General features: G+C 66.6%; 60 protein-coding genes and 4 pseudogenes. 14 read left to right on the top strand and 50 right to left on the bottom strand.

Annotated elements, in window-relative coordinates:
• Positions 1–69: 69 nt before the first annotated feature.
• Genes drmC through F615_RS18460 form a run of 6 tightly spaced genes read right to left on the bottom strand, consistent with a single transcriptional unit; the run spans position 70 to position 15,057 of the window.
• On the bottom strand, positions 70–831 hold the full coding sequence (drmC, locus tag F615_RS0112155) for a DISARM system phospholipase D-like protein DrmC (protein WP_019561464.1): 762 nt from the start codon (positions 829–831) through the stop codon (positions 70–72).
• A 1-nt stretch (position 832) separates the two neighbouring features.
• Positions 833–2,680, bottom strand: coding sequence for an MrfA Zn-binding domain-containing protein (gene drmB / locus F615_RS0112150; RefSeq protein ID WP_019561463.1), 1,848 nt, complete (start codon positions 2,678–2,680; stop codon positions 833–835).
• 2 nt (positions 2,681–2,682) lie between these two features.
• Positions 2,683–6,654, bottom strand: a complete 3,972-nt coding sequence (gene drmA / locus F615_RS0112145; RefSeq protein ID WP_019561462.1) for a DISARM system helicase DrmA — start codon at positions 6,652–6,654, stop codon at positions 2,683–2,685.
• Between the two features lie 13 nt (positions 6,655–6,667).
• The gene (locus F615_RS0112140; protein ID WP_026330275.1) at positions 6,668–8,623 is read right to left on the bottom strand and encodes a BbrUII/HgiDII family restriction enzyme; all 1,956 of its coding nucleotides are present in this window, start codon (positions 8,621–8,623) and stop codon (positions 6,668–6,670) included.
• A 9-nt stretch (positions 8,624–8,632) separates the two neighbouring features.
• Complete coding sequence (locus F615_RS0112135) at positions 8,633–10,774, bottom strand: KAP family P-loop NTPase fold protein (RefSeq protein WP_019561460.1); 2,142 nt, start codon at positions 10,772–10,774, stop codon at positions 8,633–8,635.
• A complete protein-coding gene (locus F615_RS18460; protein WP_375060599.1) occupies positions 10,771–15,057 on the bottom strand; it encodes an Eco57I restriction-modification methylase domain-containing protein in 4,287 nt (1,428 codons plus the stop codon). Before F615_RS18460 ends, F615_RS0112135 begins: the two co-directional genes overlap by 4 nt.
• A gap of 57 nt (positions 15,058–15,114) precedes the next feature.
• Between F615_RS18460 and F615_RS0112125 the strand changes: the two genes are divergently transcribed.
• Positions 15,115–16,191, top strand: a complete 1,077-nt coding sequence (locus F615_RS0112125; protein WP_156824627.1) for an IS5 family transposase — start codon at positions 15,115–15,117, stop codon at positions 16,189–16,191.
• Positions 16,192–16,324: 133 nt separating this feature from the next.
• Here F615_RS0112125 and F615_RS20655 read toward each other — a convergent pair whose 3' ends face one another.
• The 18 genes and pseudogenes from F615_RS20655 to F615_RS0112040 all read right to left on the bottom strand — a co-directional run bounded on the left by F615_RS20655 (position 16,325) and on the right by F615_RS0112040 (position 32,641).
• Positions 16,325–16,453, bottom strand: a complete 129-nt coding sequence (locus F615_RS20655; protein ID WP_019561457.1) for a hypothetical protein — start codon at positions 16,451–16,453, stop codon at positions 16,325–16,327.
• Entirely contained in the window at positions 16,450–19,584 is a 3,135-nt protein-coding gene (drmD, locus tag F615_RS0112115; RefSeq protein WP_019561456.1) for a DISARM system SNF2-like helicase DrmD, read from the bottom strand. Before drmD ends, F615_RS20655 begins: the two co-directional genes overlap by 4 nt.
• A complete protein-coding gene (locus tag F615_RS0112110; protein ID WP_026330274.1) occupies positions 19,581–20,009 on the bottom strand; it encodes a very short patch repair endonuclease in 429 nt (142 codons plus the stop codon). The genes drmD and F615_RS0112110 overlap by 4 nt, the downstream gene beginning before the upstream one ends.
• Positions 19,981–21,093 (bottom strand): DNA cytosine methyltransferase, encoded by a 1,113-nt coding sequence (locus F615_RS18455; RefSeq protein ID WP_019561454.1) that lies wholly within the window; start codon positions 21,091–21,093, stop codon positions 19,981–19,983. Before F615_RS18455 ends, F615_RS0112110 begins: the two co-directional genes overlap by 29 nt.
• A 58-nt stretch (positions 21,094–21,151) precedes the next feature.
• Positions 21,152–21,352 carry a methylation-associated defense system helix-turn-helix domain-containing protein MAD1 gene (gene mads1, locus F615_RS0112100; protein WP_026330273.1) on the bottom strand — a complete coding sequence of 67 codons (201 nt, stop codon included), beginning with the start codon at positions 21,350–21,352 and terminating at the stop codon, positions 21,152–21,154.
• 86 nt (positions 21,353–21,438) lie between these two features.
• On the bottom strand, positions 21,439–21,918 hold the full coding sequence (locus F615_RS0112095) for a lysozyme (protein ID WP_019561452.1): 480 nt from the start codon (positions 21,916–21,918) through the stop codon (positions 21,439–21,441).
• A 27-nt stretch (positions 21,919–21,945) separates the two neighbouring features.
• Entirely contained in the window at positions 21,946–22,431 is a 486-nt protein-coding gene (locus tag F615_RS0112090) for a hypothetical protein (protein ID WP_019561451.1), read from the bottom strand.
• A complete protein-coding gene (locus F615_RS0112085; RefSeq protein WP_019561450.1) occupies positions 22,428–22,730 on the bottom strand; it encodes a DUF6127 family protein in 303 nt (100 codons plus the stop codon). Before F615_RS0112085 ends, F615_RS0112090 begins: the two co-directional genes overlap by 4 nt.
• A 67-nt stretch (positions 22,731–22,797) precedes the next feature.
• A complete protein-coding gene (locus tag F615_RS0112080; RefSeq protein ID WP_019561449.1) occupies positions 22,798–23,148 on the bottom strand; it encodes a DUF2793 domain-containing protein in 351 nt (116 codons plus the stop codon).
• Between the two features lie 12 nt (positions 23,149–23,160).
• Positions 23,161–23,772: a glycosyltransferase family protein gene (locus F615_RS0112075; protein WP_019561448.1), complete on the bottom strand. Its 612-nt coding sequence runs from the start codon at positions 23,770–23,772 to the stop codon at positions 23,161–23,163.
• Complete coding sequence (locus F615_RS0112070) at positions 23,772–26,045, bottom strand: phage tail protein (protein WP_019561447.1); 2,274 nt, start codon at positions 26,043–26,045, stop codon at positions 23,772–23,774. The genes F615_RS0112075 and F615_RS0112070 overlap by 1 nt, the downstream gene beginning before the upstream one ends.
• The gene (locus F615_RS0112065; protein ID WP_019561446.1) at positions 26,045–26,257 is read right to left on the bottom strand and encodes a hypothetical protein; all 213 of its coding nucleotides are present in this window, start codon (positions 26,255–26,257) and stop codon (positions 26,045–26,047) included. The genes F615_RS0112070 and F615_RS0112065 overlap by 1 nt, the downstream gene beginning before the upstream one ends.
• Positions 26,254–26,481: a hypothetical protein gene (locus F615_RS0112060; protein ID WP_019561445.1), complete on the bottom strand. Its 228-nt coding sequence runs from the start codon at positions 26,479–26,481 to the stop codon at positions 26,254–26,256. Before F615_RS0112060 ends, F615_RS0112065 begins: the two co-directional genes overlap by 4 nt.
• 19 nt (positions 26,482–26,500) lie before the next feature.
• Positions 26,501–27,274, bottom strand: a complete 774-nt coding sequence (locus F615_RS0112055) for a DUF2163 domain-containing protein (protein ID WP_019561444.1) — start codon at positions 27,272–27,274, stop codon at positions 26,501–26,503.
• Between the two features lie 11 nt (positions 27,275–27,285).
• Positions 27,286–28,149, bottom strand: coding sequence for a hypothetical protein (locus tag F615_RS20485; RefSeq protein ID WP_245558358.1), 864 nt, complete (start codon positions 28,147–28,149; stop codon positions 27,286–27,288).
• On the bottom strand, positions 28,143–28,886 hold the full coding sequence (locus F615_RS20480; protein ID WP_245558357.1) for a hypothetical protein: 744 nt from the start codon (positions 28,884–28,886) through the stop codon (positions 28,143–28,145). Before F615_RS20480 ends, F615_RS20485 begins: the two co-directional genes overlap by 7 nt.
• Positions 28,883–29,919: pseudogene (locus F615_RS19215) on the bottom strand (hypothetical protein). Before F615_RS19215 ends, F615_RS20480 begins: the two are co-directional and overlap by 4 nt.
• 19 nt (positions 29,920–29,938) lie before the next feature.
• Positions 29,939–32,641 (bottom strand): coiled-coil domain-containing protein, encoded by a 2,703-nt coding sequence (locus F615_RS0112040; RefSeq protein WP_019561443.1) that lies wholly within the window; start codon positions 32,639–32,641, stop codon positions 29,939–29,941.
• 60 nt (positions 32,642–32,701) lie between these two features.
• Between F615_RS0112040 and F615_RS20735 the strand changes: the two genes are divergently transcribed.
• The 4 genes from F615_RS20735 (at position 32,702) to F615_RS0112020 (ending at position 34,371) form a co-directional block, all read left to right on the top strand.
• Positions 32,702–32,989 carry a FitA-like ribbon-helix-helix domain-containing protein gene (locus F615_RS20735; protein WP_019561442.1) on the top strand — a complete coding sequence of 96 codons (288 nt, stop codon included), beginning with the start codon at positions 32,702–32,704 and terminating at the stop codon, positions 32,987–32,989.
• Positions 32,986–33,507, top strand: coding sequence for a protein NO VEIN domain-containing protein (locus F615_RS0112030; protein ID WP_019561441.1), 522 nt, complete (start codon positions 32,986–32,988; stop codon positions 33,505–33,507). Before F615_RS20735 ends, F615_RS0112030 begins: the two co-directional genes overlap by 4 nt.
• Positions 33,508–33,592: 85 nt before the next feature.
• On the top strand, positions 33,593–33,874 hold the full coding sequence (locus F615_RS0112025; RefSeq protein ID WP_019561440.1) for a type II toxin-antitoxin system TacA family antitoxin: 282 nt from the start codon (positions 33,593–33,595) through the stop codon (positions 33,872–33,874).
• On the top strand, positions 33,871–34,371 hold the full coding sequence (locus tag F615_RS0112020; protein WP_019561439.1) for a GNAT family N-acetyltransferase: 501 nt from the start codon (positions 33,871–33,873) through the stop codon (positions 34,369–34,371). The genes F615_RS0112025 and F615_RS0112020 overlap by 4 nt, the downstream gene beginning before the upstream one ends.
• Before the next feature lie 3 nt (positions 34,372–34,374).
• Here the strand turns inward: F615_RS0112020 and F615_RS0112015 are convergent, their stop codons facing one another.
• The 10 genes from F615_RS0112015 to F615_RS0111970 form a co-directional block, all read right to left on the bottom strand.
• On the bottom strand, positions 34,375–35,019 hold the full coding sequence (locus F615_RS0112015; protein WP_026330270.1) for a DUF6441 family protein: 645 nt from the start codon (positions 35,017–35,019) through the stop codon (positions 34,375–34,377).
• A 4-nt stretch (positions 35,020–35,023) separates the two neighbouring features.
• The gene (locus tag F615_RS20185) at positions 35,024–35,179 is read right to left on the bottom strand and encodes a hypothetical protein (protein ID WP_019561437.1); all 156 of its coding nucleotides are present in this window, start codon (positions 35,177–35,179) and stop codon (positions 35,024–35,026) included.
• Between the two features lie 29 nt (positions 35,180–35,208).
• Positions 35,209–35,634 (bottom strand): DUF6631 family protein, encoded by a 426-nt coding sequence (locus F615_RS0112005; protein WP_026330269.1) that lies wholly within the window; start codon positions 35,632–35,634, stop codon positions 35,209–35,211.
• Positions 35,635–35,644: 10 nt separating this feature from the next.
• Positions 35,645–36,397, bottom strand: coding sequence for a phage tail tube protein (locus F615_RS0112000; protein ID WP_019561435.1), 753 nt, complete (start codon positions 36,395–36,397; stop codon positions 35,645–35,647).
• A 2-nt stretch (positions 36,398–36,399) separates the two neighbouring features.
• Positions 36,400–36,603 (bottom strand): DUF7210 family protein, encoded by a 204-nt coding sequence (locus F615_RS0111995; RefSeq protein ID WP_019561434.1) that lies wholly within the window; start codon positions 36,601–36,603, stop codon positions 36,400–36,402.
• A 7-nt stretch (positions 36,604–36,610) separates the two neighbouring features.
• Complete coding sequence (locus F615_RS0111990; protein ID WP_019561433.1) at positions 36,611–37,036, bottom strand: hypothetical protein; 426 nt, start codon at positions 37,034–37,036, stop codon at positions 36,611–36,613.
• Between the two features lie 10 nt (positions 37,037–37,046).
• Positions 37,047–37,325 carry a head-tail joining protein gene (locus F615_RS0111985; RefSeq protein WP_019561432.1) on the bottom strand — a complete coding sequence of 93 codons (279 nt, stop codon included), beginning with the start codon at positions 37,323–37,325 and terminating at the stop codon, positions 37,047–37,049.
• Positions 37,325–38,347 (bottom strand): major capsid protein, encoded by a 1,023-nt coding sequence (locus F615_RS0111980; protein ID WP_019561431.1) that lies wholly within the window; start codon positions 38,345–38,347, stop codon positions 37,325–37,327. The genes F615_RS0111985 and F615_RS0111980 overlap by 1 nt, the downstream gene beginning before the upstream one ends.
• Positions 38,348–38,418: 71 nt before the next feature.
• Positions 38,419–38,796, bottom strand: a complete 378-nt coding sequence (locus F615_RS0111975) for a head decoration protein (protein ID WP_019561430.1) — start codon at positions 38,794–38,796, stop codon at positions 38,419–38,421.
• A 3-nt stretch (positions 38,797–38,799) separates the two neighbouring features.
• Positions 38,800–40,014, bottom strand: a complete 1,215-nt coding sequence (locus F615_RS0111970; RefSeq protein ID WP_019561429.1) for a S49 family peptidase — start codon at positions 40,012–40,014, stop codon at positions 38,800–38,802.
• A 62-nt stretch (positions 40,015–40,076) separates the two neighbouring features.
• Here F615_RS0111970 and F615_RS0111965 point away from each other — a divergent pair, with 62 nt between their 5' ends.
• From F615_RS0111965 to F615_RS20470, 3 genes and pseudogenes are all read left to right on the top strand, one after another.
• On the top strand, positions 40,077–40,310 hold the full coding sequence (locus F615_RS0111965) for a ParD-like family protein (protein ID WP_019561428.1): 234 nt from the start codon (positions 40,077–40,079) through the stop codon (positions 40,308–40,310).
• Positions 40,307–40,588 carry a type II toxin-antitoxin system RelE/ParE family toxin gene (locus F615_RS0111960; protein WP_019561427.1) on the top strand — a complete coding sequence of 94 codons (282 nt, stop codon included), beginning with the start codon at positions 40,307–40,309 and terminating at the stop codon, positions 40,586–40,588. Before F615_RS0111965 ends, F615_RS0111960 begins: the two co-directional genes overlap by 4 nt.
• A gap of 38 nt (positions 40,589–40,626) precedes the next feature.
• A pseudogene (locus F615_RS20470) lies at positions 40,627–40,719 on the top strand (DUF2905 domain-containing protein); the annotation flags it as partial.
• Here F615_RS20470 and F615_RS0111955 read toward each other — a convergent pair.
• The 6 genes and pseudogenes from F615_RS0111955 to F615_RS19210 form a co-directional block, all read right to left on the bottom strand.
• Positions 40,709–42,226, bottom strand: a complete 1,518-nt coding sequence (locus F615_RS0111955) for a phage portal protein (RefSeq protein ID WP_019561426.1) — start codon at positions 42,224–42,226, stop codon at positions 40,709–40,711. The pseudogene F615_RS20470 and the gene F615_RS0111955 overlap by 11 nt on opposite strands.
• A gap of 1 nt (position 42,227) precedes the next feature.
• Complete coding sequence (locus F615_RS0111950) at positions 42,228–42,449, bottom strand: phage head-tail joining protein (protein WP_019561425.1); 222 nt, start codon at positions 42,447–42,449, stop codon at positions 42,228–42,230.
• Positions 42,449–42,841 carry a hypothetical protein gene (locus F615_RS0111945; protein ID WP_019561424.1) on the bottom strand — a complete coding sequence of 131 codons (393 nt, stop codon included), beginning with the start codon at positions 42,839–42,841 and terminating at the stop codon, positions 42,449–42,451. Before F615_RS0111945 ends, F615_RS0111950 begins: the two co-directional genes overlap by 1 nt.
• A complete protein-coding gene (locus F615_RS0111940) occupies positions 42,841–43,332 on the bottom strand; it encodes a hypothetical protein (protein WP_019561423.1) in 492 nt (163 codons plus the stop codon). The genes F615_RS0111945 and F615_RS0111940 overlap by 1 nt, the downstream gene beginning before the upstream one ends.
• Before the next feature lie 36 nt (positions 43,333–43,368).
• A complete protein-coding gene (locus tag F615_RS0111935; RefSeq protein ID WP_019561422.1) occupies positions 43,369–45,330 on the bottom strand; it encodes a phage terminase large subunit family protein in 1,962 nt (653 codons plus the stop codon).
• A gap of 16 nt (positions 45,331–45,346) precedes the next feature.
• A pseudogene (locus F615_RS19210) lies at positions 45,347–45,906 on the bottom strand (elements of external origin).
• Positions 45,907–46,015: 109 nt separating this feature from the next.
• Here F615_RS19210 and F615_RS0111925 point away from each other — a divergent pair.
• From F615_RS0111925 to F615_RS0111910, 4 genes are all read left to right on the top strand, one after another.
• Complete coding sequence (locus F615_RS0111925) at positions 46,016–46,282, top strand: hypothetical protein (RefSeq protein WP_019561421.1); 267 nt, start codon at positions 46,016–46,018, stop codon at positions 46,280–46,282.
• Positions 46,283–46,376: 94 nt separating this feature from the next.
• Positions 46,377–46,958, top strand: coding sequence for a DUF3489 domain-containing protein (locus F615_RS0111920; protein ID WP_019561420.1), 582 nt, complete (start codon positions 46,377–46,379; stop codon positions 46,956–46,958).
• A 153-nt stretch (positions 46,959–47,111) separates the two neighbouring features.
• Positions 47,112–47,321, top strand: coding sequence for a TA system antitoxin ParD family protein (locus tag F615_RS0111915; protein WP_019561419.1), 210 nt, complete (start codon positions 47,112–47,114; stop codon positions 47,319–47,321).
• On the top strand, positions 47,321–47,599 hold the full coding sequence (locus tag F615_RS0111910) for a type II toxin-antitoxin system RelE/ParE family toxin (RefSeq protein ID WP_019561418.1): 279 nt from the start codon (positions 47,321–47,323) through the stop codon (positions 47,597–47,599). Before F615_RS0111915 ends, F615_RS0111910 begins: the two co-directional genes overlap by 1 nt.
• Here F615_RS0111910 and F615_RS0111905 read toward each other — a convergent pair.
• The gene (locus tag F615_RS0111905; RefSeq protein WP_019561417.1) at positions 47,596–48,843 is read right to left on the bottom strand and encodes a site-specific DNA-methyltransferase; all 1,248 of its coding nucleotides are present in this window, start codon (positions 48,841–48,843) and stop codon (positions 47,596–47,598) included. The two genes, F615_RS0111910 and F615_RS0111905, sit on opposite strands and share 4 nt — an antisense overlap.
• 39 nt (positions 48,844–48,882) lie before the next feature.
• Here F615_RS0111905 and F615_RS0111900 point away from each other — a divergent pair, with 39 nt between their 5' ends.
• On the top strand, positions 48,883–49,164 hold the full coding sequence (locus tag F615_RS0111900; RefSeq protein ID WP_019561416.1) for a type II toxin-antitoxin system Phd/YefM family antitoxin: 282 nt from the start codon (positions 48,883–48,885) through the stop codon (positions 49,162–49,164).
• Positions 49,157–49,426 (top strand): Txe/YoeB family addiction module toxin, encoded by a 270-nt coding sequence (locus F615_RS0111895; protein ID WP_019561415.1) that lies wholly within the window; start codon positions 49,157–49,159, stop codon positions 49,424–49,426. Before F615_RS0111900 ends, F615_RS0111895 begins: the two co-directional genes overlap by 8 nt.
• On the opposite strand, the gene F615_RS18435 is transcribed toward F615_RS0111895, so the two are convergent.
• From F615_RS18435 to F615_RS20180, 9 genes and pseudogenes are all read right to left on the bottom strand, one after another.
• Positions 49,380–50,807 carry a site-specific DNA-methyltransferase gene (locus tag F615_RS18435; protein ID WP_051090244.1) on the bottom strand — a complete coding sequence of 476 codons (1,428 nt, stop codon included), beginning with the start codon at positions 50,805–50,807 and terminating at the stop codon, positions 49,380–49,382. The two genes, F615_RS0111895 and F615_RS18435, sit on opposite strands and share 47 nt — an antisense overlap.
• Before the next feature lie 399 nt (positions 50,808–51,206).
• Entirely contained in the window at positions 51,207–51,527 is a 321-nt protein-coding gene (locus tag F615_RS0111885; RefSeq protein ID WP_026330267.1) for a helix-turn-helix domain-containing protein, read from the bottom strand.
• Between the two features lie 34 nt (positions 51,528–51,561).
• Positions 51,562–51,912, bottom strand: coding sequence for an HVO_A0114 family putative DNA-binding protein (locus tag F615_RS0111880; protein WP_026330266.1), 351 nt, complete (start codon positions 51,910–51,912; stop codon positions 51,562–51,564).
• Between the two features lie 44 nt (positions 51,913–51,956).
• Complete coding sequence (locus F615_RS0111875) at positions 51,957–52,304, bottom strand: type II toxin-antitoxin system PemK/MazF family toxin (protein ID WP_019561411.1); 348 nt, start codon at positions 52,302–52,304, stop codon at positions 51,957–51,959.
• Positions 52,286–52,495: a hypothetical protein gene (locus F615_RS0111870; RefSeq protein WP_019561410.1), complete on the bottom strand. Its 210-nt coding sequence runs from the start codon at positions 52,493–52,495 to the stop codon at positions 52,286–52,288. The genes F615_RS0111875 and F615_RS0111870 overlap by 19 nt, the downstream gene beginning before the upstream one ends.
• 95 nt (positions 52,496–52,590) lie before the next feature.
• On the bottom strand, positions 52,591–52,962 hold the full coding sequence (locus tag F615_RS0111865) for a DUF6362 family protein (protein ID WP_019561409.1): 372 nt from the start codon (positions 52,960–52,962) through the stop codon (positions 52,591–52,593).
• Complete coding sequence (locus F615_RS0111860) at positions 52,955–53,164, bottom strand: hypothetical protein (protein WP_019561408.1); 210 nt, start codon at positions 53,162–53,164, stop codon at positions 52,955–52,957. Before F615_RS0111860 ends, F615_RS0111865 begins: the two co-directional genes overlap by 8 nt.
• A gap of 1 nt (position 53,165) precedes the next feature.
• Positions 53,166–53,642 (bottom strand): crossover junction endodeoxyribonuclease RuvC, encoded by a 477-nt coding sequence (locus tag F615_RS0111855; protein WP_019561407.1) that lies wholly within the window; start codon positions 53,640–53,642, stop codon positions 53,166–53,168.
• Positions 53,643–53,772: 130 nt separating this feature from the next.
• Positions 53,773–54,159 (bottom strand): annotated as a pseudogene (locus F615_RS20180) (phage/plasmid primase, P4 family); the annotation flags it as partial.

Raw genomic sequence — 54,159 nt, 5'->3', positions numbered from 1 at the left:
TAGGAGTGATTCTTCACTGTGAGCGCATCCGAGGATGAGCCGGACGCCCTCGCGCACTTCCTCGCAAGTTCAGACGGGAGACACCGTTTTCGTGTCGACCAACGCCTGCAAGTGTTCGTGCAGTAACCTCGGGATTTGCCCGCCCGTAAGGAGTACGCCAGCCTCCATGTTTCGGTCCATGGCATGACCGGTCAGATTGGCGCTGGTGATGAAGCAGACGGCGCCGTCGGCGACGGCGACCTTGGCGTGGACCCGCCCATCCGCGAACGGGGCTGCTCGCTCACGCCAGGCGTAGAGTTTCGCGGAGGGAACCAGTGCCCTCATCTTGCCGATCACGTCGAAGGTGATGCTGCCCCCGTGATCCTGTGACGACTCGAGGAGCATCGAGACGTTGACCCCCCGTGAGATGGCGTCGTTCAACGCCTTCACGATGGTCGAGACGTCGTAGGCCACGAAACTGGTGACGAACAAGGTTTGCCTGGCCGCACCGATGACCTGCAACAGCGCCTGTTCGGTTCGGCGCGCCGAGACGAAGGGCGTCGTCGGCCCCGTCCACACGAGCTCAATCGACTGCTGCTTCGACACGCTCTCGAATGCATGACCGGCGGCGAGGAGCATCGAAGCCAACTCGCCGGAACCGACCGACGTGCTCCGCCAAGCATCGACGAGACGATCGACGACGGCTTTGGCCGTAGCCGTGCCGACGACATCCGACAGGGCGGCGTTCGCCTTCGCGTCCTCGATCTTCCGAATCGCGCCCGCCAGCGCCCGCACTTTCTCCGGCGAAACGAGACAGACCACGGCTGTGACGGCTTCCAGGAGTCTCTCCATGTCACAGCTCGGCGAAGAACGCGGCGCTCCCTCGTTCGAGGGTCGGCACCAGCAAAGACCTGTCGAGGTAACGGTTGCCCCGCTCGCAGGAGGTCTCCGCGACCAGGCTGCACGCATGGCACGCGGCGGCGTGGAGCGAGCGATCCTTGCCTGGGTCGTGCTCCGAGCAGAGCGGGTCGGACGAGCAGACCTTCGCTCGGTTCAGGGCCTGCCGCAGCAGTCGGCCGAGGTTCTCGGGTTTGCCCAGGTCGACGAGGCCACCCAGCGTCCCGTCCGAATCGGCCGCCGCCGTGTAGATGAGGATGCCCGCACGTCGATTCTCGGCATCGGCGTAGATCCGTTCACGGATGCTCGCCGCGTTGTAGCCGCATTCGAGTGCCAGCTCGCGGATGAGCAAGTGTGACAGCGTGTGGAGCATGGCATAGCGGATACCCGGATAGCCCTCGTTCGGATCGAGGTGGCGCGAGTTCCGCCAACCCTGATGCCCGGCCATGAGCATCCGATCGACCTGCTGGACACCCGCGAGCGCCTCCCACGCCCGTAGTGCCTCCTCGCTGAACTGGATGAAGATGCCCTCGCCATGCACCTGATTCGCCGGCACCCAATCGGGCTTGTGGCGGGCGAGAGCCGCCATCCGAGGGCGCTCGTCCGGATCGCTCGACTCCTCGGGCGCTTCCACGCGGGTGAAGCCCAACAGGGCATTGACCTCTCGGAGCCTCTCCAGCAGCAACACTCTGCGGATGTACCTTTCGAATCCGGCCGGCGTGTCCACCTTCTTGCTCATGAAGTGTGGGTAGTCGGCCGGCGGATCGGCTGCCGTCAGGACGTCCCACTCCGGCCCTTTGATATCGGCCTCGCCGACGGTGTCCCGCCCGCCGCCGTGGCGATGCGCTTCGATCGCCGCCCAGATGGCGGAGGCCGAATACTTGTCGATGCCCGGTAGGACTCCGGTCTTCTTCAGCGTCTTCACCGTCACGGCGACGGCGGCCTCCGAGTCCAGATCGTCGAAGAACTCCCAGCCATCCTGGATCAGTTGGGCGAGCGGGTCTTTGGCCTGGGGGATGGCGAGTGCGGACAGGGTGATCGGAAACCAACCGTTCGTCGAGCCCAAGAGGATGGCCCGCGCCTCTTCGTCACAGTCGTCGTCGAAATGGTCCAGGTGGGGATGCCTGCCTCGGCAGCTCGGCAGGTTCTCCTTCCCTGCCTTGCCGAAGGCTTGCGCCATGCTGCGCGATGCCCCACAGGTATCGCACTTCACCCACAGGTTCTCGGTCTGCAACGAGGCGCCGCTCTCGAAGAAGCGCAGAGTCCCCCTGCAGGCGCCGTTGCCGCCGTGGACGAAGTAGTGCCAGGGAAAGTCGTCGAGATGGCCGTTGCGGCAGGCCAGCAGGAAACGCGCGGGAACCGCATCGGCGTCCTTCGCTGGCTGGTCGTCCTTGGAACCACGACAGCTCTTGTGGACGAAGCGGGTGCGCTCCGGACGGAAGCGGTGCTCCTTGATCTCGAACAGGCCGGCGTCAAAGGGTGACAGCAGACCGCACTTCACGCAGCGCATCCAGCGCGGGAACGGGCGCACGGGAACGCCGATGTTCGCCTCCGCCGACCACGGATCGACGAGCTCGCTCTTCTGGAACGGGGGCACGCGCAGGTTCTCCACCTGCGGTCCGAGGACCTTGCGGACGGCGGCGAGCAGGCGCGGCTCCTGGATCGGCTGGCAGCGGTCCTTCTCCCACTGGTCGATGCCCAGCGTCACCACCGACAGGTTCGGGAGGTCGATCAGCGCGCCTGGGCCATACGTCCACAGCAATTGGCTCGGCCGCACCTCGCCGACGGGGGTTCGATCGGTCATTTTCAGTCCTCGTCACTCGACACCGGGCGGGGCTTCCAGCCGTGACCGTCCGATAGGCGCCCCGTGTTCATGATCAGCCGCACGCCAGGCTCGACCTCGCGCATCGACATGGGGACCGTCCAGTTGTCCCACGCGTGGATGCCGGGCGACTTGATCAGCGCAACCATCGTCGCCGCACGTTCGCCGCGTTTCTCGTAGGCCAAGGTCCGTCCCGGGACACTCGCCTCCTTGGCCCACTCGTCGGCTCGTTCCTTCAGTTCACGTTCGGCCAGCGCCTCGATGGTGCGGTTCTCGCTGACGTTCCAGGCTCGGCCCACCAGCACGTCGATGGCCTCGAGGACCTCGGGCTTGTCGGACCGGTCGAGTACGGCCGCTCCCTCGTTCGGGCTGAAGTCGGCGTACTCCAGCCGCATCAGACTCAGCAACGCGCCGGTCAGCCCGCGATCCATGGCACGAGGCGAGAACGGTGTCACCGACTGCGCCTCCACGTGCTTGTAGAACGTCGCGTGGTAGTGCTCGAAGGTCTCGTAGTGCGAGAGGTCGCGCGGTCTTGCCCACGTGAGCACCGAGCAGACGAGCCCGGGGAAGGACCGGCCCACACGGCTGGTCGCCTGGATGTACTCGGCCGTGCCTTTCGGCTGTCCGTTTACCGCCATCAGGCCCAGCCGGTTCACGTCCACGCCGACCGACAGCATGTTGGTCGCCAGCACCACATCGATGGCGCGGGTGTCGCCCTCGTTCCATCTCGTCACGTATTTGTCCACACTCGGATCGAACGTGGCCTTGAACTTGACTTCCAGATCGTCGAGGTACTTCGGGATGTCCTGGCTGGAGACGCGCGACGTCAGCTCCCGGATGTTGCTGACGCTGCGCTGGGCGAGCGCGGGCCGCTCGACCATGCTCATCTGCACGCGGTACGAACGCGTCTGGACGTCGTCCTCGGCCAGCCGTCGCATCCCACCCAGCTCGCGCAGTGAATTGAAGTATCCGACCATCGTCATGTACGGGTCGGCGGCCTCACCGAAGCGCTCGAACAGGGCTTGTGCCGCGGTGAGGAAGGCGGTGTAGACGCGAATCAGCATCGCGGGACGCGAGCTGCCGGGCGAGCACACGCCGAGGTAGCGACGCCCAGGCCGCCGATCGATCGGACGCTGGACCGAGAAGTAGTTGTCCTCCACGTCCAGGCCATGCGGCGGGAACACCGACACGCGCCGCATGAACACGTTGTTCACCTGTTCCTTGGCTTTGCGGACCGTCGCCGTGGACGCGACGATCTTCGGCTTGATCGTCTTGCCGTCGAGCGTCCACCCGCACAGCTCGTCCACCGCCGATTCGTACAGGCCGACCATCGTGCCCAGCGGGCCGCTGATGAGGTGGAACTCGTCCTGGATGATCAGATCGGGCGGCCGGATGGGGCTGACGGACCTCACCGCCGCCGCGGGCAGGCCCTTGGATGCGCGGTGGCCGGTGTTGCACTCGCAGCCGGGCCAGAGCAGGCCATGGCGCTCGCATTCCTGGCTCACCCGGCCGAACAGCGTGCGCACCTGGCCACGCCACGCCATCATGGCGAATTTGTCCACGGTGGCGATCATCATCGTCGGCGGACGGTGGTAGATCTCCTCGTCCACCGTCAGCACCGGGATGCCGGGATGCGGGGATTTGCTCGACTTCCCTCTCGAGAACTCGCAACGGCCCTTCTTGTCGCCGCAGAAGACGAGCGTGCGCCCGCGATCCTTGTCGACGTCCACGTCGCGCCCCGGCGCGATGTCGGAGCCACACCACGGGCAACTAGTCAACTGTACGGGGGACGTGGCCCCGGCCTGGTGTCTGCCGGGATTGCGGATGTCCTCGATGGCCCGATGACTGTCCTCGGTCGTCCCCGGCGTCACCCTGTTGCCGACCCACAGGCCGATGGTGAATGGCTCGTGACCCAATGAGGTGTCGCCATCGGCCAGGGCCTCGCGACGCAGCATCTCCATCGCACAGATCAGCGCCGTGGCGCGCTGGAACTGCTGCAAGGTCAGTAGCCGCAGGGTGTAGCGCATGATCACGGCCAGCCCGCGCGAACCGTCGTAGCCGCCGAGCTTGCCCTGCAGCCTCCGGATCGCCATGGTGAACGCCGCCACGCCCAGATAGGCCTCGGTCTTACCACCACCGGTGGGGAACCACAGCAGGTCGGCGTGGGCCTCCATGGGCTGCACGCGATCCGCGTGCATGGGATCGGCCAACGAGGGGATCGACAGCAGCAGGAACGCCAACTGGAACGGACGCCAGGAAGGCCTCTCGCTCTTCTCCAGCTCGCCGAGATCGGGATCCTCTCCCCGACGCCGTTTCAGAGCATAGACGCTCCGCACGCGCTGTAATGCCATCGCTCGGTTGGCGAAGCGGAACGCGGTCAGCGCCTTTTCGTCGTTCTTCAGCGTGTCGATGCCTTGCTGCAGCCGCGCTCGGATCTCCTCGCACCGATCCAACGCCTGGGCGGCCTGCATGTCGTAGCCGACCACGTCCCGGCCGATGCGGCTGCGCTGCTCCGCGATCCACGCCCCGTAGTCGCGGGTCAGCGTGTTCAGCGCCTCGACCAACTCGGCCACGTCCAGGGTGGCGAGGCGCTGCATGTCGAGCAGGCCGCTCGCCACCATCTCTCTCATCGCTGGGCGGTCGGCGGGATCCAGACCCGGCGTCTCGGTCACCTGTACCTCGTACTGTGGCACGACGGTGGTGCGCACCTCGATGGCCCGCGTCGGGTCGTCCTCGGCCGTCTCCGCATGTACGGCCACGCCATGACCGACCGCGAACTCCACACGGTTGCGGTAGATCATCTCCAACGACTCGCGCTCGGGATCCATCCCGTCCGCGTCCAACACCGGGCGGCGGCGAAAGATGGCCTGGCCTGTGGTCGCGGGTTCCGCTCGCACGATCAGCTCGGGCTGGAACAGCCAGGCGGTATCACGGTTGGTGTCAGGCTCCTCCTGCGCGTTGACCAGGAACAGAGTCACCAAGCGATCACCCTTGGCGTTCCTGGCCCGGACGGAACCCTGGATCCGTACTGCCGGATGATTCGGGTCGGGCGCCTGGTGGGGGATCGCGCCTTCTGTGAGGGGTAGCACCAGCTTGCCGCCACAAGGAATGCGTTGCCAGACCTTGACCTTCTGCCCATTCGGGCGCGTCAGCTCGTGCTCGTCGTTGGGCACGCGCTCGTACCTCCCCCAACGTGCCTCGATTTCGATCCGCTCGACGTCGCCGTCGACACAAAAGGTCATGCCGAAGCTGCTGGGCACCAGCGACTGATTGCTGGCGGCGTCGATCTCATCGGAGGCATCCGACTCGGGTTCCACCCGTCCGGCCGCCGTCCCGAACTCAGCACCCGGTTCGTGCTGGCCAGGTACGATCGGGTCGCTGGGTTCCTCCACTTCTTCCTCCGCCAGCGGCCCCTCCAGACCCTCGATGCCACCTCGAGCCGCTTCGCGCGGAGCCAACTTCCCGACCAGGTAGCGATCGCGCACGCTCATGTCCACGATGCGCTCGTGCGGGCCGCCGGCAGGGCCGAGCAGGTCGTCCACCACGGCCAGTTGCAGCAGTTCGCGAACGTAGGCTCGGTCTTCGATCACCGGCACGGTCGCGACGGTGTGGCCGAACGCCTTGGACAAAGCCGAGACGAAGGTCTCCCACGAGATACGCCCGACGCTGCCAGAGGACGGGGGCGTCAGCGACAGGCTGGCCGCCGGTACCGACGCACCGGCGGCGCACACGCGGTCGAAGAAGATCGTGGTCGTCTCGAGGTCGGATCGGATGCGCAGCACACGCCCGGCACGCACCACTGCCCCGGCAGCGTCGAGTACCAGCACCCAGTCGTCCTCGGCGACGGCCTGGTACTGGGATCGGTCACCCTTCGACGCCAACGTGTAGGGCGCCAGCCTGCGACCGGTGCCGAGGCCGTGGTCGATGGCGATCCAGGCATTGGGACTGTTCGTCATACCCTTGACCCCCTCAGATCCTGTCCACGATCTTCTCGAGCTTGTCGAGCGCCTTGCTCTGCTCGATGTAGGCCGAATAGGCTTCTTGAGCTCCACGGATCAGGGTGTCGTAGTGGACGATGCGGCTACCCGGTGAGATCGAGGTCATTGACGACTTGAGACGATCCGGATTGGAGGCCTCCTCATCGACGGCTTTGCCAAGGACGAAGATCACCTCGATGTCGGGGCTCGTCTGGTTCTGCTCGCGCAGGATCTTCGTTAGCTTGTCGACGTAGGTCTGCCCCTGTTCGACCAGCTCGAGCAGCCCCATCTTGCGACCGGCCTTCTTCAGCTCGACGATGACGTGCTTGCCTGCATTGGTACGGTAGGCGATGTCGACCCGGCCCAGGCGCTCCTTCTCGGACAAGTCTTCGATGAGCACGCCCTCCGTCGTCAGGCGCGACTCCATGATCGGGCTGCCCGTCGCCCGCTCCCACGCCGGGTCCAGCAACCAGAGGTGATCGAAAAGGTACTTCTGGAGGACACGCTCTTTCGCATCCTCGTCGACGATGGTCTGGAAGTCCCGGATCGCATCCAGGCGGGATTTCACGATGTCCCTGTAGAGAGAGGCTTCGAGCGCATCCCTGTCCGCGAGCACGGCCAAGAGTCTTTCTGCGCTCTCGACGCTCGTCACGAACTCCTCGGTCGAGCCGCGAAGCTTCATCCGCTCGAATGCCAGGATGCCGTGCCGATACATGAGCTTGCGGTCCTCTTCGTCGTCCACCGGCAAGGCGCTCAACTTGGCAATCAACGTCTCCGCGCTCTTCTTGTAGCCATCGGGAAGCGTATCCAGCCATTCCGAAAGGGCCGGAGAGGTCTCCTTGGCCTTCTCGACCTCGTGCTTCTTGCGCCATTCCGTCCAGCGCTTCTCCACCTGGGTCAGCCGAGATCTGAGGAACGCGATGAGCTGCACGTATCGAGGATCGTCCTCCTGCACACGCTGACGGTCGCTGGTCGCGATGTCTGGTGCATCGTCTGCATCGAGGAAGTCCGCCTCGATCTGTCCAGTGAGGTATTTCGTATACAGCCGTCCATCGTTGAGCTTGTCCAGGATGTTCTCGTGGAACAAGCGACCACGAGCGAACACGACGATTCCGTTCAGGTTGCCTGCATCCTCGCTGTCGAGCTGCTTGGGAAGCCTGGCGGTGCCGATCCAGCCGCTGACCTTCCACTCCGGATCCCAACCATCGAATCGATTCGGTAGCGACTCTCGCTCCAGGAGCTGACTCGCTGGGGACAGATCGAGTGCGTCCTCACCGAACTGCCATAGGAATTGCACCATCGGCAGGTCGCCGCGATCCGACGGCGTTATCGGCTGATCGTCGAGCAGGATCTTGAACCCATGCACTTCCCCGATCACGAAGAAACGGCGAGCCAAACGTTTGCGCAGCGCCTGCGCTCCCCGCCCAAGGCGTTGACGCTTGATGTCCTTCAGGACGATACGAGTACCCTTGGCCAGTGTGATCGCATCGGGCGGGAGCGGCTCCGGACTGTAAAAGGGTTCCCGTCTCTGAACGGACTCGTGGATGCCGGCCACGCTCATGCGCAGACCATGAGCACAGCCATCCTTGGACGATTCGACTTCGATCACGTTGGCGATCGAAAACAGAGAGAGCTTGCCAAGTCCCTTGCGGCCCATGACGGGCCGCCCCTTGGCAGTGGTCTTCCCGTGCTGCGCATCTTCCTCACGCCGCCGATAGCCGACTCGAAGGTACTTGTCGTTCATGTCGTCGACCGACATGCCGATACCGTCATCGACGATCTCGATCCAATCTCCGCCCGGGTCGATCCTGATGTCGACCGTCTCAGCGTCTGCATCCCAGGCGTTCGCAACGGCCTCCGTCAGGACGGCCGCGATGTTGCTGTAGAGGTTGATTCCCAGGTGGTCGAGCACGTTCAAGTCGACCGTCATCTTGTAGGTATCTGCCACGTGCTCCCCCTAGTCTTCGAATGCGGTAAAGCCGTCAGGATCCTTGCCAGACTTGAGCATCTCGTGCTCCTTCAGATACTGCGTCACGGCCTCCCGCATGGCGTCGGAAACCTGCCCATCCTGCTGCAGACGACGAAGTCGTTCCGCAGTCGCCTCCGTATCGATGTAATCGCTCAACCAGCGCGGATCGAGACGAGGCCTGAGGCGAACCGCCCAATCGCCCATGGTCTGCGATTTCGTGTGCCGGAGAAACTTCGACAACAGGGCCAGGAGTCCTCCGTCGGACGTGGTGACTCGGTCACACCATGCCCGCACCTCGGCACCATCGGCCCAGCGCTTCCAGGTGGCCAGAAGCCTCGGCAACTCCGGGTGATCCAGGAACCCGGCCTCACCGGAGAGGGTCCGTACCCGACCCAGCCACACTCGCTTGAGCTTCGTGACTTCTTCGGCTGGCAACAGGGTGGTCTCGTTGGAGTCCTTCGCCTTCGTGGCTTCATCGTCCAGTGACCGCAGTAGCCACGCCTGGACCGCGACGGCTCGTCCCGCCTCGATGGCCGACGCCAGCACGGCGGCGCGACGGTCGCTCGGCAGCCGCTTCAACAGGTGATAGACCGGACGAGCCGCGCGCGAGACGTTGCCGAAGTCGAACATGCCCCGTTCGTCGTCAGGGTCGATCAACGCGTCGCCCACGTCGAAGAGCGCCTGAATGACCGTCGGGACATTCGCCTCCGGGATGTCCTTCTCGACATGGTCCATCAGGCGTTCGAGCAGGGCCCTCGCTTTCGAGAGGCCATCAAGGCGACGTTCCGACTTGGCCCGAACGAGCGCATTCCCGAAATCGGCAGGCGTACCGGCCAAACTCAAGAGGGCCGTCACTTCCTGCCGACTGACGGCGCCGGGAGGCACCGTCAGTCGGAAATAGATGGGAAAGACCTCCGGGTGGCAGGCACGCAGGTTCCTGCGCCATTCGATCAGCCAGTCTGGGCCATACCCCATCTGGCCGATCTTCGGGAAGATGCGCTCCAGAAGAGCTTGTGTACTCGCTCGTAGCGGCTCGGGTATCTCACTCGCCCATCGTTGGTGAAAGGCTTGGGCCGCGTCCCGGCCGCCCTCGTACCCGTCGTCGCGGCTGTGGCCGGAAAACCTATCGGGGTTCGCCCGGATGACGTCGTACAGATCGGGCAGGAAAACCCGAATCGCTTCGAGAGCGATGAAATCGACCGGATTGACTTCTCCGCGCACCGCCGGATAGGTGACCGACAGCGTGTTCGTGAAACGAACGACGTCACGCGGTACTTGGATCATCGGGTCGATGCCGTCGAAGAACACGTTCGTCCAGTAGGACCGATCGAACAGACCCTCTGGCGTGTCACCCAGCACCTGATCGAGTCGTTCGAACAGGGCCCTACGCAAAGCGACGCGATCGACGGGAGGCAGCTCGAACGGCACCTGGATGATTTTCTCCAGATAGCGTTCACCGGGCAGGCCGCCCTGCTGCTCGATGGCCTGTGCGGCGACTTCGCGGTCGAAGGCCAGCAGATAGACGACGTTCGGGAAATCCGCCAGCGCCTTGATGACCGTGAACAGCTGGCGCGTTTCTTCCGGCGTCAGTCGATCGATGTCGTCGATGACGACCAGGATGCGTTTTCCGGCTTCCTTCAGGACCCTGCAGATCTCCGCCTTGAGCGCCGGGACGTCTTTCGGCTTTCGCTTGGTCGCCATGCCGATGAGCTTCCCGAGCTTGGCTGCCGCGCCCCCCGCGACACCGGAGAGATCGATCAGGCCGCCGATGCCTTCGGCGAAGTCACCCAGCAGGTCGCCCAGCTTCTTGAACTTCTCGCTCTTGGCGGGTAGGACCGCCTGGAGTTGGCCGAGGAATGCACGGGCCAGGTTCTCCTGCCCCGAGAACCACCAGGGGTTGAAGGTCACGACGGCAGGCCGTTCGCCTTCAGGAAGCTGGTCGAGGTAGTGCCCCACGTAGCTCAGTACCGTGGACTTCCCGGAGCCCCAAGGGCCGTAGAGCGCGAGCACCAGTCCATCGCCACCCGGATAACGGCAGATGCTGTCGGCCAGGCTCTTGGCAAACGGTGCATGCCCGAAGAGATCGTCCTTCGGGTCGGTACTGGGCCGATCGGCCAAAAGTGCCGTCATGCCGATCCCTCCGCATCGTTGGTGGCTCGATACCGCGCCCCGCGCCGCTCTCCTTGACGTTCGATTCGGCCGCCGGCGAGCAGCTCGGCGATCGCGGCGTTCCACTGGCCGTCCGTGATGCCTGTGGCGGCGAGGATGTCGGATTTACCGTGCCAGCCGGGACGGGTCTTCAGGTGTTCGACGATGGCATGGGCGGGCCCAGCTCGGTAGCCGGCGCTCGGTTCGGCGGCTTTGAGGTAGCGGCCTTCGTTGGCTGGGGCGATATCGAATCCGAATGAGGCTTGCCGTACGGATGTAGTTTCGATGCGTAGGGTGCGTGGCCTGCGGGTGACAGTGTCGGTGGCTCTGCTGCCGTGCAAACCTCGAGCGACTTCCTCCTCGTACCGCTGACGGTTCAACTCCGACAGCCGTCGCAGCACTTCGACGCGCGCAGTCTCGGAAATGGTGAAGCGCACGCGGTCGTTCTCCGGCAGGTATGGCACTTCGTGGAACCCGTGTTCGAGGTCGAGGTCGTCCCAGCCATAGGTGCGTGCGACGGCAACGTCCATTTCACGTTGCAATGCGCGCAGCCCTTCGATGCGGGGATCGCGTTCGGTGTCGGTATGGAAGCGGTTGTATAGCTTGGTCAGGCCAATGCGCTCGGCCTGCATGACTTCAATGCGGCCTTGGTGGAGTCGATCTCCCAAGTCATCAAGCGGGTCGTTGTGTGTATCACTGAATCCGTCGGGGAAAGCAAACGGTTCGAGTGCATCCGTCTGGCTGTAACGCAAATCGCTCTTGAGACGTGATGCGTGCTGCCACGCGAAGACGGTATGGACGTTCGACTGCAACAGTGCGAAGTCACGCCCGCGACAGAGTGAGAACGCGACGGTCGCATCGGAGAAGACGATGTTGGAATCGACGAACGAGAACGCCAGCGTCTTGCTGACGCGCGTAATCGCCAGCACTCGAGTTGGTTGACTCCGGCAGGGAAACCAGCCCTCCGGGTGACGCTCGAAATGATGACCACGACCGATGGCGTGATATAGCTCAGATCTCGCCCGGAGAAACAGCCACCACTTCTCGCGTGCGCCTTTATCCTTGTTGGAAAGACGCTCCGCCTTCACGTTCTCTTCCAGCCATTCGTAAGGCTGCGTATACGTCTTCGCCTTCGCTTCCGACCAATCCCAGAAGTTGATCACCCAGCGGCTCGGTTTCTGCTCTGGGTCTGAATTGAGGTCATCGCCGTTGAGGTAAGGGAAGACCACTTCGGCGTTCCTCGGATCGGCATCCAGCATCCTGCGAGCCTGCTCGGGTAGAAGCACGAAGCCCATGCCCAGCACGATGGAGCCTTGATACGCCAATCCCTCATTCGCCTTCAGCCGCTTCGGGCTCCATTCCTCACGATCCGAGAGAAAAGCCGATATGAAGGGGGCCGGCCGCCCGAGCAGCGAGCGTTCGCCCCGCCACTCGCCCTTGTGAACATGGACTCGGCTGGTGACGACTGCCGCCTTGCCGGGCCAGGGCTCGTTCGGGTAGGCCGCATGGATGACGGCACCCGCACGGACCATGGCTTCCAGCCCCACTTGCCGCGTATCGCCCTCCGCAATGGTGTTGACCGCGAGCAGGCCGAAACCACCGCCTTCACGCAGGAGGCTCCACGCCCGCAGGAAGAAGTAGGCGACCAGATCGGCCGAACCGCGACGTCCCTCGGCGATGTGTGTGACCAGCCAATCGCGGAAGGCAGTGCCTGCGACACCGGTGATGCGCTGCCCGCCGAGAAAAGGTGGATTGCCTACGATGCCGTCGAATCCTCCGCGGCCATCGGCGAACACCTCCGGAAACTCCAGCGGCCAATGGAAAGGCCGACGTACTGGCTTTCCGGCGGGCAGATCGGTCGAGAGTGCGGCGACGGATCGACGACACATCGCGGCCAGCGTCTCCTGATCGCCGTCGATGGCCCGCCCGGCCTGGACGGCGAGCGAGGCCAGGGCGTTCTCCAACGCCGCGCCAGTGCCCCCCGCAGCGAACATCTCCCCGATGAACGCATCGGCGATGAGCTCGGGCACTTCGAGCCTCTGGCGTGCGTCGGCATCCAGATTCGCCATGACCTCCACGTCGCGGATGTCGCGGATGGGCGTCTCGCGCAGCCGCTGCCGCAGCTCGATGGCCTCGCGCACGGCGCGTTCGATGGTCTGGCCGAACAGGCGCAGCTGCCCCTGGCCCGAGGGGTTCATCGTGAGCTGGGTCAGTTGATCCAGCCGATGGATACCCAACAAGCTGTCGCCCTGACGCAAGTTGTGGTCGAGGAAGCCGAAGGGCCGCCCCTTGGCCAGCGTGGTGAGCCACAGCGAGAGCTTGGCCAGCTCCACCGCCAGCGGGTTCAGGTCCACGCCGTAGAGGCAGCGCTCGGCGACGAGGCGGCGGGCGACGATGGTGCGCTCCTCGACGTCGCGCGGCAGCGGCTCGACTTCTGAGCCGGCCTCCGCCACCCGCCCATCGATGCCCACCGTATGGCCCTGGGCCTCGGCCCGAGCCCAGGCCTCCACCAGCCGGTCGGCGAGCCAGCGGCAGGCCTGCACGAGGAAGGCGCCCGAACCCATGGCCGGGTCGCAGACCTTCAGATCCAGCAATTCCTCGGGAGACCTGAGCACCCATTCGGCGCGCGGCTTGCCCTCCGCCGGGCCGACGTAGGCGACGGGAGTGAGCGTCTCGGCGACGATGGCCTCGGTGAGGGACTTCGGCGTGTAGTGCGTGCCGGTCTCGCGCCGGTCGGAGCCGGTGGTGACCACGTAGGCACCGGCCGGATGGACCAGCGGATAGCCCCATGGATCGGAGCGGAGCAGATGGGCGAACGGCCGGATGCGGTCGTCACGAAGCCGCGTGTCGCCGTGGCAGGCGGTGAGCAGACGCTCCGCCAACGCGTCGTCGACGGGCCGGGCCAGGTCGTTGCGCACGCGGCTCTCGGAGCTGCCCGACCGCTCGCGCAGCAGTGCGACCAGGTGCTCGGTGCCGTCGAGCCGGGCAGATTCGAGCTCGGCCAGCGTGACCCAGGGCGACTGGGCGCTCTTGGTGGCGTCGAGCTCCAGCGTGACGTCGGTGGTGCGCTTGACGGTGCGCTCGAGCAGGCCCTCGTAGACGTAGCCGATCTGCTCCACGTCCAGCGCCCGGTAGGACAGCGTACGGCCCTGGAACTGCTGGATGGCCTCGAGCAGCAGCAGCACGGTGCGGTTGTCGATGGGCAGCGGCTTCGCGGCATCGGTGCGCCAATGGGACCCCTTGGCTCGGCCCTCGAGGAAGGGGAAACGATCCGGATCGAACAGGGAGCCGCCGAGCGCGGGCAGGCGCAGGTTCTCGTGCTCGATGCCGCCATAGACGGCACGGAACACGGCGAGCAGGCGCGACCAAGCGTCCCAGCGGCGCTCGAGGATCTCATCGGACTCGGCGCGCAGCTGCATGCGCAGGGTGGAGACGGCGTAGTGGGCCTCGTAGCGCTCGTCGCCCAGGAGCAGCAGGCCGCGTTCCTCCGCGCAGAGCAGGAAGACCAGCCGCATCATCACCGTCAGCGCGGCCTCGTAGAGTTCGGCCTCCTTCACGTCGCGCAGCAGTGTGCGATCGCGGTCCTGGTCGGCCTTGTCGAGCGCCTGGATCAGCACTTCGACCGCACGCCGCACCTGCTCGCCCAGGGCGTCGGTGACCTCGTCCTGGTACTTCAGCGAGCGATCGAGGAGCGCGGGCAGCCGTTCCGACTCGTCCACGAAGAAGCGCCGGATGCCGAGCAGGTGGACGAAGGCCTGGAGGGTGACGGGTTCCTGACCCCAGATGCGCGCGTACCAACTGGCGAAGGTGGTGACCGCGCCCACCGGGGCATCCACCAGCATCCAGCGCTCGCCGTTGGTCACGAGCCCCAGGCGGCAGCCGGTGGCACGGCAGAGCGCCACCATGCGCTCCGCGGGCGTACTGGCCCAACCGTCCAGCCTCTGGGTGGCTTCGAGATCGACCTCTGGCCCGTGGGTCTGGATCAGCAGCAGCGGCTTGCCGCCGTCGGCGACGACGGCGAACTCCGGCGACAGGCTCACGCCGTGCTCGGGTAGATCGACGACCACGTTCGCGGCGCACCAGTCGCGGCGCTTCAGCACGTCGCCCCGGCCGTCCTCGTCCAGCTCCAGCCCACGTGCGAGGACCTCGTCGATCCAGGCGGCGTGCAGGTCGTCGAAGCGTGGATCGCCCGTCTCCAGCGCCTCCTGCCACTCGTCGTAGGCCTGCCGCAGCCGTTTGCGCTTGGCGACGTCGAGCTCCTCCAGGGCACTTCTCGAAACCTCCCTCCCCCTTGCAGCCCGTGAGCCGGCATGATGGCGCCCATGAGCACATCGCGCATCAAGCCCTCGTCCTTCTGGCGCTCTCAGCCCGGCGCTGACCTGTTCGTGCAGGACCAGCGCCAAGCCAAGCTCGGCGGCTTCATCGCCAACCTGGCAGCAATGGACGAACTGATCGACTTCGCGGCCATTGCCGCCCGGGTCGACACCGCCTGCCCTCGCGCTGACCGTAGCAAAGGCGGGCGCCCGCCGTACCCCACCGAGGTGATGGTGCGGCTGCTGTTCATCCAGTCGCTGTACAACCTCAGCGACGAGGACTGCGAGTACCAGGTGCTGGACCGCATGAGCTTCCAGCACTTCTGCCGCCTGGACGGAGCACTGCACATCCCCGATGCGCGCACGCTGTGGAGTTTCAAGCAGCGCTTGGCCCAAGGCGGTCTGGGCGGCCGCGCCATCTTCGAGGCGGTGAGCCTGCAGTTGCAGCAGCACGGCTACATCCCGCGCGGCGGGCAGATCGTGGATGCCAGCATCGTGCAGGCACCGCTCACCCAGGCGAACAAGGACGAGCGCGAAGCGCTCAACGAAGGCCGCAGGCCCGAGGGCTGGAATGCCAAGCGGCTGCAGCACACCGACCGCGACGCGCGCTGGACCAAGAAGCACGGCAAGAGCTTCTACGGCTACAAGGTGCACGCCAACGCGGACGCGCGCTACAAGCTGATCCGCCAGGCGAAGGTCACGCCAGCCAACGCCGACGACGGCCAGACGCTCAAGGAGGTGCTGGACCGCGCCAACACCGGCGCGCGGCTGCTGGCCGACCGAGGCTACGACGCGCAGACCAACCGCCAGTTGCTGCAGGCCCACGGGCTGCGCGACGGCATCGCGCGGCGTGCCAAGCCCGGGCAGGAGCGGCGCGTGCGACTGGACGCGCGCAACAAGGCGATCAACCGCGTCCGCGCCAGAGGCGAACATGTGTTCGCCGGCCTCGAGCAGTTGGGCGGCAAGTGCGTGCGGGCGATGACGCTGGCGAGAAACGAACTGGCGATCCTGCTCAAGTGCGCGGCGTACAACGCCAAGCGGCTGGTCTGGCTGGTGCGCCATGACCCGTGCGGGTGTGCGCGATGAAGGGAGAGGTGCGCCCGCTGCAGCCTGCAAACGCAGTTTTGCAGGGCCTCGGGTGCCCGCCAAGGCTGCGATGACGGGGCCTGAGCGGCACCGAGAACCCCGAACTGAACGACGCGAGCGCCCTCATGCCGGTTCAGCCTTCGGAAATGGGGTTATGCGAAGTGCCCTCCAGCCCTTGCGGGAAGGCTTCCTTCAGGACCGGGACGGCGAGGAAGGGGCCGGAGATCTCGATGAGCGAGAGCCAGTCGTGGTGCATGCTCATGCGGCACCTCCGGCGGACTCGGGCACGACGAAGATCACGGCGACCGGGAAGGTGCGGTCGTCGAGCTTGGCATAGCGGGATTCGACGACCTCGGTCTCCATGCGGCGCTCCTCCGGGATGCGAGCGAGCCGGGCCTGCAGCGCGGCGATGTCACGCCGCAGCTGCATGCGCTCGTCCTCGGTGAAGAGCGAGAGCTGTTCGGGCTGCCCACCCTTCGCCAGTTCGGCTTGGATCGCTCGCTCCAGCTCGTCGAGCACGGTACCGATGTCGTCGATCTCCTGCCGTTTGCGGGTCTGCAGCGTGTTGGTCAGGTAGCGCAGCCGTTCCTTGGAGCGGGCAGCGACCGCCTCGAGGATGGCTTCGCGGTGGCGATCGAAGCGGACGCGGAGCGCGTCGAACAGGGGCGCCGCCGCGGTGGTCGGCTTGCCGTCGTCCAGCCACTGCTGGACGCGGGTGACCCTCTCTTCACGGCGGAAGGACTGATCACGCAGGTAGCCGCCGGAGACGGTCAGCTCCTCGTGCAAGCGGTGATGGTTGCCGCCAGTGATCACCAGCCGCGAGACGATCACCACGGCCGGACCGTCGAGTAGCACGTCGGGGGCGCTGCGGACGGTGACGCGGTGCAGCTTCTTCACGTCGTCGCGGGCCCAGATCTCGGCGCGCAGCAGGCGCAGACACATCTGCACCAGGCGATGGTTCAGGTGGACGAGCACCACGTCGTCGCGGCCGCTGGCGACGGCGTGGTCGAAGGTGATGGGGCGGATCTTCTGCGTGTGGGGATGACGCAATCCTTCCAGGCAGCGCGCCCAGGATCCGGAGAGCGCGGGCATGCGGAAGACGGTGCCGGGCGGGGCGCCGGGCAGTTCGACGGGCTCCAGGGGTGGACGGCCCGCCAAGGCGAGGCCGGTCTTGACCGCCATCAGGATGTGCTGGGGATCGAGGTGGAAGTCCTGCTTGGTGGCCAGCAGCCGTTCGTGCAGCTTGGCGACGCGCTCCTTCAACTCGCGTTCGGCTCGGACGAAGTTCCTGGCCCGGGCGATCCGGGCCTCGGCCATGCGGGTGTCCAGGTCCTTCAGCGAGCCTTCGATGAGGCCGGACATCTGCGGCGCGATTACCGGATTGACGCTGCCCATGTCGGCGCGCATCGAGTCCAGCTTGCGCAGGGCGCGCAGGATGTCCTCGGCGTGGCCGCCGACCGAGGTGCCTCGAGCGTCACCGCCATCGACCGGGTGCCAGATCAGCACCTCCCTCTCGCGCTGGCCGTGGCGGTCGATGCGCCCGTTGCGCTGCTCCATCACATTGGGGTTGTAGGGGATCTCCAGGTGGATGAGCATGTTGCAGTGGTTCTGCAAGTCGATGCCCTCGGAGGCCGCGTCGGTGGCGAGCAGGATGCGGACGGGGGAGTCCTTGGGGGAGGCCTGGAACGCTGCCTTGATGGGTTCGCGCTCCTCCTGGGAGAGACCGCCGTGCAGCAGCGCGAGGCGCTCACCGCCGAAGCCGTGGCTGGCGAGGATCCGATGCATCCACTCGTGCGTCGTGCGGTACTCGGTGAACAGGATCACCCGGCGGTCGTTCCATTCGCCGTTCGGCCCTTTGAGGTGTTTTTCGAGCCAGTCGAGGATGGCGCGGGCCTTGGAATCGACCTGGTTCCTGGCGCGCTGGGCCCACGACCTCAGATCGTCGAGCATCGCTCGCTGCTCCGCCGTCAGCGGCGGCGTGCTGCGCGTGGCCTCCTCGATGGCCTCGGCCTGGGCGTTCTCGACCTCCCGATCGTCGGCGTAGTCCTCCTCGACCCTCAGGATGGCCTTGTGCAGGATGCGCTCGGCCATGGCGTCGCGCTTCTCGGGCCGAGTTGCGGAGAGGGAGTTGGCGTGCTTCTCGAGGGTGGCGGCGAACGCGGCCGGAGACGAGAGCAAGCGTTTCTTGAGCAGCCGGTTGACGAAGGTCGTGCCGAAGCCGTTGCCGGCCCGTTCGGCGTGCTGCTCGCGGCTGGCACAGTAGTCGCTCAGCTTGCGGTGGATCTCACGCTCTTCCGGTGTGTAGTGGATCGGCAGCGCCTGCAGATTGCGCCGCGCGTAGAGGGGGTTGCCCTGCGCATCGACGAGATCACTCTTGAGGCGACGGATCATCACCTGGCTCAGGCGCTTCTCGTCGGGGAGGATGTTGCGTGCGAAACGCTGGTCGTCCAGCAACTCCAGAAGCGAGGTGAACGACTCGGTGTACCCATTGTGGGGTGTGGCGGTCAGGAACAGGCGGTGCTGGAAGTGCGGAGCGATGGTCCGGATGAAGCGCGTGCGCTGGCTCTCCAGCGCGTAGTGCGCGCCCGCGGCGGGCGCGACGTTGTGCGCCTCGTCCACGACCAGCAGATCGAACTTGCGCGGATGGCCGACATGGGGCGGGAGCACGTCGCGCATGGCACGCAGCCCCTCGCCGCCCTTGGCCCAATCCATCGACGTGATGAGACGCGGATGCGACGTCCACGGGTTGGCGTGGATGCCGCGCTCGCGCCGCAACCGTTTGATGTACTCGGTGTCCACCACCCGGAAGTCGAGGCCGAACTTCTCCAGCATCTCGACGCGCCACTTCTCCTGCAGCGAGGCGGGGCAGACGATGAGGACGGTGCGGGCGCGGTGCCGCAACAGGAGCTCCTGGATGACCAGCCCGGCCTCGATGGTCTTGCCGAGACCGACGTCGTCGGCGATGAGCAGGTTGACGCGGGCCATGTCGATGGCTCGCACCAATGGATCGAGCTGGAAGTCCTCGATGCTGACGCCGCTGCGGAACGGTGCCTGGAGGAACCCGCGGTCGGCGTTGGTGGCTGCGCCCCAGCGCACGGCGTCGAGGAAGGCGTCGAGCGTGGTCGCGTCGTCCTGTCCGGTTATGGATGGCAGGCCCGCCCGCTCGATGACCTGGGCACCGGGTTCGATCTCCCAGACGACTTCCAACTCCTCGCCGAGGCCATCTTCGTCGATCGACGAGAGTGTCACGCAGTTCTGTGGTGCCCCCTCCAAATTCGACGAGACGACGTCGGCGACGACCCACTGACGCCGTCGCACCTCGACCAGCTGGCCGGGCTCCGGGGTGGTCGCATGGACGAAGCGGGCGCCAGTCGATCGTGGCGTGACGCTCATGAGGCTCTTCCCTTCCGTTCCAGCACGCGGTCGTAGATGAGGCGGGCGGCCTCGACCGGATCTTCATGAGACCAGACGCGAATCACTTCCCAACCGAGTTCTCGCAGGCGCCGGGTGGTGTCGGCATCGCGCGCTCGGTTGGCTTCGATCTTGGCGCGCCAGAATCCGGCGTTCTCCTTTGGCCAGGTGGCGTGGAGTGGACACCCGTGCCAGAAACACCCATCGACGAAAACCGCCACGCGCGCACCGATGAACACGATGTCGGCGACCCGTCGCGGTTTTTTGGACAGTGGCACTTGCAAGCGGTAGCGAAGGCCCAGGGCATGCAGGGCCCGCCGCAGTTCGATCTCGACGTCCGTTCCTCGCTGGCGCACGCGCGCCATGCGGCGGCTGGCTTCAGGCGACGAGGGGCTCACACTTGGCATTTCGCTTCCTCTCGGCGACGGACCGGGTGGTTTCGTCGACCGTCTTCGTCTCGGGCACGACGGCGAGATGCCGCAGGATGCTCCGGCCGATGATCCTCCCCAAAGTGACGGGCACCGCGTTGCCGATCATGCGGCCCAAGCTCTTGAAGTGGATCGGCGCACCATCCGGGACGAAGGAATAGTCTTCCGGGAAACCTTGCAGGATCGCTCCTTCACGCAGCGATATCGCCCGATCCTGCTCGGGGTGTCCGAAGCGACCGTTGCCGAAACCGTAGAACTGGGTGGTGAGGGTCGGGGCGGGTTCGTCCCAAACCATGCGGCCATAGACACCCGGGTATGTCCGGCCGCTATCACGGCGATGGCAATCCGCGATCAAACGTTTGGGCCAATCCCTCCAAGTCCCGCCGGGACGGGATGCGCGGATGCGTTGGAGGTTGAGCTTGGAAAGCTTGGACGCCGTGTGCAACGGATCGGAAGGCAGAGTGCCGCCCGCCGGTATCGGCGGAAGCTTCCCGATCGCTTCGCGCACGGTTTGGGGCCGCTCGTGGGTGTGCTCGATCAACTCGATCGGCCCGATGCGCGAGGCGAGCAGCACCATCCTGCGTCGGCGTTGTGGCAACCCGTAATCGGAGCAATCGACGACACCGTGCCAGACTCGATAGCCGCACTTCCCCAAGGCAGTGACGAAGTCGTCGTACACCGCGTGTTTCTCCACCGTCGGCACGTTCTCCATGGTGACGAGATCAGGGCGAACGGCTTTGACCAGGCGCGCGAACTCATACAGCAGTGCCCATCGTGGACTTCCCACCGTGTCGTAGCGTTGGGCATAGGTCGAGAACGGCTGACAAGGCGCGCATCCGGCGAGGATGCGAACGTCCGCGTCCCCGAAGAGATCCTTCAGAACCGCTGGCTTCGTCCTCGAAACGTCTTCCTCGATGAACCGAGAGCCGTTGTTCATTTCGAACGGGTGGCGGCAAGCCGGATCGACGTCGATGCCGGCCACGACCGGCACGCCTTCCGAGATCAAGCCGTGCGTGAGCCCTCCCGCCCCACAGAACAAATCGATGCAGGCCAACTTGGTCATTCTTCCTCTCCTCGCGAAGTCGGTCCTGGCGAACTGGGCACTCCGATCCCCAGGGCAGTCAATGGCCCGCCGCCGAATCGGATTCCTCCGACGCCTTGCCGGAGCGCACCCATTCGTCGACCTCGTCGGCCTTGAACTTCCAAAACCTCCCCACCTTGTGGGCCGGCATGTCCTTTTTCGCGATCCACGCGTAGACGGTGTCCCTGCTCACGCCGAGGTATTCGGCTATTTCCTCGACGGATAACCAACGATCGGCCATGGCGCTTTCCATCGCGTGGACTCCAGGACGCATATTGTCACAGGATTTGGGCCGGGTAAATGCGATTCATGCCGGTTCAGGTCGGTTCATGCCGATTCGTTGGTCGTCGATCGGTCGACCAACAGCTCGATTTCGGCTTCTCGGCGCATCACGAGTCCCGGCAGCACCTTGCCGCCACCGTAGACCCAGCGCCTCAGCTCTGTCGCGACAGCCTCCCAATCTCGCTGATTGACCCGCCGCCGCAACGTCGAGGTCTGCAGCCGCCCCGCCCCCAGGTTGAAGGTGAAGTCCACGATGGCTGCGAGCCTCCCCTCCGGCTCCGCGGCCAGCACCGGGCAGTACCGCAACGTGGCAGCAAGCGCCACCTTCAGATCCTGGGCAAGGTAGGCCTCGGCCTCGCCTTCCGTGATCGGCGGGTGCTTCGGATCGCACAGATGCCCGTAGCCGATGGTCCAGTAGCCGGCTGGGCAGACGTAGGGATGCGCACGGCCGGGGTCATGCTTGGGCACGCGATGGAAGCCCTCGAAGCGCTTGGCCAGCTCGATGGCTTGTGGAGGAATACGCATCTCTGGCTCTGAACTTGTAAGCGACACTTACCAGTTCGTGGGCCGCACCCGTTCGAACACGCGGCCGAGGAACCAGAAGTTCAGGACGCCGGCCCACAGGGCCTGGTCGGCCTCGGTCCAGGCGTGCAGGATCGCGGCGTCCCAGTCGCCACCGCCGTTGATCACACCTACGAAGGCTGCGGTCTTGGCGGCGCAGTAGAGGGCCATGAACCAGTAGGTGATGACGGGCCGCACGCTGCTGGAGAGCGCATCGGCCCACTTCACGCCAGACGTTCGGCCCTGCGCCACCACCGCCTCGCGCAAGGCCTCGATGGCGCCGGTGTTCCACGCCGCATCGGCACCCGCACCGATCTCGGCCATGCGCTGCGCGCCGCGCAGCTTCTCGAATTCCAGCGCCTTGTCCTGCATCGCCAGTTCATGGCTGCGCTCGCCCTTGCGGTCGAGCCACTTCAAGACCTCAGGCGCAAGGCGGAAGGCCCCACCAAGGAGGCCACCGAGCAAGGTCTCGATCATTGCGAGCCTCCCATCAGCTTCAACTTGATGGCGGCACCCACCAGCAGCGCGGCCAGGATGCCGGTGGTGATGAGCTTGACGGTGGTCTGCCACGCGGTGCGGCGGGCGTCGCGCCAGGCATCCAGCAGGTCGCGCAGTTCGCGGATGTCGCGCGCGGCGTGGCCGTTCTCGAGGCCGAGGTGGGCCAGCACCCGCTCGGCTCCCCGCTCGGCGGCGCGGTCGAGCAGGTCGTCGAAGTCCTCGCGGCGCAGGAGCAGCCTGTTCTCGACGAGTGCGGGCGGATGGGTCGGTTCGGTCATGGGCTTGTCTCCAAAAACGACGAACCCGCCACGCGGGCGGGTTCGGGGGTGACGGCGGGGTGCGGGGTCAGACGGAAATGCCGGTACTCCAGCCGCCCGCCTTGTAGACGGCGAGTCTGTCCTCGGCGGCAATAAAAGCCAGCCACCCGACCTTGGGCGCGTGGTACTCCCAGGCACCGTCGATCCACAGCGCGATCTGGTCGGCCCTGCCGGCCCAGGCGCCGGTGGCACCGGCTGGCACGATGTAGCGATCGCCATCGGTGGGGCTGGCGGGCGGCGTGGTCAGGCCGCGGTCTTTCACGGACAGGCCCACGATGGCACCCAGGCGCTTCAGGTTCGCGTCCATCCCGGTGTGCCAGCCGGACTCGCCCAGCGTCCAGCCGTAGGCGAGGCCCAGGTTCGGTTCAAACTTTGGCATCGGTTCAACTCCTCAAGGTGTCGCAAGACTCGGCAGTGACCCCAAAACCGTGCTGCGCGCGCGGCGGTGGTGTTGGTGCGGGTGCTGCCGCCAGTGGCGGCCGACGAGGGGCAGATGCAGCACGCGGCCGTGCCTGGCCACGAGGCGGGTGAGGAGCCAGTCGGCCCCCGCGTCGAAGTCCACAATGCGGTAGAGCACCGGCTCGACGGCGCTGCGGCGCATCACGATCAAGCCGTGGACATGGCTGGCCGAGTGGGCGTGCTGGAAGGCGCTGTAGGCCAGTCGCCGCACGCCGAGGGGGCGGCCGTCCTCGTCGATCAGCGCCTCGTCGGTGTAGGCCAGCACCGCCGAGGGGCAGGCTTCGAGCGCATCGGCCAGGGGCGCGAAGGCCGCGGCCTCGTAGCGGTCGTCGGGATCGACGCAGGCCACGAGCGGCAAGGTGCCTCGCGCGAAGCCCACCGCACGGGCCTCGCCGGTCCGCCCCGGAATGCCCGGTAGCACGTGCAACCGGATCGGCGCGCCGGCGAGGCTCGCCAGGCATTCCTCACGCCATCCGGCAGGCTCGTTCAGGGTGAGCAGGTGAACGTCGACGTGCGGCTGGGGGTGCATGTCGATCACCTGCATCACACCCCGCTCCAATGCTGCCCCCAACGCAGGCCATAGCCCGCGCGCGCAACGCTGCGCACCTGCGCCCGCCAACTCACGAGCCCCTGCCGCTCGGCTTCGATCTCGACGGTGACGGTATCGCCCGCGACGCCGGCATCCAGGGCGGCGCTGGCCACATCCCAGCTCCAGGATGTGCCGGTCAGACCACTGGCGCTGCGCACCAGCGTGCCGTTGCGATCGCGCACACGGACGGTGTAGGTGGTTCCGGGCTCTGGGCCGATATCGCCTTCGTCTTGTTGCACGAGATAGGCGGTCTGCTGGGTGCGGTCGCGGTGGGCCCAGGTGAGGGTGGCGTCACCGGCGACCACGGCCGGTTCGGTCTGGCCGTTGAGGCGGATGCGACCAGGGGGATACGGCAGAGCCTGCCGACCGGCCAGCACCATCGGCTGCCCATTGGCGGCCAACACGGCATCGCCTTGGCCGCTCGAGGTGCGGGGAACGGCGGCCACATAGACCGACTCGCCCGGGGCCCGCTCCGCACCTTCGGATGCCAGCCATTCGCCCACACCGATCAGCCGCGTGCCGGCGGCGTGCGCTTTGGGCGTGGTGTCGAGCACGCCGCGGGCGAGATCGACCGTGCCCGCGACAGCATCGAAGGCGAGGATCGCCACCGCTTCGGCAATGGCCCCACTGCCATCCACCAGATAGGCGTAGTCGCCCACGGCCAGTCGCTGCGGCTGGCTGAGGGCGGTCACCGGCACGCCGAGGGCATCGACCTCGCTGGCCGGCAAGGCGGCATCGAGCGTGAGCAAGGGGGCGTAGTCTTCGTCGGCGACGCCTTCGAGCGCGGATGCCGAGGCGCCAGTTCGAAGCTGCCAGTTGAGCTGACCCGTGCCGCCCGCACAGGCCAGCGCGCCGACATAGGTGTCGGTGTCGGTCAGGTAGGCCATATCCGCCCGGCTCAGACGCCGGGCCAGTTCCCAGTACGGCACCTCCACGGCCAGCACCAGTGAGGGTGGCAGTGGCTCGATGGTCGGCTCCTCGGGGCGCGGTGGTGGCGGCGACAGCACCGTGTCGTTCATCTCGAAGACGTCTTCCATCGCGTCGATGCGCCACTCGGCCGCGCCCAAGGCGCCGGTGTCGATGCCGGTGATGCGCACCGCCATGCGCTCGATGCCCAGGCGCGGCCAGTGCAGCAGGAACACGTCGCCCGGCAGGGGCGGCCGCTGCAGGGCACTGGGCACGATGGTCAGCGTCAGCCGCGCCAAGGGTGAGCCCAACACCCGCAGATCCCGCAGCGCCAGCCGCGCGGCCAGCGGCCCGTGGTTGACGCCCGGATAGTCGCGCCGCTGGTTGATCACCCCGCCCTGAAGCTGGATCGCTGCCAGGTTCTGCACGGACACGGAGGCTTGGCCGCCGGTGTGCCAATCGGTGTAGACCACCGTGATCTCGTTGGGCAGCTCGCCCCACTGGGCGCGCTCGAAGCGCTCCACGCGCACGATCTGGTCCGGACCCAGCCAGGGCAGCTCAGGGCTGTCGTCCAAGCCGCGCAGCAGCTTGAGCTCAAACGTGCCGCGTTGCGGGTCGGTGTAGAGGATGGCGCCGATGTGGTCGAGCACCTGGGCGATGAAGCTCTCGATGGGCTGCTGGCGCGTCCAGAGGAAGTTCAGCCCGAATTCCTCCTCCATGAGTTGCACGGCCGCATCTTCGAAGCTGGAGCCCAGGGCACTCATGGGGTAGCCCATGCCCCAGTGGGGATCGGTGAGGCACTGCACCAGGATGTGCGCCGGGTTCATGCCAACGCTGACGCGCTGGCCGCCTTCGTCCAAGCCGGTCACGTGCGCATAAGGCGCCATCCACGGCGCATCGTCATGCCAGCCTTCGCGGAATCGCCGCACGCGCACCGCCCAGGGCTTGAGGTAGGGGTTGTTGGCGGCCAGCAGGATCTTGCGCGCCACCAAGGACAGCACGCCGCGGAAGGCCGGAATATCCGCGCCGAGCTGTGCCATCAGGTAGTCGTTGCGGCCCTGGGTGGGTGCGCCGCTCATCACATCCACATCGCCCACGACGCCGCCTTCCCGACTGTCCCCGCCGAACAGGTCGGGCTGATGGATGTGCAGCCGCCCCAAGCCGCCGGTCGGAAGATCCGGCGCACGGCTGGCGTCGCCCCAGGCCGTGCGCTCGCCGATCTGGATTTCCTGCACCGCATCCACCGGCCCTTGGCACAGCACCAGGTGCAGGCCCATGCGGTAGCGGTAGCCGACGGTTTGCTTCTTGCTGCGGCCGCCCATCAGTTGTGCTCCTGCGGGCGGGCCTTCGCTTCTGCACAACTCACCACGCGCTGCGCCATCGCATCGCCGGTGGCCCGCAGGGTCGAGGCGGGAAGCCCTTGCGCGAGGAAGGCGCGGAAGTCCAGGCCCTGACGCGCAAACCAGGTGCGCGTGCCGTGCACGCAGAGCCCTGCGGCGCGCACGTGATCGATGGTGATGATGAGCTCACTCATTTCTTGCCGCCCTTCTTCTTGATCGGCTCGACGTCCAGATCGCCGTACCACACGACATTGGCCCCCTTGATCAGCACCGCTCCAAAGACGACGGGAATGGGCCGCCCCTGCTCGGCGGTGGGGGCATCGAAGTCGGAGAGTTCGGCCGGTTTGGGTGCGGGCGGCTTGGGCGCGAGCGCGGCCGACACCAGCGCAGCCACCACGATGACGACCAGGTACCACATGGCGCTTTTTCCTCGGGATTCAGAACACGCCCGTGGCGAACGGGTTCTTGAGGGGAATGAACGGGAAGCCGCCGTAGTTGGCGAGGTTGTCGAAGCGCTCGCGGCAGGTCGTCATGGTGTGGTCGCAGCCGGCCACGAGAACCACGGTGTGCCCGGCTTGCACCGCCACCGGATAGAGCAGCTCCACGGCGTCGACATATTCCGTGACGATCATGTAGCGCATGCCGGAAGCCGTCTCCAGCCAGCCCCCGGCCAGGGCGCCGCCGAGCGCAGCGGGCACGCCGCCGTCGAGGTACACGCGGCTGCCTTCGGTGTGCACAACCGTGGCGCTGGCGCTGACAGGGGTGGCGCCGCAGGCCTGCGAATACAGCACATGCGAGCAGGCGCGGCTGTACAGCCGTCGCAGGCCAATGCGCTTCAAACTCACCAGCGCAGGTTCGCAGCGGATGCGCGCGGCTTCATCGCTGACCTCGACGCCCAGCACCCGGCCCATCCAGCGGGCGCCGTCCAGTGTCCAGGTGTCGCTGTTCTCGGTAGAACGCCGCGCCATGCGCAAGACGACCTCGGTAGTGTGACCCAGCGTGGCGGCCCGCAGCAGATGGCGCACCACCGCATGGTCCGGCGGCAGGCTCAGCTCCAGCGCCGATTTGGCCGCCTCGGCCCCCAGCGCCAATGGGTTGCGCTGGATGGGCGCAGGCTGGTAGGCATCCCCGCCCATCTCGACCACGACTTCGTGGGGGGTGAGCCGGAAGACCTCGCTGCCGGAGAATTCGTAGAGCTCGACTTCGTGCATCGTTTGCCTCCTCAGGAGGGTGGCGGTTCTTCGCCGCCCGGTCCGCCGCCTGCTCCGTCTTCCTCGGTCATGCCGCGCTGCGGCGGCAACACGCGCAGCCTCAGCGAGATCTCGACGAGCCAGGGCGTGTGCCAGTGCAAGTCCACGGCGTCGTGGTCGAGTCGGCAGTGCACCAGCCGTATGAGGCGGCTGCCCGTGGGCACGGCGGCGTCCAATCCGCTGCGCAGCACCAGCACGCCGCCGTGGTCGTGGTGGTACGGTCCGGTCAGCACGTGCTGACGCGATCCATCGGGGTGAAGGATGATCGCCGCGGCGGGTCGATGCCAGTACGCCTGCGGGCCTGCGCCGCTGACGCGCAAGAAGCCGTCATCCGGTGCAGCGGCCCTGCTGACGCGCAACACCGGGGCCACGCCATCGGGCGACCAGCACTCGCCCACGCGGCCTTGCATGCGGTACAGCCGGGCGCGCCACTGTGCGATCTGCTGCGTCCCGGCGGCCAGATAGCGGCGCTGCAGCGTCGTCGTTGGCCAGGGATCGTCTCGCCGCAGCCAGGGGTCGGCCGGTGCGTGGTCCATCAGCGTGATCTCACCGCTGCCGGCGGCCTGCGGGTCGTGGCTCCAGTTCGCATCGGGCCACACGGGAAGCCCGTCCAGCATGGGGTCGGGCGGGTCGTCTTCGGGCTGCGGCGCCGATGCAACCGCCAAGCGGGCCCACACCTGCCCCTCAGCCACCCCTGGCCGCCACAGCGCCATGTCCTCTGTGGCATCGGCCACCCCACGCACCAAAGGCATGACCAGCGCCCCAGGGCCCAGCGGCCGCGCCAGCGGCTGCGCCAGCCACAGTCGCCCCGTCTGCACCTCGGTGAGGGTCAACACCTGCCAGCGCTCGGCCTCGATGGCCAGCGCCAGACAGTGCCGTCGCCCACCTCCCAGGACTGACCGTCACGATCCAGCACGGGCTGATGCTGCGCGGGCAGGAAGCCGTCCGGCACAATGCCCTGCGCATCGATGGCCACCGCGCCGGCCGGCACGGGCTGTTCCAGCACGACCGCATACTGCGGCAGCGGCCACCATGCAAGCGCACCGAGGTGGTCAGCCAGCCAGTCGACCACCAGTGCGTCGTGCGCGCTGCCGTGGCCCAGGCTGTAGCGCATCAGCCGGCGCGGCACGAACCGCTGCGCGCTGCGCACCTCCACACCGCTGGCGGTGCGCACGACCGAGGATTGCCACTGCAGCCGCTCCACCAGGGGGGTGGCCCAGTCATGGCGGAAGGCGAACACGCCGCACGGCGCATCCGGCCACGGGCTTTGCCCGAAGGCATCGATGGCAGACGTTCGCACGTCAGCCGCCGCGGTGTCGCGGCGCAGCACTTCGACGACGAAGGCCGCCGCAGCCACCGGCGGCTGCGGCCGTGTTGCGCCTTCGACGTACAGCAATGCGGCCTGCAGCGGCGGCTGCCATGGGCTGGCGGCGGTCTCGGCCGCGATGCCCGCAGCCGCCGCAGCGGCCGCCTGGGGCTGTGCCACGGTCTCTACCTCGAGCCGCGCTGCTGCGCCGCCGGCCACCGGCCGGCTGAGGACTTCGGCCAGCTCGTGCGAGACCTGTGTCGTCATGCCGACTCCACGCCGAACTCGGCCGCATTGAAGGCCGCTTCGGTCCACTGCACATTGCCGTTGGGGTTGCCCTCGAACATCGCCGTGTGCCAGGCCAGTTGCTCTTGCAACACGAGGTCGGCGCTGACGGCAGTCTGCGCACCGCTGGCCACGAGCCCACGCACACGGCCGTTGCCCGCATCGGTCTTGCGCGCCAGCATCGTGAGCTGCACGCCATGGATGGCCGGCGCGCTCATCGCCGGCAGCGGCGCGACATCGAAGGTCTGGCGCAGGCCTGCGGTGGCCGCACGGATGGCCGTGGCCTCGTTGCCGTCGCTGACCGCCGCCCAGGCGCTGGAGGCGCCTTCGACCGTCCACTGGTTCAGGCTGCCATCGCCTTGCACCTGCAAGGCATCGACGCGCACGTCGCCCAAGAAGGTGCTGTTGATCGGGCCGCCGACGTCGGCGAGGTAGAGATCGTCCACATCGACGGTGACCGGGCAATACGCCCCTGGCACGGCCCCCAGGAAGGCCGTCAACAGCGGCCCTCCGGTTTCGAGGGCGTACACCATCGTCTGGTAGATCGCAAGCACGCCGTTGACGCGCACGATGATGCTGCCAGTGCTCGACGAGGCTTGCATCTCGATGTAGTGCCAGCCTCGCACCGGCGCGCTGATGTTCGATTTGGAGATCCTCTGGTCATTCAGATACAGGCCGATCCGGCCGTCCTCGCAGAGGCTGACAAAGGTCATGACCGACCCATTGGCTTTGCGCACGCCCAGCAGCACCGGCATCAGGGTGGCGTTCTCGAACGGAGCGACGCGCACGGCGGCTCCGACGATGAGGTTGTTGACCCCCGCGGACAGGTTCTTCACATAGCCGCCGCCCGGTCCTGCGGGCAAGCGCAGGGCATAGGAGGATGGGCGCCGGCCGGCAATGCGCGTGGCCGCGGCGAGAGATAGTCGGCCTTGCCGCGCGCCAGCCACGGATCGCCAAAGGGGTCGAGTGCCTGGGGGTCGTAGTGGTCGAAGCCGTCGATGAACAGCAGTGCCATGGGACCTTCCTCTGAAAACTCAGCCTTGCAGCGCCGCGCGCACCGCCCGCGCGTTGCGCCCGATGATGTTGAGGATCACCCGCTCGCCGGCAGGGGTTTGCAGGTGGTCGTGGGTCACGCCCGGGTCGATGGCGTTGACGATGCGCACGGCGGTGTTGACCTGCGGCGCGGCCGGTTGCACCTGGACCTGGGGCACGAGTCCCCCGGCGGCAAAGGCCAGACGCTGGCCGTCCCAGGCGGGCGGCGTGCGCAAGCCGTTGATCGCATCCAGAAACGCCACCCCCACGCGCTGCACGGCGGCCGCCCGGATGACGTATTCACCGGCGGACAGACGTGCCGGGATGGAGTCTGAAGTGGAGGTACCCGGCCCGGTGACATAGCCGCCGGCAGCAAACTTCTTGATGTTGCCCAAGAGCGCCATGACGGCGGCCACCATCGCCGCCATCGCGGCGATGGCCAGCCCCGGGCCGACGATGGGGATGGAAGCCTGTGAGGCCGCCGCGCCGGAGCCGGCCGCCGCCGCGTTGGCGCTGACCGTGGCCGCCGCCTCGGCCTGCTTGGTGGCCACCGACTGGGCCGCTGCCGCTTGCTCGATGGCCTGCTCTTGCTGGGTGAAGCCGAGCTTGAGCGCCAGCATCCGCGCCTGCATCGCCACCCACTGCTGGAAGGGCTGCAGCACCATCTGCTGCAGGAAGGCGCCCGCGATGCTGCGGAAGATGTTGGAGAGCGCCTCACGCAAGGATTGCGCGCCGCTGATGATGCCTTCCACCGCCTGGCTGACGCCCTCGCCGATGCGGTTCCACACCGGGGCCAGCTCGTCGGTGACCAGGCGCGTGCGCTCCAGCTCGTTGCGGAAGGCCGCCACGCGGATCACCGCCTCCGGGCCGATGGCCTGCGCGGCTTGCTCCATCAACGGCAGCAGGCGCGCCATCTCCGTGGCCGACCGCTGCTGGAGGGCCACGATCTGCTGACGCGCCTGCGCTTCGGTCAGGAGTCCTGCCTGCTGCTGGGTCTGGATGGCCTCCTGCGCATTGCGCAGACGTTCGGTGACCTGCCGCCATTGCGCCTCCAGCGCCTCGAGGTTGGCCTGGGCAGCCTTGACGTTGCTCAGCCGGTCGATGACGGCGACGCCCGCCGCATCCCCCCCCGCGATCAGGCGGGCGCGCAGGTCCTGGAACCCGCGCTCGATCGCGGCGCGTCGGTCGGCATCGGTGGCGGTGCCGGTGATCTGGGCCAGTTCCTCGCGCGCGGCTTGCAGCGCCTCGGCCAGGTCCCGCTCGGCCTTGGATGCCTTGCGGGCATTGGCCTGCTCGATGTCGGCTCGGCGCTGATTGAGCGTGATCAGCTCGGCTTCCGCCTTGGCGACCTCGGCCTTGGCGCGCAGACGCTCGGACTCGCTCTTGCCGGAGGCGGCGACTTGCTGGCTGCGGGCCAGCTCCTGCTGCGTGCGCGCGATCTCGGCATCGAGCTCGCGCTGTTCGAGGGCCGTTTTCTGCGCGTAGTAGTCGCGGATCGAGATCAGACGGTCTTCGAGCGCAGCATCCAGCGCGGTTTGTTGCCGGGTCAGACCGTCCTTGAGCAGCGCGAACTCGGCATCCAGTTGCGCTTTCATCAGCGTGGTCTGCGCGCCGGTCGTGTCCTGCGCTGGCTTGACGGCTTTGGGTTTGGTCAGGCGTTGAAGCAGTTCCGGATCGGCCTGGATCTTGGGTGCTTTGACCTCGATGGGCTTGGGGTCGAACAGGCTGTCACGAAAAGACGCCAGTTCATTCAGCCGTTTGACCAGATTGCCCTTGAGGTCGGCAATGATGGCCTTGGCCCCGTCGGTATTGCCCTTGAGCGCTTCGACCGCCGCCGCAACACCAGCGCCGATGGCTTCGCCCAAGGCGACGAAGGCCTTGCCGACGGTGGCGGCACCCAGCGCCAGGGTCTTGAGCACCAGCACCACGCCATCCAGGATCGCGCGCAGCGTGCCGCCTTGCTTGGCCGACTCGACCATGCCACCGGCCATGTCATTCAGAGCGGGCAACAAGGACGCGATGATCTGGTTACCGATGCTGGTGGTGGCGAGTTTCAGCTTGTCGAGGGTATCGTTGAAATGGCCCGCCTGCGCCGCCGTTTCGCTGCTCATCTGCACGCCGAGCGCCTGCATCTCGGCGGCAAGCTCCTCGATGCCGTCGCGCCCCTGATTCAGGAATGGGATCAGCTCCGCGCCCGACTTGCCGAACAGTTGCACGGCCAGCGCAGTCTTTTCCGCGCCATCGGGCATGGCCTTGAAGCGCTCGGCCAGATCGAGCAGCACCTGATCGGTGGCGCGAAGCTGGCCGTCCTGGTGCTTGAACTCGACGCCCACCGCCGCGAAGTTGCGGGCTGCGTCCTCCGACCCGGTCGCGGCTTCCAGCATCGTGGTGGACAGCTTGCGCAGCCCCTTCTCGAACGATTCGCCGGAGACGCCGGACTGCTCGGCTGCCGGTTTCCACACCGACAGGGTCTCGACGCTGACGCCGACACGTTGCGACATCTCGTCCAGCGCATCACCAGTGTCGATGGCCGATTTGACCATCGCGGTCAGACCAGCCACGGAGACAGCCACCCCGAGGTTGGCCAGCACGCCGTTGACGCGCTTGGCGGCATCGGTCAGACCGCCAAGACCCCGCTGGATCGAGTCGAAGGCGGCCTTGGTCTGGTCGACGGCACTGATCAGGATTTGGGCACGGGCGGTCATGGTGCTGGACGGGAGTCTGGATCAAGCCTTGGAGTTCTTTCGGCCTGGACGTTCGATGTCATGGCGAATGCGGTGGGGATGTGGTGCAATGCAGCCATGCCTGAGCTATCCCTTCGCAACCTGCCTGCTGCCGTGCTGAGTGCTCTGCGCCAGCGCGCGGCGCGACACGGGCGCAGCCTGGAAGACGAGGCACGTGCGATCGTCGTAGCAGCTGTCCAAGCCGAAGCATCCCCGGCGCTGGGTACACTCCTGGTCGATGTCGGCCGAGATTTGAGGCTCACTGATGAGGAGGTGGCGCTGCTTGATCAGCGGGACCGATCCCTGTCTCGTGAAGTGCCCTTGGAATGAAGACGACCCGCGTCAGCAACGAGAAGAAGAACCTCAACCGCCTGGCCGGGGAATTCCTTGTCGCCTCGCGCCTGACTCAACGCGGATATATGGTGACCCTGCAGTGGGGAACCGCCATCGGCTACGACATCCTGGTGTTCGACAAGGTCGGGAACGTGGCGTTTCTCGAAGTGAAATCCTCAGCGCAGTATTCCCGCCGCTGGATCCTGCAGAAGAAGTACGCCGAGCCCAACACCGAGGCGATTCCGCTCGACCGTCGCTTCATCTGCTGTGTGGACTTGGCCGTGCCGCAGGGCGAGCCGCGGGTCTATGTGTTCCCGGCTGCCGTGGTAGCTCGGGGACTGCACTACTACTTCAACGGCCAATTCCCAAATAGCGACAGTTACCACCTCTCGCTCGACTTCAAACCGCAAGGCCGCACCAAAGAGGATGGGGTACAGACGGTGGGGAGGTTCATCGATGCCGAGCGCTACCTGGAAGCCTACTCCGCCCTCGGCATCCAGCCGGTCGTTACTTGAGATCGGCCATTCTCCCACGAGTCAGCATGCCGGCTGGCAATGTACGGCAATTTGCCGTATGATTGGCGTCAGGAGGACGACCCCCATGGCTGCCCATACCACCACCGCCCGGCTCGAAGCGCGCATCAGCGCGGATCTGCATGCGCTGCTCAAGCGCGCGTCCGAGCTGCAGGGGCGCACGATGACCGATTTCGTCGTCTCGGCTGTGCAGGAAGCCGCCCAGCGCGCCGTCGAGCAGGCCGAAGTCATTCGACTGTCAGTTGCCGATCAGGAATGCTTTGCCCAGGCTTTGCTGTCACCGCCCACCCCGGCCCCGGCCCTCAAACGCGCCTTCACGCGTCGCCGCAAACTGCTGCACGCTGAATGAGCCGGGCCCCGTTTCGCGTGGTGCCACTTACCGCCACGCACGACCGCTCGGCCTTCGATTGCGACAGCCCGGTGCTGAACCGCTACCTGCGCGAGCAGGTCTCGCAGGACGTGCGCCGCCGCGTTGCCGCCTGCTTCGTGGCCGTCACCGACGATGGCTGCATTGCGGGCTACTACACCTTGGCCTCGGCCAGTCTGTGGCTGGGCGACTTGCCGCCCAGCATCGCCAAGAAGCTGCCGCGCTATCCCACAGTCCCCGCCGTGCGCATGGGACGTCTGGCGGTGGATCGCCGCTTTCAGGGCCAGGGACTGGGTGGCGCGCTTCTGGCGGATGGGGTGGCACGCACCGCCCGCGCCGAGATTGCAGCCTACGCGCTGACGGTCGATGCCAAGGACGAAACGGCTGCGAGCTTTTACCGACATCACGGATTCATCACCTTGCCCGAGTCACCGCTGACCTTGTTCCTGCCGTTGGCGACGGTGCGCGGCCTGCTCTGACCCTCAAAGCCTGCCAAGCTCCCGCTCGATCGCCCGAGCCAGTGCAGGCAAGGCACGTTGCACGCCACCGGCCAGATTCAGTCGTCGTTTGAGGTCGACGCGGCGGACCAACGTCGCGATGGGAATCTCCTGGCCGCGCTTGATCTGCTTGGTCCCGGTGCGAGCTCGCTCAGCGCGCTTGAAGCGGCCCAGCTGCGCGGCGTTCTCCTTGATGTTCTCGGCCATCAGCAGCACGCGGCCGTTCTTCTCGACGAAGAAGGCATTGCCCGAGCGCATCAGGCCGTCGATGACCGCTTTGAAGCGCTTGGGGCCGATGCGTCCCGGCAGCACCGGGATCAGCAAATTGCCGCTCACCGTGCCGCCCTGGGTGTGGATGCCGAGCCACGGAATGCGGCTGCCCACCCATAGCGCTGGCAGGCGATCGGGCTTCTGGTCGAACAGCTTCACGCCCATCGAGGCAATGAAGCTGTTGCGCTTGACCGTGAAGGCACTGCGCATCTCGGATCGCGCCGCGTCCCGCACCTCGCGCCCGCCGGACTGCATCCCCTTGGCGACGGCGGTGTGGATGGCGCGACGCCGCTCGCTGCTCCACGCCGCCAACTGGCGCGCTTCTAATAATAGCCCGGTGGTGGTCAGAGACAGGCGCACGTTTTCAGTCCTTGAGCAGATCGCGTTGCAGTCGTTCGATGCCGCGTTTCTCGCCCTGTGCTGCTACGGCATGAATGCCGAGTAGCTGGGCGAGTTGCTGCCGTTCGATCCGGCCGTCGGCCTCCACAAAGGCCCGCACCTGCGTGAGCGTGTAGCCCATCACGTCGTCCAGGCGGTGCCCGGCGCGGATCAGGCGGGCGACGGCACTGTCCCAGGAGGATTGCCAGCCGAGTTCGTCAGCGAGCGCAGCGTCGGGGCGAGTCGCTGGGCTGCGCCCTGAACCGCCGGGACGACGTGCGCCACGAAAAAATCCGCATTCACCTCGAACACGGCGGCGGCCAGTTGCACCGCATCTTCCAGCGACAGATCGTTGATCCACGCCCGCTCACGCCGGGTGGTGATCGCCAACAAATCCAGCACGGCCTCGCCATGTCGCCCCAACAGATCGAGCCAATCCGGCTCGGCCGAAAGATCGGCGGCCAGCGGGCGCACCACGGCCAGCAGGCGTGGCAACTCACCCAGCCGGATCGGCGTCAGTTCCAGCGCGGTGCCGGACAGCGTCACGATCTTCGGCGTGGGCGGGAAGGTCTGGAAATCGGTGCTCATGTGGGTCATCGCCATCCCCTTACAAGAGCACGAGGCGTCCGAACTGGCCCAAGTCGCCGTCGGCGGGCTTGGTCAGATCCGCCAGCACCTGGCCCGACAACTCGAACTTCAGCAGTTCGTCCGTGATGATCGAGAGTTCTTTCGCCGGGTTGATGGCCACGCGGTACAGGTCGATCACCACCTCGCGGTTGCCGTCGGCGGTGTTGAGCCCCTCGAAGCGGATCCAGCGTTCGGGCAAGGCTTGCGTGAACATCGCCGTGCTCTGCGCCCCGCCATAGGCGTAGTCCACCGTGAAGGGCTCGACATAGGGGCCGCCGGTGGTGACGTCCAGCATCACCAGCGACCCATGCTTGGCATTGACGCTGTACTGGCTGACCGGCAGCGTCCGGGGCGTGGCGTCCGAGTCCTGGATCTGCACGGCAGAGACGTTCTGGTGTGCGAGCGGATACAGACTGCCCGGGGTGACCGGATTGGGCAGCCGCTCGCCGGTCACCGTGCCGGGGGTGATCGTGGTCGTGATGCCGTAGAGCGCGAGCGCCAGGTTGGTGGCGATCAGCTCTTCCAGCGTGCAGGCGAACTCGCCTTTCTTGGTCTTGATCAGTTGCAGGTCGGTCAGGCGCTGACCCGACTGCGCCTCCTGATGCTCGATGGTGTCCACCGACAGCGATACCTTCAGCTCAGGCACGTTGCCGACGAAGGTGAGGCCTGCCGGGTTGCCGTCGATGTCGCGCGCGCCGATGTAGACGCGGCCTTGTCCAGAGAAGTAGGCCATGGTCAGTCTCCTTGGGTGGCTGCAGTGGCGGACACACCGGACGTGGCATCACGGCGGATGGATTTGGAATCGGTGGCAGGGGTGGCCGCTTTGGCCGTGCCTTGCGCGATCAGCCAACGGGCGCTGGTCTCGGTGAGTTCAAGGCGCTCACCCACTTTGAGGCGTTTGCCCGCGTGGGTATGGGGTTTCAGTAGTTCGATGTGCATGTGGGATTCATCCTGTTTGGGTGAGGTCGATGGCGTGGGTGCGGTAGCGGATCTCGTAGCGGGCGGGCAGCAGCACGGCCCCGGCGTCGGCGTCGTCGAACTCCCATTCGCAGTCGATCTCGCGCACGGCGATGGAGAGCCCCCCGAGGTTCGGGTCGGCGAGCATTGCCGCGTGGGCCGCGGTGAGCAGCCGGTCGGCGACGTCGAAGGCATCCGCACCGCGGGCGACCACGGCAAGCCGGACAGACAGCTGCCGGTCGACGAGATGGTTGGCGTGGGCCGTGATGCTGTCGCCCTCGACGAACAGCAGCAGCGCCGGACTGGCCTCGCGGGTGACCGGCACGGCCGGCATGCGCAGCACCGGCACCGGTGCAATCGCCGAGGACAGGCGTGCGACGACCTCCCGCAAGAGGCGCTCGCGGACGGAGTTCATGTCAGTCACCTCAGAGTCGAGAGAGCCAGGCGCGATGCTCGGTGCCGTCGCCGATGGCGCGCACCTCGCGCACCTGATAGGGGTGGCCTGCCACCTCGACGGTGTCCCCGACCGCCAGCGTCAGCCAGGCCGCCGGGTAGTCGATCTGGTAGTCCCGCGACAGCGCCAGCCCATCCAGCACGGTGTCATCCGGGGCACGGAAGGCGCAGGGCACGGTGGTGCCCGCCACCGTGACGGGGGTCAGCAGTCCTGCACTGCGGGCCGCTTCGTACAGCGTCGCGACATCCATCAGGCTGCAACGAGCTTGATCAGCACGCCCGGGCGGTGGCACATCGGCAGCGGGTTGCTCTGCGTGTGCAGATCGGTGCCGCGGTCGAACTTGCGCGGCTCCTGTTTGGCATACAGCGGCTGGCCGAGGGTGTTCACCGTTTCATTGAAATCGGCCGGCGCGAAGTAGGTGGCGAAGGTGTCCACCGTCCCCAGCGGGAAGGCGTGGGCCTCGCCGGCGGCGATGAAGCGGCGCGTGCCCAGCGTGCCGTCGGCTTGCACGAAGGACGCCTGGCCCCGGTACTCCTCGAAGGTGATGCCGCTGTAGCTGAAGCCTGCGCGCATGTCGTTGATGAGCACCGCGCCCTGCTGCCAGTTCTGGTAGGCGGTCCGGACCTCCTTGTGGGTGGTCAGCGCCCGGAAGAACTCCGGCGAGCACAGGACGTGGATGCCGGTCGAGAACTCGCCCGCCAGGGCTTCGTCCATCAGGCCCAGGAGTTCCAGGCAGGCACTCTTGATCTGGCCGTTGTCCGCGGCGGTGGAGAACTCGAAGGCCACGCTCTGCGCCGTGATGTCGAACTCGTCGAACAGATCGACCAGTTCGCTGCCGTCGGCATCCAGGATCTTGCCCTTGAGCGCGCCCATGCGCAGATGCTCCTGGGTGATGGCGTGCTTGTTGCGCATGGTCTCCAGGTGGCGGGCCATGACGCCGGCGATGGCCTCCGTCTCGGTCTCCGAGCCGAAGGCGCGGATGCCCTGCACTTCCTCGGGCAGCACCACGTCGTCGTGCGGGATGTGCGGGATCACGAAGGAGCGCAGCCGGCGCTGCCCACGCTCGCCGACCGTCCCCGGCGAGCCCGGCGGTTTGGTCGGCAGCAGGTTCAGGCGCCCGGCGTACTCCTCGACGATGATCTGCCGGGTGCGCACCGGTTTGGCCGGGAACAGGTTCAACTGCTCCAGCCGCCCGTAGCGGTTGGGCAGGAGGTTGATGGCGGCGGTGAGGCTGGCCATCGAGAAGCCGGGGTGGTCGAAAGGGTTCTGCATGTCGGGGCTCCAGAAACAGCCAACCCGCCAGGCGGCGGGTCGTGCGGGGTGAGATCGGGATGGGAGGGCGGTCAGGCGCTGTCGCGCACCAGGATGCCGCGCGCTTGCAGTTGGGCGATGGCGGCCGCCTGTTGCGCGGCGGTGATGCCCGCAGGCCAGACGAGCGCGCCTCGGGCCACGATGGCGTGACGGGCGATCAGGATCGCGTCCTCGCGGTCGATCAGCGTCGCATCGACCTCGTTGCCGAGCACGCCTGCGGCGATTTCCGTGCCGTCGCTGGCGCTGGGGTCGAGGGCCTTGAGCTTGCCCGTGGCCGCATCGAGGCCGACCACGCTGCCCAGCGGCAGGTGCTGCGCGGCCGCGACGGTGGCCTGCTCGCGCGAGTAGAGATTCGGCGCTTCGTACTTGAGCAGGTCGCCGAGGTTCTTGGGTTGAGAGACGGACGGCATGGCTTACTCCTTGGGGATGAGTTTTTTGACGGCGGCGACCACGGGAGAGGCCTCAGGTCGCAGGTTGGCTTCGATGCCGGCATCCGGCAGGATGGCCGAATGGATGCGCGCGGCTTCCGACTGGGAAGCCTTGGCCTCGATGAGCAGCTGGCGTACCTCCGCCTCGCTCTTGCCTTCGGCAATCAAGGCGGCGGCCTTGTCCGGGCAGCCGGCGATCAGACACAACTCGGCGATGGCCTGGGCGGATTGGGTTACCTCGCGGCGAGCCTCGGCCACCAAGACGGCGGCCTGATCCACGCCGATCATTTCGCTGGTTTCTTCGAGAGACATCTCGTCCTCCTGTAAGTGCGTCGCCCCGGATCGTGTCAAGCTCCGAGTCGGGGGCGCCTTGCGGCCTCGAGAGCTGAGGTAAGTCGAGAAATCGGCGAGCGTCGCCTCCAGCGTGCCGACCGCGTCGGCAAGGCCAGCAGCGACGGCGTTCGGACCGAAGTAGAGGGCGGCCTCGGTGGCGCGCACCGCCGACTCCGACAACCCGCGCATGGCGGCCACATGGCCGACGAAGAGGTCGTAGAGCCGGTCGACCTCGGCCTGGAGTTCGGCTTTCGCGGCGTCGGTGAGCGGCTCGTGGGGTGAGAAGTCGTTCTTGTGCGCCCCAGCCGTGATCGCCGTGTAGCGGTAGCCGTCATTGGCATCCTTGACCGACTGGTCGATGTGCAGCGCGATCACGCCGATTGAGCCGACACCGCCGGTCTCTGTGACGACAAGACGATGCGCGGACGCTGCGATGGCGTAGGCCGCCGAGAATGCGGAATCATTCGCCACCGCCCAGACGGGTTTCAGCGCGGCAGCCTCGCGCACGCGGCGGGCCAGTTCGAAGCTGCCCGAGGCTTCGCCCCCCGGCGAATCGACATCCAGCAGAATGCCGGTGACGCCTGGGTCGGCCAGCGCCGCATCGAGCATCGTGCCGATGTCCTGGTAGCTCGTCAGTCCTGAGGCTGCATCCAGCCCGATGGTCCGTTTCACAAGGGTGCCGTGGATCGGAATCACGGCGATACCTGGGGGTGAGGCAGGTGCGGCGCGCGGCGTCGGCAGAGCCAGATCGGCTTGCGGAGCACAGACGCCAAGACGCTCTGAGAGCACGGCCAGAATCACATCGAGCTTGGCGCGATGGACGAGCAAGGGCATCCCAAAGATGCGGGAGGCGAGATGGGACAGCATGGGGTTGAACTCCCTGGGGAGGCTTACTACAATTGTGGTAACCCGATTTCAGCGGGGACGCCATGACGACATCGACTTCCATCCGCATCGACCAGAAGCTCTACGAGCAGGCACGCAGCGAAGCCCTGGCCGAACATCGGACCATTGCCGGCCAGATCGAGTACTGGGCCAAGGTTGGTCGCGCTGCCCTGGACAATCCCGATCTGCCGGTGAGTTTCATCGCCGAGTCGCTGGCCTCGCTGGCCGAGCCGCGCGAGGACGCCACGCCCTTCGTGCCCCGTTCGCGCCGGGCATGAGCTACGGCCTCAGGCAAACGCGCCGCTTCGCCCGCGCCTACAAGAAGCTGCACGACAACGTCGCGGCAGACGTCGATGCCGCCGTCGAGGTCGTGGCCGCCGATCCCTCGGTGGGCGAGCGTAAAAAGGGCGATCTGGCCGATTTGTTCGTCTACAAATTCCGCAGCCAGAATCAGCTCTACCTCTTGGGCTACACCGTCGATGACGAAGTCCGGCTGATCTATCTGGAAGCAGTCGGCCCGCACGAGAACTTCTATCGCGACCTCAAGCGCCGCTGATACAACGTCTGCTGATCTTCCTTGGCATAGCACTCGTCGTGGTGGGTCTGCTGTGGCCCTGGCTGTCGAAACTGCCCTTTGGCCGCCTGCCCAGCGACATCCACATCGAGCGCGAGCACTTCAGCTTCCACTTTCCGCAGACGACATCGATTCTGCTGTCGCTGCTGCTGACCCTGGTGCTGTGGTGGTGGCGGAAGTGAGCTCGTGTCGCGGGTCGGAGTCAAACACCAGTCCGAGCGCATCGGCGCGCCGATTGTCGGCCGCGATCTCACGATCGACATCCTCGGCGTCGTAGCCGAAGGCCGAGATGGCTTCCGAGCGCGACAGCAGCCCGGCGCGGATGGCGGTCAGCATCGCGTCGAACTCCTTCTTGGGATCGACCCACTGCCAGCCCTGCGGAATCCACTTGGCCGACAGGTACTCGCGCTTCCTGGCGCTGAACTGTGGCAACGCCAGCGCGCCTTCCAGAACGGCTTGTTCCATCCAGGCCCGCCAGATCGGGCGGCACAGCTGGTGGACGATCACCCCATGCTGGATGGCCTCGCAGCGCCGGCGAAACTCCAGCAGCCCGGCGCGGATGCTGGAGTAGTTCACCTGGGTGAGATCGCCGGTCAGCATCTCGTAGGTGATGCCCATGGCCGCGGCCACCGCCCGGAACTGCTGGCGCATGAACTCGGCGTAGGAACTGCCGACATCGGCCGGTGCCGAGAACTTGATGTCCTCGCCGGGCTCCAGAATCTGCAAGGTGCCGGGTTCGAGCCCCGCGAGTGCCGCGCCCTGGGCGTCCGGCAGTCCTTCGCCCATCAGGCTGTCCTCGGGGCTCATCCGCGTGATGAAGCCGGCGAACATCGCGGCGGTTTTCTTGCGCACCAGTTCGGCGTCGTCGTACTGGTCGAGTTCGTGGAGCTTGACCAGTGCACGCGCCAACCACGGTTCACCGCGGATCTGGCCGGGGCGCAAGGGGCGGAACAGGTGGATCAGCTCCTGCGCCGGCACGCGCACCGTCTCCATCCCGCCCGTGCCGGACATCGGCGCGAGACTTCCATCGCCCGGATGCGAGCGGTACAGGTGATAGGCCACCCGCCGCCCGAGCTTGTCGAACTCGATGCCCGCGCGGATCACGTTGCCCGAGGCCAACTCCTGATTCAGCGTGGCGGGCAGGTGTTCGGGTTCGAGCACCTGCAATTGCAGGCCGACCGGCAGGCCATCTTCCGGGCGGCGGTAGCGCAGCCGCACCAGACACTCGCCACCCTCGACCATCGCGCGACAGGCCAAGGCCTGCAGGCCATAGAAATCGGTCAAGCCGGCCGCATCGGCGTCCTCGCACCAGTCCCACCACAGCGCATGGATGGCTTCGCGTACGGCCGCATCGGTCACCATGCTCTGCGGCTTGATGCCGGTGCCGATGGCGTTGGCGACGAAGGCCTCGACGCCGGCGGCGGCCCAGGCATTGCGGCGTACCAGATCGCGGCTCTTGGCGCGCAGTTCGTTCTGGGTGAAGGCCAGCGCCGCGACCGCCCCCGGATTGCCGACCTGCCAGGCCAAGGCGCGACGGCCGCCGCCGATGCCGTCGTAGAGCGGGGTACTGCCGAGCAGGCTTGCGGCCAGACGGCGCCGCAGTGGCTTGAGCCAGGCCATCTCAGAACCCTTTGCCGGTGGTGATGCGGATCTGGCGCGGCGCACCCGGCCACAGGCCGGTGGCCACGGCCTGCTCGAAGAGGTCGCGCTTGACCGCTGCGATGGCGGCCTTCAGTTCATCGACGCTGCGGTACTCGACCGTCTTGTCGCCCAAGGTCACGCGCTTTTCGCCCTTGACCAGTGCCGCTTCCAGTGCGTCGAGGTGGGCTTGGGTGTAGGCCATCAGCGGTAGACCACGAGGTTGATTTCGGAGGAATCGGAAAACGACGCCGAGCTCGTCGCACAACTGATGTCGACGTACTGGGCGGTCTTCTGGTCGGAGGTGGATCGCACGATGGCGATGCGCTGCGTGCCACTGTTGGTGCTGCTGCGGGCGAGCGCCGTCCAGCAGTAGTTGGCGTCGGGCATGGCAACGGCGAAGGTCACACGGTAGCGACCCACCGCCGTCCGGGTGACGCTGGCCACGTTGTGCGACGCGCGCACGACGATCTGGTTGCCCACAAAGCCGAAGCACACCCACGCCCGGGCCAGGCCGGGGTGGGTCGCGTCGATCTTGGTCTTGACCTCCAGGCCGATGCGGCTGGCCAAGGCGCTGATGCGCGAAACCAGTCCCATCAGACCAGCGCCCCCTCGAAGATCGCGACGAAGTCGGTGTCGGTGTCGCCGACATCACTGGCGGCCACCGCGCCGATGTTGCTGCGCGCCAGGGCGGCTTCGGCCGCGGTCAGGGTCTGCGCCGCATCGAAGCGCACACGGTGGTTGACGGCGGCGAGCAGCGCATCCAGGCCACTGGTGCCGTCCTGCAGCAGTTGCTGGATTTCCAGCAGCGTATCAAAGGCGGCATCGGCCCCGCCCAGGATCTCGGCTTTCAGCGCATCGAGCAGCGTGACGATCTTGCTGGACGAATAGGTGCTGGTGGTGGCGACCTGCGCATCGTCGATCACCGCCGAGGACACCACGGCCGCCTTCAGTTCGTTGATGGCCGCGACCAGATTCGACTTGTCGGTGGTGGTCAGGTTGGCGAGATGCCCGGCCTTGGCGCGCACGTCGTTGAACTCCTGCGCGACGCGCAGGACCAGGCTTTCAATGCGGGTGGCCAGACTCATGGGCGCTCCTTGAAGGTTCAGGCCTGCCAGCGGGGATCAGCGCAGCCAGGGGCTGCGGATCACGCGCCGGCCGGGGTGGCGGGTGGCAGAGACACCAAGGCCACCGCGATGGGTGGCCTCGGGAGGTCGTTCGATGGGCATTTCGTTCGACGGCATGGGCTCATCGGGCGGCGTCAGCCCCAGTTGCCGCTCCAGTTCGCGCCAATGGCGTTCCTCGAAGCGGTCCAGACCTGCGGCCGCAGCGGCCGCGCGGGCGTAGACGTAGCAGTCCAGGGCTTCATTGCGCTCGCGCATCTTCTGCCACTCGCGCACCGGGTAGCCGTTGCGGTCGCGCCGGGTGATCAGTTGCTCGGCGCACAGCTGCTGGATGAACTCGGCGTCGATCTTGGGCAGGTGAACGAAGCCGGCCGGGTACCTCACCGTCACGCCGTTCTCGTCCACATCGGCGCTCTTGCGCAGGTTGTTGTAGAACTCGAGCTTGGCGATACCGACCGCCACGCTGTAGACCTTGATGCCCCGGCGCAGCTTCTTGCCGGCGAGCGAGACGTCCACCGCGGTCGGCGTGCCGATCAGGGCGGCACCACGCGCAACGCCCTTGACCGCCATCACGCGCGGGTCGCGGCAAGCGCGCACGAAGGCATAGGCCTCCTGCGTCGCAAATCCCGTGTCCAGCGCGAGGCGGGCCAGCGGCATCGGTGCTCCGCAAGCGTGCGTCCAGGTCTCGGCGATCAGTTCGGCCAGGCGTTTCCACACCGCATCCCGTGCGGTGTCGCCCATCAGCACCCGGTGCTCGATGAGCCAGGCCTCCTTGCCACGCCCGAAGGCCCAGATCGAGGCCTCGATGCGATCCTTCTGCACATCGGCACCACCCACCAGCAGCAGGCCGCCTGCGGGCACCCGGCCCAGCGGGTAGTCCTCGCGGCGCTCGATGAGGCGCTGCCAGTCCGGCGCTTCACCCTCTTCCACCCAGGTTTCACCCAGTTCGGTGTTCTTGAAGGTCTTGATCGCCGCGGCCGAGCCGGATTCCTTGCTGACCGCCGCCTCCCAGGCCGCGGCGATGTCGCGCCAGGAGCGCCAGCCCAACGGGCTGTAGAGCGAGGAAAGATGGAAACCGGCCGTCTTGGCGCCGGGCGCCATGGCCCGCCACTCGCCGTGCTCCAGCATCCAGGTCTTGTGGTGCTCGGCAATCGGCGCGTCGCACGATTCGCAGATGTAGGCCGCCGTGTCGGGTTGCCCTTTGTCCCAGCGCAATTGCTCGAAACGCAGCCATTGCCGGTGCGAGCAGTGCGGGCACGGCACGAAGTAGCGACGTTGGTCGCTGGCCTCGTACTCGCGCTCGATGGCCGATGCTCCTGAGATCGTCGGCGTCGAGACGATGAAGATCTTGCGCCGCGCGAAGGTGCGGGTACGCGCCTCGGCCAGCGAGATCGCATCCCCTTCACCCTCGACGTCCAGCGGATAACCGTCGACCTCGTCGAGGAACAGATACCGCACCGGCATCGAGCGCAGGCCCACCGCGCTGTTGGCCCCGGTCATCACCAGCACGCCGCCGCGGAACTCCTTGGCGAGGATGGTGTTGCCGGAATCCCGGCTGCGCGCCGGGGCGATGAGTTCGCAGAGCACCGGCGACTCCTCGATCAGCGGGTCGATGCGCTGCTTGGAGGCGCGCTTGGCCATCTCCACGGTGGGCCAGACCGCCATCATCGGACCCGGCGCATGGTGGATCACGTAGCCGATCCAGTTGCTGCCCATCTCGGTGGCGCCAAGTTGCGCTGCCTTCATGAACACCACGCGCTCGATGGGCGAGGTCGGTGAGAGGCAATCCATGATCTCGCGCAGGTACGGCGTGCGGCGGGTACGCCAGCGTCCCGGCTCGGCCGAGGCCCGGCTTCCGAGCACCCGATGTCGGTCGGCCCACTCGGAGACCGTCAGCAGCGGGTCGGGGGTGAGCCCGTCGCGCCAGGCGCGTTCGATCTCGGCCGCACCTTCGTAGTCCATCGTCCTTTCTCCCCAGTCAATCGACACTGGGGCGCAACTCGCCCAGTTCCTGCAGGTGCTCACGCACGGCCGCATCGAGCGCCACGTGCAGCGCATGGGCATCGACGTTCAGTCGCGCGGCCATCTGCGCCGAGATGCGCGCCGGCCAGTTCAGCCAGGCATCGCGCTCGGTGCGTGCGAGCTTGAATACATGAGAGACGGCCTGCGCGCGATCGACGAGCTCGCCCTTGCGCTGCGCCAGCTCGATTTTGTGGAGCTGGGCCTTGAGCACTTCGTTGGCGGTGCGTGCCTGCAGCAGCGTGGTGCCACCGGCCGACCAGGGCGCCCCCCGGCGTCGGCCGTGTCGCGCGGCGCGGACTGGGCCGATGCCGCTGGCCTGGCGCGCCCCTTGGCGGCTGGGGCCGGCGCTTGCGCTTGCCGCGGCTGCAGGGTGTTTTGCGCCCACTGCGCGTCGGCCATGGCCGGATCGATCGTGCCATCCGGCAGCGGCGTGATCCGCCCGGTGTCGATGGCCTTTTTCACAGCCACGTGCGACACGCCCCGGTGGCGCGCGTAGGCGCGAATGGAAAGACCCATCGTCACCTTCTTCAATCATTTGTTCGTCATTCCTGCAGATCGAGCTTGGCTTCCATCGGCAACAGCGCGTTCATCACGGCACGCCAACCCACCATCGAAAGGACCCCCGATGAACGCCAACACCCCCGATACCCTGGCCACGAAGCTGGCCGAAGCGGCGCTGACGATCCTGGTGCGCTGCTGCCGCAACGAGGTGGCTGCCGCCAGCCGCGACGACTTGGAGGCCGCCTGCGCGGCGATGCGCGCCAAGGCCAGGCCGGTCATCGACCAGTTGCTCGACGACGCGCGGGCTGCGCCCTGGGTGGCCGAAGCCGCATTCCACGCCGCAGCGCTCGAACTGGCGCAAGCCGGCATCGCGGTGTTGCGCAAAGCCTGACTCACCCCACCAAGCCAAGCAGAAAGCGCTTGGCTTCTCTGCCGAACAGCGCGTTCATCACCTCACCCGATCCACCCCTGCCAAGGAGCAGACCATGACCACCACCCAACTCACCCCCGTCCAGCACGCCATCCTGGCCAAGGCCATCCACACCAGCGGCGGCAAGATCGACTGGTTCCCCGAGCACATCAAAGGCGGCGCGCGCCGCAAGGTGCTCGACGGGATGTTCAACCGCGCCCTGATCACCACCGATGGCAACAACTGGTTCGTCACCGCCGAGGGCTACGATGCTTTGGGGCTGCCGCGCCCGGGCGGGAACAAGAATCGCGCCGGCTCCTTCGAGGCGCGTCTGGATCAGATCATTGCCAACGCCGAAGGGGCACCCGCCGCCGCGAGCGATCCCGAGTTGGAGGCGGCCGTGACGGCTGCCGAAGCCACGTGGACGCAGGCGAAGGACGATGCGCCGCGTCGCATCCGTGCCGACAGCAAGCAGGCCCGGGTCATCGCGATGCTGCGCAGCCCTGAGGGCACCACGATCCGCCAGATCATGGACGCCACCGGCTGGCAAGCGCACACGGTGCGCGGCACCTTGGCCGGGGCGCTCAAGAAGAAGCTGGGTCTGAGCGTCGTGTCGGACAAGCCGCAGGGCGGCGAGCGCGTTTACCGGCTCGCTTGAATCACGATGGGGCAGCGCCTCCCGCGTGGGAGGCCGCAGCCAACGGCTTGGTGATTCACTGCGCGATCGTCGAGGAGTCCCTGGTCGCCTGATGGCGAAGGTTCCGTTTTGGACCATTAGGCGCCATAATGATCCTCCTCACAGGAGGTTCGTATGGCCGTCAATGTCAAACTGCCCGAAGCCTTGGTCGAGACCGCCAAGCGTTACGGCGCCATCGAGCACCGCTCGGTGCCCAAGCAAATCGAATACTGGTCTCAAATTGGCAAGATCGCCGCTGAAAACCCGGACCTGCCCTTTTCCGTCATCCGCGACATCCTGATCGCCGATCAGGAAGCGCCGGTGGGTGAGTACCGGTTTGGCTGATGCGCATCCTTGTCACTCCGACCTTCGAGCGTGCCGTCAAAAAGCTGCACAAGCAGCAGAAGGCCGCGCTCGACGAAGCGGTACGCACCATTGCCAGTCAGCCCGAAGTCGGCGAAGCCAAAGTTGGTGACCTGGCTGGGGTGCAGGTTTACAAGTTCCGCATGGGCAGCTTGCTCTGCCTGCTCGCCTACCGCGTTCTGGATGAAAACACCCTCAAGCTGTTGATGGTCGGTCCGCACGAGAATTTCTACCGCGACCTCAAACGCACCGAGCGCTAACCAGCCAGATCATTGAACTTGAACCCATCCTCTTCCCGATAGGCTTCCTGCCCACTCCATTCCTGCCAACGACGCACGATCACATCCACGTACTTCGGGTCGAGCTCGATCAGTCGCGCTCTGCGCCCCGACTTCTCCGCCGCGATCAATGTCGTGCCCGAGCCACCGAACGGGTCGAGCACCACGTTGCCGGGTCGGCTGGAATTGCGGATCGCCCGCTCGACCAGTTCCACCGGCTTCATCGTTGGGTGCAGGTCGTTCTTTTGCGGCTTGTTGAAGTGCCACACGTCGCCCTGGTCGCGGTCGCCGCACCAGTGACGCTGCGCGCCTTCGGGCCATCCGTAGAGGATCGGCTCGTACTGGCGTTGGTAGTCGGCGCGCCCCAGCGTGAAGGTGTTCTTGGCCCAGATGATGAAGGTCGACCAGTGGCCACCGGCGGCGCGGAAAGCGGCCTGCAGGGTGTCGAGTTCCGACGATGACATGGCCACGTAAATTGCGCCGCGGCAGTGGGCGATGGTGGGTGTGAGCGCCGCCAGCAGGAAGTCGTGGAAGCCGTCGCCCAGGTTGTCGTTGAGGATCGCGCGGTGCTTGCCGCGCAGCTTGTCCTTCGCGCTGCTCCCGTAGTTCACGTTGTACGGCGGGTCGGTGAAGACCATGTCGGCGATGCCATCGCCAAGCACTGAAGCGTAAGCGTCCGGGTCTGTCGCATCACCGCAGAGCACGCGGTGTTTGCCGCAGACCCAGACATCGCCCGGGCGCGAGGTGGGCGTCTCGCCAACCTCCGGCACCGCATCGTCATCGGTCTGGCCCTGGTTGTCCGGCTCGTCGCCCGCGAGCAGATCGGCCAGCGCATCGGCATCGAAGCCCGTGAGATCCATGTCAAATCCTTCGCTCTGCAAGGCTTCGAGTTCGATCCGCAGCATTTCCTCGTCCCAACCGGCGTTCTCGGCGATGCGGTTGTCAGCGATGATCAGTGCGCGGCGCTGGGTGGGCGTGAGGTGATCGAGCACCACGACCGGCACTCGCTCCAGCCCGAGCTTGCGGGCGGCCGCCAGCCGCCCGTGTCCGGCCACGATCACGCCATCCGAGCCTGCCAGGATCGGGTTGGTGAAGCCGAACTCGGCGATGCTGGCAGCGATCTGCGCCACCTGCTCCTCGGAGTGGGTGCGCGCATTGCGGGCGTAGGGCATGAGCTTGGTCGTTGGCCACTGCTCGATCCGCTCGGCCAGCCATTGGATATTCATATCTTGTACAATATATCTGTCCAATGATGGAGCCACGCCATGACCATTGAAACCACCTACAGCCAGGCGCGCGAGCAGCTCAAGGCGCTGATGGATCGTGCCGTCGATGACCGCGAGGTCATCGTGGTGAAGCGTCGTTCGGGCAATGCCGTGGCGATGATCGCGGCGGACGAACTCGAAAGCCTGCTGGAGACGGCGCATTTGCTGCGTTCATCGAAGAACGCCGAACGCCTGCTGACTGCACTCCTCCGTGCCAGAACCCGTGATCTGAAGCCAACCACACCTGCAAAGCTCAGGAAGGACGTTGGCATCGATGCGTAAGGCAGCCCGGCTTGCGGTCTGCCATCCGGAATTCCTCGAAGACCTGCGCCACTGGGTCGAGACCGACCGGCGTACCGCCAAGCGCTTGCTCGACCTCGTCGAGGCCACGCTGCGTGATCCCTTCGACGGCATCGGCAAACCCGAGCCCTTGAAATATCTGGGACCGGACATCTGGTCGCGACGCATCACCCAGGAACATCGCTGCGTCTATCTGGTCAAGGCCGACCGGGTGGAGTTCTTGCAGGGGCGTTACCACTACTGAGGCCACGTTCGGCAGCAACGTCCTCGAAGGTCTGCCCGGTGGCCAGCAGCGTCACCGGCACCTCCGGATGGTTCTGCCGGAAGCGCTCGATGGCCACGTCCACGTACTCGGGCGCGATCTCCACGCTGCGGCAGACGCGGCCGGTGCGCTCGGCGGCCAGCATGGTCGTGCCGCTGCCGCCAAAGGGCTCGAACACGAGATCATCGGGATCCGTATAGGCCTCGATGACGAACTGCGGCAGCGCCACCGGGAACACGGCCGGGTGGTCGATCCCCTGGCCAATCTTGCCCTTGTGGCGCATCACCCGGATCACCGAGTCGGTGATGCGCGTGTCCTGCGTCGGCTGGCCGGCATGGGTCCAGCCGCCCACTTCGCCGTCCTTGCCGCGCATTGCCGTCGATGACCCATCGGCGCGCAGGTGGGTCTCTTGCCCGGCGAACTTGCACGGCACGATCTTGTTCGGTTTGCGGCTTTGCCGGTTGAAGTGAAAGACGAACTCGAAGGCAGGCGCCAGCCGCCCCTGCCAGTCGCCGGGCATCCCCGGCCCCTGGTCCCACACGTACCAGGCGAAGCGCCGCCAGCCCTGCTGGCGCATCCAGGCGAGCCACGCATCCCAGTACGGGACGACTTCGTTGTCGCGGTGGATCAGGCCGAGGTTCACCAGCACCTGACCATCGTCTGCCATCGGCAGGTGGGCAAAGACGCCACGCATCAGGCCGTCCCAATCGGCGATGCCGCCCGTGGTGTAGTCGCGCTGGTTGCCGTAGGGCGGCGAGGTGAAGCACAACGCAGCCGTCTCGCCCTGCATCAGCGCGGCGATGACGTCCGGGTCGGTGGCGTCGCCGCAAATCAGGCGGTGCGGGCCAATCGCCCAGATGTCGCCGGGGCGGGACACCGGGACGGCCGGGGCTTCGGGAACGTCGTCTGCGGCGTCCGGATCCTCGGCGTCGGGCTCAGTTTGGGCATCAGCTGTCGCTTCAGCGAGCAACGCTTCGATCTCCTCCCCCTCGAACCCGGTCAACGCCAGGTCGTAGCCCGCTTCGGACAACTCGGCCAGCTCCAACGCGAGCAGTTCCTCATCCCAGCCGGCATCGAGCGCGAGCCGGTTGTCGGCGATGACATAGGCACGCTTTTGCGCCGGCGTGAGGTGACCCAGCTCGATCACCGGCACCTCGGTGAGCCCCAACTTGCGCGCAGCGGCCAGACGCCCGTGCCCGGCGATGATGCCGCTCTCGCCATCGACCAGGATCGGGTTCGTCCAGCCGAACTCGACGATGCTGGCGGCGATCTTGGCAATCTGCGCATCCGGATGCGTGCGCGGGTTGCGGGCGTAGGGAATCAGCGCCTCGACCTTGCGGTACTCGACGTTGAGCGAGTTCAACGTGGACATTCCAAAAGCAAAACCCGCCGGGCGTGGCCGCCGGGCGGGTCGTGTGAGTTCGGGTGACGCGGTGACCGCTCTGCGGGGTGGTAACCGGGGCCGGTAACCTGGCCGGGTGGTAACCTGATTTTGCGGCCTGACGCTAAAAAAGCGCCGCGCTCTCGCCCCCCGCATGGCTTCTTGGCCAGGAAGGACCCGTTGGTTTTTCGGGCGGCTTCCTTTGCCGTCACCGCTGTCCAGAAGTTAGCCGAAATCCTACCCTCGAACCGGTGGATCTGTTGCAGCGGCGAAAGCCGCATTGGCCCGCTGGCACACGCGGATGCGCGATCCAACCCGCCAAATCACGCCAAAACACGCAGGCGCGTTTGGTATGCGCTCGTGCCCAGCGACTTCAGAGCATCAGAGCACGGCCTCCAGGCCCTTGCGTTCGATGAGGTCGAGCAACTTCTGCGAGGGACCGCTGGGCTTCTTGTCGCCCACTTCCCACTTGCGCACGGTCGAGACGCTGGTGTTGAGGACCGATGCCAGCACGGCCTGACTCAAGTGCAGGCGTTCGCGCAAGGCGCGCACTTTCTCAGCGTCGTACTCCTGCACCGGCTCCAAGCACAGCGCGTCGTACTTGCGCATCTTGCGCTTGTCGATGAAGCCCAGGCGATGCAGGTCGGAGGCCATCTCATGAACCTCTTGCAGGATGCGACTCTTGCCTCTCTTCACGGCCATGGTCGATTCTTCGTTGTGTGCCGACAAAAAGCGCTCAAGCCGCGACGATCCGAAACTCCGTCGCCTTGGCCACAGGACGGACGTGGTTCTTCTCGCGCTGGAGCTCGACGATGCCGTAGCGCGACATCGTCTTGAGCGTGCGCGAGAGGTTGCTCGGTTTGCGCCCGGTGGCCTCGGCCAGTTCCGAGATCGAGCCGGGCCGGGTCTCGGCGATCACCCGGATCAACGCCCGGTTGTCGTCGCTGAGCACCTCGGCCAGCGACTTCATCGAAGTGAACCAGATCTTCGGCTCGCCCGGCTTGGGCTTGTGCTCGCCTCGCGCGATCGCGAGCACACGCTCGCGGATCTTGTCCTGCGGCATGATCCCGATCACGATCGGTTTCATCGTCATTTCACCTTGCTGCGCAGGGCGGTCCTTCCGATCGCCCATCACTCGGATAGTCGGCCTTTGCGTACCAGCTCGACGACCCGGTTTCGCACCTGCTCCAGCTTCTCGTCCCTGATGCGTCCTGCCACGCGTTGGAACAGGCCTTGATGCGCGGTGAACAGTTTTCCGGGACGGATGAAGCTGGTCCGCTGGAGGGAGCCCCGGGAGAAGTCCCCATCCGCCAGTTCGATCGCGAAGGGGTCGGCGTAAGAGCGGCTCGTGATCTGCAGGCACAGCCAGTCCTCCCGTCCTGCATGGGCAAGAACGAGTGCTGGCCGAAGCTTGGATGTCGATAAATCGGAGAACGGGAAAGGCACGAGGACCACGTCGCCTATTGCAGGTGCGTCCATGCCTCATCCTCTTCCGGTTTCAGCCAATCCTCCGCGAGGGCCGTTTCAGCCAGCTGAGTGACCTCGTCGATCTCCACCGGCGCCTCGTCGAGGATGGTCACCAAGGCGCGATGCAGGCCTTTGATCTTGACGGGCTCGGCCAGACGGACATGCCCCTGTTCGTCGATGATGGCTTCCACGGTCTGTTTCATCACATGTCCTCCGCTCGATCCGGATCGCCCGGCTCAAACCCGCTCCGCCGAGAACCGCATTTTATCACCTATTGATACATGACGCTGGGTGGAACTCACCCGTTCAGACGGTCGGCCACGATCTGCAACGCCCGCTGCCAGCGCCGCCACGCTGTGGTCCGATCGCAGCCGAAGCGGGCGCAGATGTCGCGCCAGCGGTGGCGGTCGGCGCGCATCCACACGAGGTGCCGTTCCTCTTCCTCCAGCCACTGCACCCAGCGCATGGCTTCGAGCATGCGCTCGATGGCCTCGGGACTGGGCGGGAAGCGCCGGATCGTGGGTTCGGCCCCCAGCGTCTCCCAGGGCATGCGCCGGATCGCGGGCCAGGTGTTGAAGTAGCCCTGCACGCGCACGGACGGCAAGCGGTGGGCGGTGATGGCCGCCTCCCGGAAGCGCTCGGCCACACGCTCGACGGTCCACTCAGCCATGGCGCGCCTCCCGTGCACCGTAGAGCCGCTCGCCGATTTGCCGGATCAGCTCGCGTTCCATCCAGTCGAGCCGGTCGTCGTCGAGGGAGACGACGAGCAGGCGCTGCTCGCGCCAGCCGCGGCGCTTGACGGCCTCCACGTCCATCGACTCGGGCTGCAGCCGACCGAGCGGGCAGCGGTAGCGAGGGGTCGGAACAATCATCTCAGTCCTCCTGCGCCGCGTCGTGAAGCTGGAGGGCCCAGAGCAACAGCGCCAAGGCGTCGGCCTCGTCGTCGTCCGCCGGGGCGTGGCCCCGCGCACGCACGGCCGCCATCACCGCGTCCTTGCCGGCGTTGCCGCGGCCGGTGGCGTGCTTCTTGATCGTGCCCACCGGCACGCCCTGGTAGGGAATGCCGTGGTGCTCGCACCAGGCCGTGAGCGTGGCCAGGAACCCGCCGTAGGCGTGCGCGGCATCGACGCCAGCGTGTCGGCGTACCTCCTCGAAGTACAAAAACTGAATTTCAGAAACGGATTGCTGAATTTCAGAAATCCAGCGCCGAAAGCGCAGGAAGCGCATGCCGCCGCCTTCGAAGCGCTGCGGCCGAAAGCTCTCGGCGCCGCTGGTAATGTGGCCGTCGCTGCCGCGCAGCGCCCAGCCGGTGGAGGTGCCCAGGTCGAGGGCGAGGAGGGTGGTGTGCATCGTGTCGGTCCTTGTCAGCATCGGGTGACCGAAGGTGACCGCCGTGGGGAATCGTCCTTCCGCCCGCGCGCGCGTACGCGCGTAAAGAGACTCAATCCCTGGGCCAGTCACCTTCGGTCACCCTCGGGGTTCAGTCGTCTCGGTACGGGAGCCGTACGCCGTAGTCCTTGGGCTTGAGCGACAGGCCCGCCAGGGCCTTGACGCCGCCGTGGATGCGCGTGCGCTCGAAGCCGCGGTTGGCCAGTTGCTGGGCGAGCCAGCGGCTCGTGCCCACGTACTCGCCGCGCCGGCCGGCCCAGTCCTGCCAGCGCTGGAACACGTCGGCCACGGCCACGCGGGCCTGCGGGTGGCGCTGGGCCTCCTCGTCCAGGAAGTCGCGCACGGCGTCCTCCTCGTCGAAGTACTCGGCGGTGGCCGACACCACGCTGGCCGGGGGCTGGAGCCCCTCGCGCTGCCAGGCCAGACACCCCTCGACCGCCCACGCGAGGATCCCGTCGCGCTCGGCCAGGAGCTTGTC

The organism is Caldimonas manganoxidans ATCC BAA-369 (genome assembly GCF_000381125.1).
Classification (GTDB): domain Bacteria; phylum Pseudomonadota; class Gammaproteobacteria; order Burkholderiales; family Burkholderiaceae_C; genus Caldimonas; species Caldimonas manganoxidans.
The sequence above is the reverse complement of the archived record's forward strand: the minus strand, read 5'-3'. Positions and strand labels throughout refer to the sequence as shown.

Bases quoted from the DNA above. Each gene is read 5' to 3' on its own strand.
- drmC (WP_019561464.1), bottom strand. From the start codon at position 831: ATGGAGAGACTCCTGGAAGCCGTCACAGCCGTGGTCTGTCTCGTTTCG.
- drmB (WP_019561463.1), bottom strand. From the start codon at position 2,680: ATGACCGATCGAACCCCCGTCGGCGAGGTGCGGCCGAGCCAATTGCTG.
- drmA (WP_019561462.1), bottom strand. From the start codon at position 6,654: ATGACGAACAGTCCCAATGCCTGGATCGCCATCGACCACGGCCTCGGC.
- F615_RS0112135 (WP_019561460.1), bottom strand. From the start codon at position 10,774: ATGACGGCACTTTTGGCCGATCGGCCCAGTACCGACCCGAAGGACGAT.
- F615_RS0112125 (WP_156824627.1), top strand. From the start codon at position 15,115: ATGAGCACATCGCGCATCAAGCCCTCGTCCTTCTGGCGCTCTCAGCCC.
- F615_RS20655 (WP_019561457.1), bottom strand. From the start codon at position 16,453: ATGAGCATGCACCACGACTGGCTCTCGCTCATCGAGATCTCCGGCCCC.
- drmD (WP_019561456.1), bottom strand. From the start codon at position 19,584: ATGAGCGTCACGCCACGATCGACTGGCGCCCGCTTCGTCCATGCGACC.
- F615_RS0112110 (WP_026330274.1), bottom strand. From the start codon at position 20,009: ATGCCAAGTGTGAGCCCCTCGTCGCCTGAAGCCAGCCGCCGCATGGCG.
- F615_RS18455 (WP_019561454.1), bottom strand. From the start codon at position 21,093: ATGACCAAGTTGGCCTGCATCGATTTGTTCTGTGGGGCGGGAGGGCTC.
- mads1 (WP_026330273.1), bottom strand. From the start codon at position 21,352: ATGGCCGATCGTTGGTTATCCGTCGAGGAAATAGCCGAATACCTCGGC.
- F615_RS0112095 (WP_019561452.1), bottom strand. From the start codon at position 21,918: ATGCGTATTCCTCCACAAGCCATCGAGCTGGCCAAGCGCTTCGAGGGC.
- F615_RS0112090 (WP_019561451.1), bottom strand. From the start codon at position 22,431: ATGATCGAGACCTTGCTCGGTGGCCTCCTTGGTGGGGCCTTCCGCCTT.
- F615_RS0112085 (WP_019561450.1), bottom strand. From the start codon at position 22,730: ATGACCGAACCGACCCATCCGCCCGCACTCGTCGAGAACAGGCTGCTC.
- F615_RS0112080 (WP_019561449.1), bottom strand. From the start codon at position 23,148: ATGCCAAAGTTTGAACCGAACCTGGGCCTCGCCTACGGCTGGACGCTG.
- F615_RS0112075 (WP_019561448.1), bottom strand. From the start codon at position 23,772: ATGCAGGTGATCGACATGCACCCCCAGCCGCACGTCGACGTTCACCTG.
- F615_RS0112070 (WP_019561447.1), bottom strand. From the start codon at position 26,045: ATGGGCGGCCGCAGCAAGAAGCAAACCGTCGGCTACCGCTACCGCATG.
- F615_RS0112065 (WP_019561446.1), bottom strand. From the start codon at position 26,257: ATGAGTGAGCTCATCATCACCATCGATCACGTGCGCGCCGCAGGGCTC.
- F615_RS0112060 (WP_019561445.1), bottom strand. From the start codon at position 26,481: ATGTGGTACCTGGTCGTCATCGTGGTGGCTGCGCTGGTGTCGGCCGCG.
- F615_RS0112055 (WP_019561444.1), bottom strand. From the start codon at position 27,274: ATGCACGAAGTCGAGCTCTACGAATTCTCCGGCAGCGAGGTCTTCCGG.
- F615_RS20480 (WP_245558357.1), bottom strand. From the start codon at position 28,886: ATGACGACACAGGTCTCGCACGAGCTGGCCGAAGTCCTCAGCCGGCCG.
- F615_RS0112040 (WP_019561443.1), bottom strand. From the start codon at position 32,641: ATGACCGCCCGTGCCCAAATCCTGATCAGTGCCGTCGACCAGACCAAG.
- F615_RS20735 (WP_019561442.1), top strand. From the start codon at position 32,702: ATGGCGAATGCGGTGGGGATGTGGTGCAATGCAGCCATGCCTGAGCTA.
- F615_RS0112030 (WP_019561441.1), top strand. From the start codon at position 32,986: ATGAAGACGACCCGCGTCAGCAACGAGAAGAAGAACCTCAACCGCCTG.
- F615_RS0112025 (WP_019561440.1), top strand. From the start codon at position 33,593: ATGGCTGCCCATACCACCACCGCCCGGCTCGAAGCGCGCATCAGCGCG.
- F615_RS0112020 (WP_019561439.1), top strand. From the start codon at position 33,871: ATGAGCCGGGCCCCGTTTCGCGTGGTGCCACTTACCGCCACGCACGAC.
- F615_RS20185 (WP_019561437.1), bottom strand. From the start codon at position 35,179: ATGGGCTACACGCTCACGCAGGTGCGGGCCTTTGTGGAGGCCGACGGC.
- F615_RS0112005 (WP_026330269.1), bottom strand. From the start codon at position 35,634: ATGACCCACATGAGCACCGATTTCCAGACCTTCCCGCCCACGCCGAAG.
- F615_RS0112000 (WP_019561435.1), bottom strand. From the start codon at position 36,397: ATGGCCTACTTCTCTGGACAAGGCCGCGTCTACATCGGCGCGCGCGAC.
- F615_RS0111995 (WP_019561434.1), bottom strand. From the start codon at position 36,603: ATGCACATCGAACTACTGAAACCCCATACCCACGCGGGCAAACGCCTC.
- F615_RS0111990 (WP_019561433.1), bottom strand. From the start codon at position 37,036: ATGAACTCCGTCCGCGAGCGCCTCTTGCGGGAGGTCGTCGCACGCCTG.
- F615_RS0111985 (WP_019561432.1), bottom strand. From the start codon at position 37,325: ATGGATGTCGCGACGCTGTACGAAGCGGCCCGCAGTGCAGGACTGCTG.
- F615_RS0111980 (WP_019561431.1), bottom strand. From the start codon at position 38,347: ATGCAGAACCCTTTCGACCACCCCGGCTTCTCGATGGCCAGCCTCACC.
- F615_RS0111975 (WP_019561430.1), bottom strand. From the start codon at position 38,796: ATGCCGTCCGTCTCTCAACCCAAGAACCTCGGCGACCTGCTCAAGTAC.
- F615_RS0111970 (WP_019561429.1), bottom strand. From the start codon at position 40,014: ATGCTGTCCCATCTCGCCTCCCGCATCTTTGGGATGCCCTTGCTCGTC.
- F615_RS0111965 (WP_019561428.1), top strand. From the start codon at position 40,077: ATGACGACATCGACTTCCATCCGCATCGACCAGAAGCTCTACGAGCAG.
- F615_RS0111960 (WP_019561427.1), top strand. From the start codon at position 40,307: ATGAGCTACGGCCTCAGGCAAACGCGCCGCTTCGCCCGCGCCTACAAG.
- F615_RS0111955 (WP_019561426.1), bottom strand. From the start codon at position 42,226: ATGGCCTGGCTCAAGCCACTGCGGCGCCGTCTGGCCGCAAGCCTGCTC.
- F615_RS0111950 (WP_019561425.1), bottom strand. From the start codon at position 42,449: ATGGCCTACACCCAAGCCCACCTCGACGCACTGGAAGCGGCACTGGTC.
- F615_RS0111945 (WP_019561424.1), bottom strand. From the start codon at position 42,841: ATGGGACTGGTTTCGCGCATCAGCGCCTTGGCCAGCCGCATCGGCCTG.
- F615_RS0111940 (WP_019561423.1), bottom strand. From the start codon at position 43,332: ATGAGTCTGGCCACCCGCATTGAAAGCCTGGTCCTGCGCGTCGCGCAG.
- F615_RS0111935 (WP_019561422.1), bottom strand. From the start codon at position 45,330: ATGGACTACGAAGGTGCGGCCGAGATCGAACGCGCCTGGCGCGACGGG.
- F615_RS0111925 (WP_019561421.1), top strand. From the start codon at position 46,016: ATGAACGCCAACACCCCCGATACCCTGGCCACGAAGCTGGCCGAAGCG.
- F615_RS0111920 (WP_019561420.1), top strand. From the start codon at position 46,377: ATGACCACCACCCAACTCACCCCCGTCCAGCACGCCATCCTGGCCAAG.
- F615_RS0111915 (WP_019561419.1), top strand. From the start codon at position 47,112: ATGGCCGTCAATGTCAAACTGCCCGAAGCCTTGGTCGAGACCGCCAAG.
- F615_RS0111910 (WP_019561418.1), top strand. From the start codon at position 47,321: ATGCGCATCCTTGTCACTCCGACCTTCGAGCGTGCCGTCAAAAAGCTG.
- F615_RS0111905 (WP_019561417.1), bottom strand. From the start codon at position 48,843: ATGAATATCCAATGGCTGGCCGAGCGGATCGAGCAGTGGCCAACGACC.
- F615_RS0111900 (WP_019561416.1), top strand. From the start codon at position 48,883: ATGACCATTGAAACCACCTACAGCCAGGCGCGCGAGCAGCTCAAGGCG.
- F615_RS0111895 (WP_019561415.1), top strand. From the start codon at position 49,157: ATGCGTAAGGCAGCCCGGCTTGCGGTCTGCCATCCGGAATTCCTCGAA.
- F615_RS0111885 (WP_026330267.1), bottom strand. From the start codon at position 51,527: ATGGCCGTGAAGAGAGGCAAGAGTCGCATCCTGCAAGAGGTTCATGAG.
- F615_RS0111880 (WP_026330266.1), bottom strand. From the start codon at position 51,912: ATGAAACCGATCGTGATCGGGATCATGCCGCAGGACAAGATCCGCGAG.
- F615_RS0111875 (WP_019561411.1), bottom strand. From the start codon at position 52,304: ATGGACGCACCTGCAATAGGCGACGTGGTCCTCGTGCCTTTCCCGTTC.
- F615_RS0111870 (WP_019561410.1), bottom strand. From the start codon at position 52,495: ATGAAACAGACCGTGGAAGCCATCATCGACGAACAGGGGCATGTCCGT.
- F615_RS0111865 (WP_019561409.1), bottom strand. From the start codon at position 52,962: ATGGCTGAGTGGACCGTCGAGCGTGTGGCCGAGCGCTTCCGGGAGGCG.
- F615_RS0111860 (WP_019561408.1), bottom strand. From the start codon at position 53,164: ATGATTGTTCCGACCCCTCGCTACCGCTGCCCGCTCGGTCGGCTGCAG.
- F615_RS0111855 (WP_019561407.1), bottom strand. From the start codon at position 53,642: ATGCACACCACCCTCCTCGCCCTCGACCTGGGCACCTCCACCGGCTGG.